Origin of the sequence: Pectobacterium artocarpous, from assembly GCF_046159765.1 — a bacterium.
Classification (GTDB): domain Bacteria; phylum Pseudomonadota; class Gammaproteobacteria; order Enterobacterales; family Enterobacteriaceae; genus Pectobacterium.
In genome coordinates, this window is record NZ_JBJXVK010000002.1 from 1 (window position 1) to 57,671 (window position 57,671).

Annotated in this window: 49 protein-coding genes and 1 pseudogene (1 of these 50 running past the window's edge); 36 read left to right on the forward strand and 14 right to left on the reverse strand. The window is 51.2% G+C overall.

The genetic code is table 11. The features are described from left to right. The first annotated feature begins 445 nt into the window (after nucleotides 1–445). The 7 genes and pseudogenes from ACKQAD_RS01090 (at nucleotide 446) to ACKQAD_RS01120 (ending at nucleotide 8,089) form a co-directional block, all read left to right on the forward strand. Complete coding sequence (locus ACKQAD_RS01090) at nucleotides 446–1,474, forward strand: amidohydrolase family protein (protein ID WP_409158447.1); 1,029 nt, start codon at nucleotides 446–448, stop codon at nucleotides 1,472–1,474. Between the two features lie 262 nt (nucleotides 1,475–1,736). Beyond that, nucleotides 1,737–3,128: an MFS transporter gene (locus ACKQAD_RS01095; RefSeq protein WP_409158448.1), complete on the forward strand. Its 1,392-nt coding sequence runs from the start codon at nucleotides 1,737–1,739 to the stop codon at nucleotides 3,126–3,128. A 224-nt stretch (nucleotides 3,129–3,352) separates the two neighbouring features. Continuing rightward, nucleotides 3,353–4,579: an MFS transporter gene (locus tag ACKQAD_RS01100; RefSeq protein WP_409158449.1), complete on the forward strand. Its 1,227-nt coding sequence runs from the start codon at nucleotides 3,353–3,355 to the stop codon at nucleotides 4,577–4,579. Nucleotides 4,580–4,695: 116 nt separating this feature from the next. Then, a pseudogene (locus tag ACKQAD_RS01105) lies at nucleotides 4,696–4,893 on the forward strand (transposase); the annotation flags it as partial. Between the two features lie 581 nt (nucleotides 4,894–5,474). Beyond that, nucleotides 5,475–6,494: an ABC transporter substrate-binding protein gene (locus tag ACKQAD_RS01110; protein WP_409158450.1), complete on the forward strand. Its 1,020-nt coding sequence runs from the start codon at nucleotides 5,475–5,477 to the stop codon at nucleotides 6,492–6,494. Nucleotides 6,495–6,509: 15 nt separating this feature from the next. Next, nucleotides 6,510–7,274, forward strand: coding sequence for an ABC transporter permease (locus ACKQAD_RS01115; protein WP_039361867.1), 765 nt, complete (start codon nucleotides 6,510–6,512; stop codon nucleotides 7,272–7,274). After that, the gene (locus ACKQAD_RS01120) at nucleotides 7,271–8,089 is read left to right on the forward strand and encodes an ABC transporter ATP-binding protein (protein WP_409158451.1); all 819 of its coding nucleotides are present in this window, start codon (nucleotides 7,271–7,273) and stop codon (nucleotides 8,087–8,089) included. The genes ACKQAD_RS01115 and ACKQAD_RS01120 overlap by 4 nt, the downstream gene beginning before the upstream one ends. A gap of 143 nt (nucleotides 8,090–8,232) precedes the next feature. Here the strand turns inward: ACKQAD_RS01120 and ACKQAD_RS01125 are convergent, their stop codons facing one another. Both ACKQAD_RS01125 and ACKQAD_RS01130 read right to left on the reverse strand, forming a co-directional pair. Further along, nucleotides 8,233–9,306, reverse strand: a complete 1,074-nt coding sequence (locus ACKQAD_RS01125) for an MFS transporter (RefSeq protein WP_409158452.1) — start codon at nucleotides 9,304–9,306, stop codon at nucleotides 8,233–8,235. A gap of 34 nt (nucleotides 9,307–9,340) precedes the next feature. Then, complete coding sequence (locus ACKQAD_RS01130) at nucleotides 9,341–10,225, reverse strand: LysR substrate-binding domain-containing protein (protein ID WP_409158453.1); 885 nt, start codon at nucleotides 10,223–10,225, stop codon at nucleotides 9,341–9,343. A gap of 252 nt (nucleotides 10,226–10,477) precedes the next feature. On the opposite strand from ACKQAD_RS01130, the gene ACKQAD_RS01135 reads away from it, so the two are divergent. The 7 genes from ACKQAD_RS01135 to ahpF all read left to right on the forward strand — a co-directional run bounded on the left by ACKQAD_RS01135 (nucleotide 10,478) and on the right by ahpF (nucleotide 19,872). Continuing rightward, on the forward strand, nucleotides 10,478–11,095 hold the full coding sequence (locus ACKQAD_RS01135; protein ID WP_409158454.1) for a LysE family translocator: 618 nt from the start codon (nucleotides 10,478–10,480) through the stop codon (nucleotides 11,093–11,095). A 139-nt stretch (nucleotides 11,096–11,234) separates the two neighbouring features. After that, nucleotides 11,235–12,308: an NAD(P)-dependent alcohol dehydrogenase gene (locus ACKQAD_RS01140; protein WP_409158455.1), complete on the forward strand. Its 1,074-nt coding sequence runs from the start codon at nucleotides 11,235–11,237 to the stop codon at nucleotides 12,306–12,308. A 206-nt stretch (nucleotides 12,309–12,514) separates the two neighbouring features. Further along, on the forward strand, nucleotides 12,515–13,057 hold the full coding sequence (locus ACKQAD_RS01145) for a LemA family protein (protein WP_409158456.1): 543 nt from the start codon (nucleotides 12,515–12,517) through the stop codon (nucleotides 13,055–13,057). A gap of 4 nt (nucleotides 13,058–13,061) precedes the next feature. Next, nucleotides 13,062–15,119 carry a DUF2207 domain-containing protein gene (locus ACKQAD_RS01150; RefSeq protein ID WP_409158457.1) on the forward strand — a complete coding sequence of 686 codons (2,058 nt, stop codon included), beginning with the start codon at nucleotides 13,062–13,064 and terminating at the stop codon, nucleotides 15,117–15,119. Between the two features lie 65 nt (nucleotides 15,120–15,184). Further along, the gene (locus ACKQAD_RS01155) at nucleotides 15,185–16,891 is read left to right on the forward strand and encodes a DUF6138 family protein (protein ID WP_409158458.1); all 1,707 of its coding nucleotides are present in this window, start codon (nucleotides 15,185–15,187) and stop codon (nucleotides 16,889–16,891) included. 710 nt (nucleotides 16,892–17,601) lie between these two features. Next, on the forward strand, nucleotides 17,602–18,165 hold the full coding sequence (ahpC, locus tag ACKQAD_RS01160) for an alkyl hydroperoxide reductase subunit C (RefSeq protein WP_271874824.1): 564 nt from the start codon (nucleotides 17,602–17,604) through the stop codon (nucleotides 18,163–18,165). Nucleotides 18,166–18,309: 144 nt separating this feature from the next. After that, complete coding sequence (ahpF, locus tag ACKQAD_RS01165) at nucleotides 18,310–19,872, forward strand: alkyl hydroperoxide reductase subunit F (protein WP_409158459.1); 1,563 nt, start codon at nucleotides 18,310–18,312, stop codon at nucleotides 19,870–19,872. 548 nt (nucleotides 19,873–20,420) lie between these two features. On the opposite strand, the gene queG is transcribed toward ahpF, so the two are convergent. Continuing rightward, complete coding sequence (gene queG, locus ACKQAD_RS01170) at nucleotides 20,421–21,560, reverse strand: tRNA epoxyqueuosine(34) reductase QueG (protein WP_409158460.1); 1,140 nt, start codon at nucleotides 21,558–21,560, stop codon at nucleotides 20,421–20,423. Nucleotides 21,561–21,708: 148 nt separating this feature from the next. Between queG and nnr the strand changes: the two genes are divergently transcribed. The 11 genes from nnr to ACKQAD_RS01225 all read left to right on the forward strand — a co-directional run bounded on the left by nnr (nucleotide 21,709) and on the right by ACKQAD_RS01225 (nucleotide 34,317). Then, nucleotides 21,709–23,226, forward strand: coding sequence for a bifunctional ADP-dependent NAD(P)H-hydrate dehydratase/NAD(P)H-hydrate epimerase (nnr, locus tag ACKQAD_RS01175; protein WP_409158461.1), 1,518 nt, complete (start codon nucleotides 21,709–21,711; stop codon nucleotides 23,224–23,226). A 48-nt stretch (nucleotides 23,227–23,274) separates the two neighbouring features. Next, the gene (gene tsaE / locus ACKQAD_RS01180; protein WP_409158462.1) at nucleotides 23,275–23,757 is read left to right on the forward strand and encodes a tRNA (adenosine(37)-N6)-threonylcarbamoyltransferase complex ATPase subunit type 1 TsaE; all 483 of its coding nucleotides are present in this window, start codon (nucleotides 23,275–23,277) and stop codon (nucleotides 23,755–23,757) included. Continuing rightward, on the forward strand, nucleotides 23,754–25,442 hold the full coding sequence (gene amiB, locus ACKQAD_RS01185) for an N-acetylmuramoyl-L-alanine amidase AmiB (RefSeq protein ID WP_409158463.1): 1,689 nt from the start codon (nucleotides 23,754–23,756) through the stop codon (nucleotides 25,440–25,442). The genes tsaE and amiB overlap by 4 nt, the downstream gene beginning before the upstream one ends. A 51-nt stretch (nucleotides 25,443–25,493) precedes the next feature. Beyond that, a complete protein-coding gene (gene mutL / locus ACKQAD_RS01190; RefSeq protein ID WP_409158464.1) occupies nucleotides 25,494–27,503 on the forward strand; it encodes a DNA mismatch repair endonuclease MutL in 2,010 nt (669 codons plus the stop codon). After that, a complete protein-coding gene (gene miaA / locus ACKQAD_RS01195; RefSeq protein ID WP_409158465.1) occupies nucleotides 27,496–28,437 on the forward strand; it encodes a tRNA (adenosine(37)-N6)-dimethylallyltransferase MiaA in 942 nt (313 codons plus the stop codon). The genes mutL and miaA overlap by 8 nt, the downstream gene beginning before the upstream one ends. A gap of 128 nt (nucleotides 28,438–28,565) precedes the next feature. Beyond that, the gene (gene hfq / locus ACKQAD_RS01200) at nucleotides 28,566–28,865 is read left to right on the forward strand and encodes an RNA chaperone Hfq (protein WP_409158466.1); all 300 of its coding nucleotides are present in this window, start codon (nucleotides 28,566–28,568) and stop codon (nucleotides 28,863–28,865) included. A 94-nt stretch (nucleotides 28,866–28,959) separates the two neighbouring features. Beyond that, nucleotides 28,960–30,240 (forward strand): ribosome rescue GTPase HflX, encoded by a 1,281-nt coding sequence (gene hflX, locus ACKQAD_RS01205; protein WP_409158467.1) that lies wholly within the window; start codon nucleotides 28,960–28,962, stop codon nucleotides 30,238–30,240. A gap of 96 nt (nucleotides 30,241–30,336) precedes the next feature. Then, nucleotides 30,337–31,599 carry an FtsH protease activity modulator HflK gene (gene hflK, locus ACKQAD_RS01210; protein ID WP_225085871.1) on the forward strand — a complete coding sequence of 421 codons (1,263 nt, stop codon included), beginning with the start codon at nucleotides 30,337–30,339 and terminating at the stop codon, nucleotides 31,597–31,599. A 3-nt stretch (nucleotides 31,600–31,602) separates the two neighbouring features. After that, on the forward strand, nucleotides 31,603–32,595 hold the full coding sequence (gene hflC / locus ACKQAD_RS01215) for a protease modulator HflC (RefSeq protein WP_409158468.1): 993 nt from the start codon (nucleotides 31,603–31,605) through the stop codon (nucleotides 32,593–32,595). A gap of 123 nt (nucleotides 32,596–32,718) precedes the next feature. Beyond that, entirely contained in the window at nucleotides 32,719–32,919 is a 201-nt protein-coding gene (locus tag ACKQAD_RS01220; protein ID WP_180778747.1) for a DUF2065 domain-containing protein, read from the forward strand. 99 nt (nucleotides 32,920–33,018) lie between these two features. Further along, on the forward strand, nucleotides 33,019–34,317 hold the full coding sequence (locus tag ACKQAD_RS01225; RefSeq protein ID WP_409158469.1) for an adenylosuccinate synthase: 1,299 nt from the start codon (nucleotides 33,019–33,021) through the stop codon (nucleotides 34,315–34,317). A 108-nt stretch (nucleotides 34,318–34,425) separates the two neighbouring features. Here the strand turns inward: ACKQAD_RS01225 and mpl are convergent, their stop codons facing one another. Then, nucleotides 34,426–35,811, reverse strand: a complete 1,386-nt coding sequence (gene mpl / locus ACKQAD_RS01230) for a UDP-N-acetylmuramate:L-alanyl-gamma-D-glutamyl-meso-diaminopimelate ligase (protein ID WP_409158470.1) — start codon at nucleotides 35,809–35,811, stop codon at nucleotides 34,426–34,428. Between the two features lie 169 nt (nucleotides 35,812–35,980). Between mpl and fbp the strand changes: the two genes are divergently transcribed. Continuing rightward, nucleotides 35,981–36,985 (forward strand): class 1 fructose-bisphosphatase, encoded by a 1,005-nt coding sequence (gene fbp, locus ACKQAD_RS01235; RefSeq protein WP_225085867.1) that lies wholly within the window; start codon nucleotides 35,981–35,983, stop codon nucleotides 36,983–36,985. Nucleotides 36,986–37,163: 178 nt separating this feature from the next. Here fbp and ruvX read toward each other — a convergent pair whose 3' ends face one another. The 7 genes from ruvX to metK all read right to left on the reverse strand — a co-directional run bounded on the left by ruvX (nucleotide 37,164) and on the right by metK (nucleotide 42,634). After that, complete coding sequence (gene ruvX / locus ACKQAD_RS01240) at nucleotides 37,164–37,583, reverse strand: Holliday junction resolvase RuvX (protein WP_409158471.1); 420 nt, start codon at nucleotides 37,581–37,583, stop codon at nucleotides 37,164–37,166. Continuing rightward, entirely contained in the window at nucleotides 37,583–38,146 is a 564-nt protein-coding gene (locus ACKQAD_RS01245; protein WP_409158472.1) for a YqgE/AlgH family protein, read from the reverse strand. Before ACKQAD_RS01245 ends, ruvX begins: the two co-directional genes overlap by 1 nt. A gap of 83 nt (nucleotides 38,147–38,229) precedes the next feature. Further along, nucleotides 38,230–39,189 (reverse strand): glutathione synthase, encoded by a 960-nt coding sequence (gene gshB / locus ACKQAD_RS01250; RefSeq protein ID WP_409158473.1) that lies wholly within the window; start codon nucleotides 39,187–39,189, stop codon nucleotides 38,230–38,232. Nucleotides 39,190–39,200: 11 nt separating this feature from the next. Next, nucleotides 39,201–39,935, reverse strand: a complete 735-nt coding sequence (rsmE, locus tag ACKQAD_RS01255) for a 16S rRNA (uracil(1498)-N(3))-methyltransferase (RefSeq protein ID WP_409158474.1) — start codon at nucleotides 39,933–39,935, stop codon at nucleotides 39,201–39,203. 116 nt (nucleotides 39,936–40,051) lie between these two features. Next, complete coding sequence (endA, locus tag ACKQAD_RS01260) at nucleotides 40,052–40,750, reverse strand: deoxyribonuclease I (RefSeq protein WP_409158475.1); 699 nt, start codon at nucleotides 40,748–40,750, stop codon at nucleotides 40,052–40,054. A 96-nt stretch (nucleotides 40,751–40,846) separates the two neighbouring features. Further along, complete coding sequence (locus tag ACKQAD_RS01265; protein WP_409158476.1) at nucleotides 40,847–41,359, reverse strand: SprT family zinc-dependent metalloprotease; 513 nt, start codon at nucleotides 41,357–41,359, stop codon at nucleotides 40,847–40,849. Between the two features lie 123 nt (nucleotides 41,360–41,482). Continuing rightward, nucleotides 41,483–42,634, reverse strand: coding sequence for a methionine adenosyltransferase (gene metK, locus ACKQAD_RS01270; protein ID WP_409158477.1), 1,152 nt, complete (start codon nucleotides 42,632–42,634; stop codon nucleotides 41,483–41,485). A gap of 560 nt (nucleotides 42,635–43,194) precedes the next feature. Between metK and ACKQAD_RS01275 the strand changes: the two genes are divergently transcribed. Further along, complete coding sequence (locus tag ACKQAD_RS01275; protein ID WP_409158478.1) at nucleotides 43,195–43,353, forward strand: hypothetical protein; 159 nt, start codon at nucleotides 43,195–43,197, stop codon at nucleotides 43,351–43,353. Next, nucleotides 43,346–45,328 (forward strand): biosynthetic arginine decarboxylase, encoded by a 1,983-nt coding sequence (gene speA, locus ACKQAD_RS01280; protein ID WP_409158479.1) that lies wholly within the window; start codon nucleotides 43,346–43,348, stop codon nucleotides 45,326–45,328. Before ACKQAD_RS01275 ends, speA begins: the two co-directional genes overlap by 8 nt. A gap of 57 nt (nucleotides 45,329–45,385) precedes the next feature. Here the strand turns inward: speA and ACKQAD_RS01285 are convergent, their stop codons facing one another. Beyond that, nucleotides 45,386–45,931, reverse strand: coding sequence for a helix-turn-helix transcriptional regulator (locus ACKQAD_RS01285; protein ID WP_409158614.1), 546 nt, complete (start codon nucleotides 45,929–45,931; stop codon nucleotides 45,386–45,388). A gap of 669 nt (nucleotides 45,932–46,600) precedes the next feature. Continuing rightward, a complete protein-coding gene (gene loiP, locus ACKQAD_RS01290) occupies nucleotides 46,601–47,353 on the reverse strand; it encodes a metalloprotease LoiP (RefSeq protein WP_409158480.1) in 753 nt (250 codons plus the stop codon). A gap of 408 nt (nucleotides 47,354–47,761) precedes the next feature. Here loiP and tkt point away from each other — a divergent pair, with 408 nt between their 5' ends. The 7 genes from tkt to ACKQAD_RS01325 all read left to right on the forward strand — a co-directional run bounded on the left by tkt (nucleotide 47,762) and on the right by ACKQAD_RS01325 (nucleotide 56,283). Beyond that, a complete protein-coding gene (gene tkt, locus ACKQAD_RS01295; protein WP_409158481.1) occupies nucleotides 47,762–49,756 on the forward strand; it encodes a transketolase in 1,995 nt (664 codons plus the stop codon). A gap of 312 nt (nucleotides 49,757–50,068) precedes the next feature. Then, nucleotides 50,069–51,085 carry an erythrose-4-phosphate dehydrogenase gene (gene epd / locus ACKQAD_RS01300; protein ID WP_409158482.1) on the forward strand — a complete coding sequence of 339 codons (1,017 nt, stop codon included), beginning with the start codon at nucleotides 50,069–50,071 and terminating at the stop codon, nucleotides 51,083–51,085. A 72-nt stretch (nucleotides 51,086–51,157) separates the two neighbouring features. After that, a complete protein-coding gene (pgk, locus tag ACKQAD_RS01305) occupies nucleotides 51,158–52,321 on the forward strand; it encodes a phosphoglycerate kinase (protein ID WP_409158483.1) in 1,164 nt (387 codons plus the stop codon). Between the two features lie 137 nt (nucleotides 52,322–52,458). Next, nucleotides 52,459–53,535, forward strand: a complete 1,077-nt coding sequence (fbaA, locus tag ACKQAD_RS01310) for a class II fructose-bisphosphate aldolase (protein WP_015841829.1) — start codon at nucleotides 52,459–52,461, stop codon at nucleotides 53,533–53,535. Between the two features lie 124 nt (nucleotides 53,536–53,659). Next, entirely contained in the window at nucleotides 53,660–54,520 is an 861-nt protein-coding gene (mscS, locus tag ACKQAD_RS01315; RefSeq protein WP_409158484.1) for a small-conductance mechanosensitive channel MscS, read from the forward strand. Nucleotides 54,521–54,724: 204 nt separating this feature from the next. Next, nucleotides 54,725–55,339, forward strand: a complete 615-nt coding sequence (argO, locus tag ACKQAD_RS01320; protein ID WP_409158485.1) for an arginine exporter ArgO — start codon at nucleotides 54,725–54,727, stop codon at nucleotides 55,337–55,339. 218 nt (nucleotides 55,340–55,557) lie between these two features. Then, entirely contained in the window at nucleotides 55,558–56,283 is a 726-nt protein-coding gene (locus ACKQAD_RS01325; RefSeq protein WP_409158615.1) for an oxidative stress defense protein, read from the forward strand. A gap of 86 nt (nucleotides 56,284–56,369) precedes the next feature. Here the strand turns inward: ACKQAD_RS01325 and ACKQAD_RS01330 are convergent, their stop codons facing one another. Beyond that, nucleotides 56,370–57,263 (reverse strand): LysR family transcriptional regulator ArgP, encoded by an 894-nt coding sequence (locus tag ACKQAD_RS01330; protein ID WP_409158486.1) that lies wholly within the window; start codon nucleotides 57,261–57,263, stop codon nucleotides 56,370–56,372. 239 nt (nucleotides 57,264–57,502) lie between these two features. On the opposite strand from ACKQAD_RS01330, the gene rpiA reads away from it, so the two are divergent. After that, nucleotides 57,503–57,671 carry the 5' portion of a ribose-5-phosphate isomerase RpiA gene (rpiA, locus tag ACKQAD_RS01335; protein WP_409158487.1) on the forward strand. 491 nt of this gene lie beyond the right edge of the window, so the window shows 169 of its 660 coding nt (coding positions 1–169); the start codon lies at nucleotides 57,503–57,505; the stop codon falls past the right edge of the window.

The window sequence follows — 57,671 nt, forward strand, 5'->3', positions numbered from 1 at the left end:
GCAACAACTCGTTGCAAGGATGTTTACCCCAAACCTGATTTATTCAACAAAGCCGAAGACAAGATAGAGCACCGTCGAACTACAATCACAATTCCTGCAAAGAAAGGGTAATTTTTTGCAAAAATGCAGGCTACTGCTCAAAAAAATAATACATGTATATGTGTTTTTTGATTTTTAGTTATTGATTTAATTTTTTTTTATTTTTTTTAACATGAAAGTGATGTGAAATGATATAGATAATTATTATTTCAAATATCTAGTTGGTTGTGTGAATTTGATCATAGTTATCCTATGCGCATCTCACTAGAATGATTTTATTAACTATCTGGTTGAATGTGGGATTCCTAATTAAACGTTTATAAAAGGTTAAGCCAATTACGTGTGTTGACAGTTTGGTTGACATACAAAGTCAGAATAATTTTTTCAATAAACTTAAAGGCATAACATGATGCAGAACTTAATTAAAGATGGAGACAGATTAGATTTAAAGAGAGCGATGACCGACGGTCCCTGGAAGATCGCTTTCGAAGAGCATTTTATTACCCCTAGTTTTGATTCATTGCCTTCGGGTATGTCAGCACAGAGTGTGCCTAAGGTACATAAACAGCTGCTGGAAGTTGATGAGCGGCGAATCCAACTGATGGATCAGGCTGGAATAGCCTATGCCATTTTGTCGCTTAACTCACCTGGAATGCAGGGGGAATTAGCTCCAGATGTCAGCATTGACAAATCACAACGCGTTAATGATGAACTTAAGTCGATTGTTGAGCGATTTCCAAATCGTTTGGGGGGATTTGCTGCATTACCTACTCAGGATGCAGAGGCATCGGCAGCCGAACTAGAACGATGTGTGAAAAGTCTGGGTTTTCATGGCGCGCTCATTAATAGTTTTGCTAATGCAGGTCCGGAGAAAGCCATCTATCTTGATGATCCTCGCTATGACGCATTGTGGGAAAAGGCTCAAGCGCTCGGTGTTCCTATCTATCTGCACCCACGCAATCCTCTGCAGAGTCAGCAAATGATGTTTGAAGGTCATCCAGAGATGCTTGCCGCGACATGGGCATTTCTGGTTGAGTGTTCAACGCACGCCTTACGTATGATTACAAGCGGCGTTTTTGATCGTTTTCCTGGCCTCACGGTTTGTTTGGGGCATCTGGGCGAGGCTCTTCCAGCGACGCAATGGCGTATTAGTAAAACCTATTCGCAAAAAGTACCAAACAGTAAACTGGAAAAAACAATTTATGGTTATCTGAAATCTAACTTTGTTTTTACGACGTCTGGCTTTTTCGACACCAAAGCGATGATGAATGTAGCAGATATTGTTGGTGTGGATCGTGTTTGTTTTTCTTCCGACCATCCCTGGATGCAAATGACAGATGGTGGAGAGTGGTTTGATAATGCAGCTATTTCTGATGCTGAAAAATGGCAGATTGGACGAACTAATGCCATAAAGTTATTTAATCTGAGAGAATAACTTTTTAGCATTCTATTTAATTTCATTATCTTTATATGTATTGGTTATCATAAATCATCAAGAGGGGTTTATGATGTTGATATATGCTGAATTTAGTAAATGTCAGATCATGGTTTGTACAATAACATTTACATAATATAACTCATCATAAATAGACGCAGATGAATATAACAGAGTTAAGAGCTTTAACCTCTTAGCCCTGTCGTCGTTGTTCGTTGTAGTGCGTATGTACCTAAGATGAAAACAATATCAGGGTATAACTATGTCAACTCAAGCAATCGATTCAGTTGTGACCACTGGCGGAGCGTCAAAATCTGCAGAATTGGTGGCGCGCCTTGAACGCCTGCCGATTACACGACGGCTAATGGCAATTCGCGTCATTGTCGGACTTTCAACTTTCTTTGATGCCTATACCATTATAGCTATTGCATTTGCATTACCCCAGCTTACTCAGGAGTGGAATCTAAGTTCTGCTTTTGTGGGGATGATTATTGCCGCCAGTTATATTGGTCAACTATGTGGTGCGGTTTTCTTTAGTTCTCTGGCGGAGAAAATAGGACGCATCAGTGTCCTGAGGATAACGATCATTCTTTTTGTACTGATGGATGCAGCCTGTTTATTCGCCTGGAGTGGACTGTCATTATTAATTATCCGTTTCTTCCAGGGAATTGGCATCGGTGCAGAAGTACCGATTGCCAGTGCTTATATTAATGAATTTGTCGGTGCGAAAAAACGCGGAAGATTCTTCTTACTCTATGAAGTCGTTTTCCCTATAGGTATGATGTTTGCAGGTCTGATTGGATATTTTCTTGTGCCAATTTATGGTTGGAAAATCATGTTCCTCATTGGCCTAATTCCTTCTGCACTAGCCATGCCATTACGGTGGTTGATGCCGGAATCGCCGCGCTGGTTGGCTTCGAAAGGTCGGACTAAGGAAGCAGAAAAAGTCGTTGCCATACTTGAAGGGGAAGCCACTCGCCGTGGACTGGAATTGCCTGAGCCGGTTATTAAACCGCAGATCAAGCAACCTACCGCCACTAAAGGTGTAAAAGAGCTTTTTACGGGGATGTACAAAAAACGGACTTTCACTCTATGGGCGATGTGGCTGTCGGTGTATACCGTCAATAATGGTATGATTACCTGGTTTCCGACGTTGTACAAAACCTATTTTAAACTTCCGCTGGAAACCAGCCTGGCATATGGATGGATTACATCATCGTGCGGCGTTGTAGCCTCAATCATATGCGCATTGTTGATTGATCGGATTGGTCGTAAACGCTGGTACACTTGGGCATTCTTGCTGGCTATCCTACCCTTGATTACACTATCTGTTCTAGGTGCCGATGCCGCAGTTCAGGTACTTGTTTTCGGTAGCGTAACCTATGCAATGTTGCAAACGGTCGCTTTCTCTCTCTATCTATATTCAGCGGAATTGTATCCTACACGTCTTCGTGCCATGGGGATCGGTTTTTCCAGTGCGTGGCTCCGGGCAGGATCATCCATTGGCCCAATCCTGGTCGGTCTTATCGTAGCAGATTTCGGTATACGTTATGTATTTACCGTATTCGCAATTATTGCGTTGATTGGAGGGCTGGTCACATGGCTATTTGCTATTGAGACAAAAGGTAAATCTTTGGAGGAGTTGTCACCGTAGTTAAATATCATAACCACTTCAGGCTGAGAAAATTATCTATAGCCTGAAGTGAATAGTAAATTATCTAATAACCTTAATAATATAAATTATCAGCAATATTTATTTTATTGACTGATATTACTGTTGTTGATGAGCTATGGTTTATTTTTTTATGTGCTAATGACCTGGATTAATATAGGTTAATATAATTCCATTATGTATCCGGATGTTATTTGGAGTATTAAATGAATACAGATACAAAGAAAATGGTTCTTGTGTCAGTTCTTTGCGGGTTAGGCTACATGATGTATTCAGTTGACCGTATGACTGTCTCATCAGCAATAGGATTAATTGCCCATGAATTTAACCTTGATAAAGGTCAGTCTGGCATATTGATGAGTTCGTTCTTCTATGGGTTTATCGGTTTCTTATTCATTTCAGGTATTATAGCGGATAAATTAAGCGGAAAACCCATTCTTATCACTGGTCTGATAATGTTTTCTGGCGCAACAATATTAACTGGCGTTGCTGGTGGACTTACATCACTCATTTTTTATCGAGTGATAACTGGTATTGGTGAAGGTTTATTTTGGCCAGCAGCGTCGTTAGAGGTTGCCAATGTAACCAATGAGCGTCAGCGTACTACGATAATGTCTCTCTATTGGATGGGATATCCGATAGGTGGTTTTTTGGGAACGTGGCTTGGTGCTGTTTTAGGTCCAGTTTATGGATGGCGGGTTGTGTTTTATGTTGCTGGTGCGCTAGGTATTTTTATTGCTTTATTATATGCGCTATTAGTTAGATCTGATACTAAGCAAAAACAAACACCTAAAACTGAAAGAAATATAACAAAAACACCGATACCGTTAGCATCGCTGTTTGGAAACGTTTCGGTTATGTTGATGGCATTCTATTACTTCATGTTGCTTAGTGGCTGGTGGATCGTGCTACTTTGGGCACCTACATTCCTGATGAATGCAAAGCAACTGCCGATTAGCACTGCCGGTACTATCGCGAGCCTGTTAGGGCTTACTGGGGCATTGGGTGGATTTTTGTTAGGGCGCTATTGTGATAATGGCGACTTTTCCCGTAAACGTGCTGTGCTGTTAGGTATTACATTGCTTAGCGGTGGCCTGATGGCGTCAATGGTGCTACATCTGCCGGTATTTGTGGTGGTTGTACTTGTTTTATTGCTTGGCTTGCTTGGTTATCCCGTTACGCCACTTGTCATTTCTTTCACCGCCGAGCTTGTACCTATACAACTTCGAGGTGCAGCGATAGGTTTCGTGATGAATATCGGTATGATCGCAGGTGGAATCTCTCCCGTACTAGCGGGGTACTTTGCAGATCGGTATGATCTGTCCATAGTCTGGTTTACCGCCGCCTGTGTAATGGTTGCCAGCAGTATTTTAATCTTAGGATTAAAAAAATATGATATGTCACCATTAACGTCATCCGGCTTTGTTGAATAAATCGGACTTTTGCTGAGTTGGAGGATCAGATCACGCATTATCCTGACAAAACGGGCAGTGCCGTGGCTAAATAGAAGTTCTACCTCACCCACTGGTGTACCTATAACAAGGTTTTTATCAACCGAGGCTCCGTCACTTTTTGGCTGAACGACGAGGCTATTCAGGCATGGTATGAGTCAGCAACGCCTTCATCACGGGGACGATCTCTGCGTTATTCCGAGCTTGCCATCACTACTGTGCTGATGATTAAACGTGTTTTCCGTCTGACCCTGCGGGCGGCTCAGGGATTTATTGATTCCATTTTTGCTCTTATGGGGCCCGCTGACTGACGCTGGTGTAATCTGGGCAGCGCAGCGGCACATCCATCAGGTGGAAAACCGTATTGATGGAGCGCATGGTTGAGACTATACCATGCCGAATCAACGACAATCACTACGGTTAATTCGCGGTCGGCTGTCGTCACACTTCTCTACTAATCAGCGCGCTTATCAACATTGCTCACTGAGCTTTGGCAACATGCTCATCCTCAGTCGTCGATGGCCCAAATAGAGGGGCGATAAAGATTCAGGATAATGCAGAGAAAAACGCAGCAATCAATGGTTTTTATGATGTCACATTTGTCAGCCTCAGCAAGAAGGCGATGCACTGGCGGCAGAGTCATTCTGCATCACTCGTAATGCATTTTTGTAACGTTTTGCCTTGTTTTGGTGCGTTAACGCCACCGGAACCCCTGTGTTTACTGCATTTTCACCGTATTGGAAATCATGGCACGGCCTGTGCTTAGTCTTATATACCATCTTGTGTACAAGATGGGTGACTCAGGCAATTGACCTGATCGGTTTTTTCAGGCTGGGGTTAATCGGCTGTTGTTAGCTCACCGTTGAAGGGGGAACACATGAAAAATAACAATGACAATATCGATCGTAAACGCAGGCAGTTAATGAAGTGGTCAGCAATTAGCGCAGGTGCGCTGACGTTAAGTAGCCTGCTGCCGGGCACGGTTTTCGCTGCCGAAGGAGAAGAAATACGTATCGGCTACTGGCCCATTGTGGGTGGTCTGCCTTTATACGTGGGCGTTGAGCGGGGCTTTTTCAAAGAGGCAGGGCTGAATGTGCGAGCAGTGAAATTCGCCAGCCCGCAACAGATTGTCGAGGGGATGATCACGGGACGCATACACGGATGTGCGAACGGTACGGCCACTGGCGCATTAGGATTAGGCGCGATTACCTCACCCGGCCTGTTCAAGATCATTTGTTCAAACCCGTCGAATCATCAGATGGTATTGGATGAATTTCTGGTGCCGTTAAACAGCGACGTAAAAAGTATCGCGGAGCTGAAAGGGAAACGTATCGCCTGTGGGCCGGGTATTCAGAATGTGGTGATGACCAAAATCATTCTGGAAAAAAACGGCTTTACGGCGGATGAACTGCGCGTGACCGAATTGCCGGTTGGGCAGCATGCCGCAGCGCTGGCCGCCGGCCAGATTGACGGCGTTTATACGCTGGAACCGACGGGGACGGTAGGCCGATTGAAAGGGCTGTCGCGCACGCTGGAAACTGGGGTGATCTCACGCTATGTGCTCGGTAACCCCGATGCGCCGTGGTTTGGCGGTGCGGCGGCACTAAATAGCGGTTTTATCGAAAGCCGAGCGGCGGACGCAAAACGCTTTACGCAAGCCTATGCCAAATCGGTGCAGTTTATTCAGCAGAACCCAGAAGCGGCTCGTGAACATATCACCGGATACACCAGTATTGAAGCCGAGCTGAGTAAAGAGGTGCCGTTGCCGGGGTTTGTCATGTATGACGATCTAAAAGGCGACAATCTGGCGTGGTTCCAGACGTTTTACGATGTGTTCACGGAAAGAAAAATCTTCCGGCAGCCGGTGGATGTTAGCAGCCTGATTTATCAGCCTTAAGAGAGGATCTTTATTATGCGTCAGCACTGGACGTCTAAATTATTGCCCGCTGTCGGCCCGATTCTGTTGTTTCTCTTTTGGCAGTTGGCGGTCAGCGCAAAATGGCTGAACCCTATTTTATTGCCATCGCCAGTCGATACGTTGAGCTATATGTTCCAGTCCTTCGCGGATGCCAGCATGCGTACGGATATTGGTGCGACGTTATACCGTACGCTCGCTGCATTTGGCTTTGCTGCACTGATTGGCGTGCCGCTCGGCGTGATTTTGGGCAGTAATGAAAAGATTTACCGCAGCCTGGAGTTTCTGATCGACTTCTTCCGCTCTACGCCATCGTCAGCGCTGATCCCATTATTTTTGCTGATTTTCGGCATCACCGACGCGAATAAAATCGCTATTTCGGCGTTTGCGGCCGTGCTGGTGATTCTGTTCAACAGCGCCTATGGCGTGATGAATGCCAAGAAAACCCGTCTGATGGCGGCACAGGTCATGGGGATCTCCCGCTGGCATATTTTTAAAGACATTATGCTGCTGGAAAGTCTGGCACAAACCTTTGTCGGCCTGCGCACGGGGGTGTCGATGGCGTTGGTGATCGTGATCGTCGCGGAGATGTTTATTGGCTCGGAAACAGGGCTGGGGCACCGCATCATCGATGCGCAGCAGGTGTTCAACATTCGGGATATGTACGCCTCTATTCTGATTACGGGCGCACTGGGATATCTGCTTAACGTCCTGTTTCTGGTCGTAGAAAAACGAATTGTTCACTGGAGTGGCAAAGCATGATGACACAGAGCATAGCGCAAGTGGCAAAATCGGAGACGGCGCTGCCGCCTTATCCGGCACCGAACACCCACGTCACCATTCGCGGGTTAAACAAGTCGTTTGCGGGTCAGCCGCTGTATACCGATCTGAATCTGGATTTGCCGCGTGGCAAGATTGTGTCGATTTTCGGGCCGAACGGCTGTGGTAAATCGACGCTGATGAACATGATTGCCGGGCTGATTCCCGTCGATAGCGGCGATATCCTGTTTGATGGCAAGACGCTGGCGGAAACCCGAATTGGCTATGTCTTTCAAAACTATCGTGATGCGCTTTTTCCCTGGATGAGTGCCTGGAAGAATATTGCCTATCCGCTGGTGCGCAGCGGGATGAGCAAACATGACGTTCAGGCGCGGATGGATGAACTGATCGCGATGTTTGATATTCGCTTCGATCTCCAGCGTTATCCGTATGAACTCTCCGGCGGACAGCAGCAGACGGTCTGTATCATGCGGGCGCTGGCGACGGGGCCGGAGGTGATGTTTCTGGATGAACCGTTCTCCGCGCTGGATTTTGAAATGACGCTGTTCATCCGCGACAAGCTGCAAGAGGTTCAACTGGCGACCGGCGTGACGATGGTCATCGTGTCACACGATTTAGAAGATGCGGTGTTTCTGGCGGACGAAATCTTGCTGCTGACGCGTCGGCCGACGACGGTGTCGGAGATTGTGCCGTTTGATTTAGCGCGTCCACGCGGTGCGGAGGCGATGAGCGATCCTGAGTTTATTCGCGTCAAGGCGCACACGCTGGAGGTGTTCAAACGCGAAATGGCGGCATAAGCCGCCCCTCTGCCGTATCCATTTCAGGCTCACCAGGCCGTCTCTGGCTTGGTGAGCCTAATGTTACATTCACTCTTCACCCAGCGAACGTGATACGCGTTCTTTTCTTAATACGCTCTGTATGCCGACAAACAGCACGCCGGTTAACAATAAGGTGACGATGAGACCGTCGTAACCGTAGAACGTAATGGCTGCACCAGAGAACAGCGGCCCCCGCTGATACTGCCCGCAGACCACACTAGTCTCAGAAGTGAATTCATCACAATTAGCCGCTGACCGGCAAATTTCTGACCCGCCCGAACCAGAGATAGCATGTAAAGCCCGCCAGCCGCTGCGCCCAGTACGATACAGACGGGAACCAGAAGTGCAGGGGAGAATGAGAAAGTGATCAATACCAGCATTACACAGAACAGGATGCCGCAGCTGATGTGGGTTTTTATGATGCCGCATTTGTCTGCCAGCCAGCCAATCGGCGTCTGAAAGACGGCATCGCCCAGAAAAATGAGTGTAACCAGTAATATCGCGGATTTTTCGTCTAAGCCTTGTTCCATGCCGTAAAGCGGAAAGAGCGCAAGTATGCTGGCATCGAAGAAGGAGAAGCAGAGCACGCCAGAGGCGATTGCCGGAAGAAAAGGGATAAGATCCCGATAAGACGTCGAGGACTGTTCATCCGCTCGAACCATACTGGCGAAGTTCCTCAGCATGAACGCACACGCGGCGGATAGGCCACAAATCAGCCACAGGGCATAGGTTTGAATATTCTCGCCAGCGGCAATCAGCAGCGGCCCTATCAACTGACATCCGGTGAAAACGGAAGCATACAGCCCTGTCAGCGTCGCTTTGTGTTTGTCTGAAGCCCGGCTGGTAACCCAGGTTTCTCCCAGTACCACCAAAACCCCCGACGCCAGCCCGGTTAACAGGCGGGGTAAAATGAGCGAGACAGGGTGTGACAGCAGGAATGAGGCAACAGTTGAGGCCGCCAGAATAATCAGGCTGCCGGATAACAGATAGCTAGCGTGCAGGTGGCGGCTGAGCCACGGCGTAACGAAAGAGGATAGCATCATCCCCGCCGCCGGAAGAGCCGCCAGAATACCGAGCGTCGCCGTGCTGTGCCCGTGCTCTGCCAGCTTCAGGCTGATCAGCGGCAGTGTGTACCCTGTCACCAATCCCACGAGTGAGGCGGCGATAATCATGTTCAGTGGTGAAGTTGGATTCACGGGAATGTGCTGTCATTGCACTTCTAGTGCGGGTTTAACAAGCATTCTCGACCCCGGAAAGGCCGGTAGACACTTCCTGCATTAGCCAGGTATGAAATCGTACATACTTTTCATTTTGCTCAAAGGGGATGGGCGATAACAGATAATAAGCCGATCCATCCCGCGCAAATCCATACGGTGCATGCAGTTGCTCGTTCGCAATCTCGTCCTGCACCATCAGGAAAGAGGCCATTGCTATGCCTAATCCCGAGACGGCAGCCTGAATACACAGATAAAAGTGTTCATAGTCCGCCTTGGTGCTGCCTTTGAGTGACACATGCGTCTGCCGTTGCCAGGTTGCCCACGCTTTCGGTCGCGTTCCGGTATAGAGCAAACGCATTCCCTCCAAACTGTTTTTGCGCTCGGTTTTGTCACGGCTGACCGGCCCCATCCATTCGTCACACACCTTTACCGCATGCGTTTGCGGCTCCCAGTGAAAATCATCACGCCGCAGTGCGAGATCAACGCCGCTACGCACAAAATCAATCGGCCCGCCCGCAGCCACCAGATGAAGTTTGATATCGGGATGCGCCTGATTAAACGCCGGCAGCCGTGGAATCAGCCATTTCATGGCAATCGTAGGCTCACATGACAGCGTCAGCACGTCATCCTGTGCACTTTGCTGTAGGCGATAAACCGCGCCTTCAAGCTGTTCAAAAACGGACTGCGTGACCGTATGCAAAGAACGTCCTGCTGCGTTTAAAAAGATCGCGCGGTTGCGTCGTTCAAATAATTCAACCCCCAGCGCCTCTTCCAGCAATCTGATCTGCCTGCTGACGGCACCATGCGTGACATGCAGGGACTCGGCGGCTTTAACAAAGCTACCGGTTTGTGCGGCCGCTTCAAAGAAGCGAAAAGAAGCTAACGAAGGAATTTTCATATACACGATGAAATTTGACAGATTTATACCAAGATAAATCGCTTTTTTGCCCCATGCAAACGCTGAATAATCAAACTGCCCTCAGACGATAAGAGGCGTAATAGATTAAATAGTGAGGAGTTGCCGTGGGGTTGGCATCGTTGATAGCCGTATTACGTCAGTCGCCTTTTTATTCCTCCTTTCGCCAGTTTGTCACCTATCTGTGCAAAATCATCGTGAAAAAAGATGGCTTGCCGAACAAGGAAAACGTTAATGAATGAGTTAATTGCCGTCGCGACGATCACCATTTTGGCGGTGATCAGTCCGGGGCCTGATTTTGCTATGGTGACCCGCAATAGTTATGCCTTTGGTTCGCGCGCGGGTTTACTCAGCGCGTTTGGCATTGCCTGCGGCGTCCAGATCCATGTGATGTATACCGTTTTTGGCATCGCGGTATTGATTGTTAACTCCCCGATGCTATTTATGGCGATGAAGATTCTGGGGGCGTCATACCTGATTTATCTGGGGTACAAGTCGTTAACCAATAAGACAAAAATAACATTGGGAGAGGCATCAGGCCATGCGCCGTCATCGCTTGCCGCGTTTCGCATGGGCTTTCTCACCAATGCGCTTAACCCAAAAACCATGCTGTTTGTCGTCGCTACCTATACTCAGGTCGTGCAGCCCGGTAGCCCAATGAGCCATAATTTTGGTTATGGGTTATTCATGTCGGTGGCGCACTGGGTCTGGTTCAGCCTTGTTGCGCTGTTTTTTGCGGCACCGGCCATGCGTCGCCGACTGATCGATCGCCAACATTTGGTCGACAAAGGTATCGGTGTTGCCTTGATTGCATTAGGCGCTTCACTGGCGTTGACCAAGATTGCCTTCTGATGAGGTAGGATTCATCGGATCGGGCAAGAAAACCATCGGAATGCTATACCTGTCTGCTGAGGGATTTAGGAAAATAGTCGATTTCTTAACATGATCGATTCTCAACATAATCGGTTTCTCAACAGAAAAGGAAATAGCCATGCTTGTACATGCGTATGGGGCCCATGCGGGCGATAAACCTCTTGAACCGTTGCAGATCGTCCGTCGTGCGCCGGGAGCCCACGATGTCCAGATTGAGATTGCGTACTGTGGTATCTGCCACTCTGACCTGCATCAGGTGCGTGCTGAGTGGGCAGGAACACAGTTTCCCTGCGTGCCCGGCCATGAAATCGTCGGGCGGGTGTCTGCGGTAGGGGCACATGTCTCCGCCTTTAAGGCGGGCGATCTGGTCGGTATCGGCTGCATCGTGGACAGTTGTCGACACTGTGAAGAGTGCGATGACGGCTTAGAAAACTACTGTGATGGGATGGTCGGCACATATAACGGCCCGACGGCGGATGAGCCCGGCTGGACGCTCGGCGGTTACTCTCAACAGATTGTTGTGCATGAACGCTATGTGCTGCGTGTACGTCATTCCGAAGCGGAACTGGCTGCGGTCGCGCCGCTGCTGTGCGCGGGGATTACCACCTATTCACCGCTGCGCCACTGGAATGCCGGGCCGGGTAAGAAGGTCGGCGTTGTGGGTATCGGCGGGCTTGGCCACATGGGGATCAAACTGGCGCATGCCATGGGTGCCTATGTTGTGGCGTTCACCACGTCTGAATCCAAGCGTGAAGATGCCAAGGCGCTGGGGGCAAACGACGTCGTCGTTTCTCGTAACGCTGAGGAAATGGCGGCGCACGCGGGCAGCTTCGATTTAATCCTGAATACTGTGGCGGCACCGCACGATCTGGATGCGTTTCTGGTGCTGCTGAAGCGCGATGGTGCACTCACGCTGGTCGGTGCGCCTGCGTCACCGCACCCGTCTCCCAATGTGTTTAACCTGATCATGAAACGCCGAACGGTGGCCGGATCGATGATTGGTGGCATTCCTGAAACGCAGGAAATGCTGGATTTCTGTGCCGAGCACGGCATTGTTTCCGATATTGAGCTTATCCGCGCCGACGAAATCAATGAGGCCTACGAGCGGATGCTCAAAGGTGATGTGAAATACCGCTTCGTCATTGATAACGCCACGCTGAACGCCCGATTGGCCTGTATCCCACAGCACTGACTTCCTCCTTGTACTGTGGGACTGCCAGAGACTGATTTATCACACCTTTTCTGCATTATGAGAAAACCAGGATCGTGAGAAAAACTAAACTGCTGTAATTTCCTGTCACCAAAGATGCCGGGATGCGTTACTATTCGTCGGTACTCTTCATTGTTACCCCAACGCGTTGATTTTCCTTCTCTATCACAGCGAAAAGACAGTTTAAAATGGAAATTTATCTTGGTTTAGCTCTGGTTGGTCTGGTGGTGTTCTGGGCGATTTTTACCTACAACCGGTTGATATCTCTGCGACGTTTTAAAGATGAAGCCTGGAGCGGCATTGCGGTGCAACTGAAACGCCGTCACGATCTGGCCCCCAATCTTCTGACGTTGGTCAAGCGCTACGCGCAGCACGAAAAAGATCTGCTGGAAGCCATTTCCCGTCAGCGAACCAGTCAGACCGGCAGCAGGCGTCAAATTGCTCAAAATGAACGGGAATACTCAGGGACGCTGGGGCGATTTTTTGCGCTGGCGGAAGCCTACCCTGACCTGAAGGCCAATCAAAACTTCCTCGCCTTACAGCAATCGCTCTCTGAAATTGAGGAGCAACTTCAAATGTCGCGCCGTTATTTCAATGCCACGGTGCGGGATATGAATATTCAGGTGGAATCCTTCCCCAGTCTGTTAATCGCCAACCTGTTCCAGTTTAAAACTGAGACGTTCTTTGAACTGGAGAATCCCGCAGAGGGTGACGTTCCACGGATGGAGTAACGTGATGGCAAAGTGGTGGGATGCGCTGTGCCGTTGCAGTTGGCTGGTTTTACTCGTGTGGAGTGCTCTGGCTCAGGCAAACGCGATGGATCATTCGTTTATCCCTGGGGTTAGCGTTGTGCCGGGAACGACGGCTTATCATCAGGTGGCGGACGAACGCATTTTGCTGTTTGATTCGCAGGCTCGCTTCCAGACGGATGGCACCATGCTGGTGGATGAGGCTATTCAGGTTCAGTCGACCGGCGAGCAGATCAAACGAGGCATTTTCCGCTCGCTCCCGCTGGTCTGGCATCGGCAGGATGGCAGTACGTTTCGGCTGACTTACCAGATTACACAGGTGCTGCGAGATGGCGAACCGGAGAGCTACAGCATCGATCAAACGGGCGAACAGATTAAGGTACTGATTGGCCGCGCCGATCGCCAACTGCCACCCGGAGTCTATCGCTACCGTATTCAATATCAGGTGAGTAACCATTTCAGCCGCTTTCCCGACTGGGATGAGTTGTATTGGAACGTCACCGGTAACGGTTGGAGTTATCCCATCAATCAGGTGCGTTTCCGTCTGCACTTGCCGGATCACGCGGCGTTTCTCTCTGCCAGCGGTAAAGACTCCCGCTTGAAATCGATTGACGTCTATACCGGTCCAGTGGGCAGGAAGGGTGATAACGCCCGTATTCTGGCGGATGGTAGTATCGAGACGCTCGCGCCGCTGCATCCGGGGGAAGGTGTTACGGTCGCCTACACGTGGCCGCGGAGTATTTTGGCTTCCGCTCCCGCACCGCAGGAAGATTCGCTGTTGGGGCATTGGCTTTCACCCACGCTGAAAAGTGGAATACTGTGGTTTCCCCCTTTCCTGATCGTGGCTTACTACCTGTTTTGGTGGAGTAAACATATCACTCCCCTTGGCTTAACTAAACCTGCGGTCATGCCGTTGTATAACGTTCCCAATGGCATTTCTCCCGGCTATGTACGTTACCTCTGCCAACGAACCTACGATAACGTGGCTTTCTCCAGCGATGTATTGGATCTGGTTGCTAAGCGTGCGGTTGCGCTGACAAAAGTCATCCATAAGCCGAGAAAAAGCCGAAGCGGCATGACGCCCCAACGAGAGGAACAGTGGCTCACTCGCTTACCTGACGGCGCGTCTCAGAAGCTGGCGCCTGAAGATAGAGCACTTCTCAGCACCTTGTTTTCCGGCAAGACGAAGAAACTGGATATTACGGAAACCAGCATGCGTTCTGCGCCATTGCAAAAGGCGCGTAAGGCGCAAGAGGCGCATTATGAAAAAATGCATCCGATGCTGTTTTTATCGATTGCAGGTGCGGTGAGAGTGGGTCTCGCGCTAAGCCTGTTGGTTCCGGTGCTGTACGGCTTTCTCTTCAATCTCTGGACGGCGATCAGTACGGTTATTGGTCTGCCTTTCCTGCTGTTCAGTACGACGCTGTGTCTGCAATTACTGAAATACGTACGCTATTCCGCGCAGCTAAAGAATAGTGAGAAAAGTAAAGTCTCGCTTTTTCTGGTGGTGGCCGGGTTTCTCTTTACGCTGCCGTTTGGTCTCGGGCTCTTTCGCTTACTGACGTCATCTCAACTGCCAGATGACTATCAGGGCGCCTTATTGGTCAGCCTGTTACTGTGTCTGGTGTTTTTCTGCATCGTACCGCGTCACACCCAAAAGGGGCTGGATGGTTTGGCTGTCGCCAAAGGGATGACCCTGTATCTTCGCACCGCAGAAGAACGCCGTTATGAAACGTTGTACCCGCCTGATGAACGCGTGACCCACTTTGAACGCATGCTGCCTTATGCGCTGGCATTGGGCGTGGGGGAAACTTGGGCGAATACGTTTGCTCAGTATCTGAAGCATCACCAAATGGTCTCTGACGTGTTTTCCAGCACGCAGTGGGATGGTCTGTCCCAGTTCAACAAAGCGTGTAGTTCTTCATCGATGACCGTGTCGGGCACTCGTTCGGGTCGGGGAGGCGGCAGTTCCATCGGTTCGGGTTCTTCCGGCGGAGGGTCATCGGGAGGCGGATCCGGCGGTGGTGGCGGAGGCGGTTGGTAAACATCATCAATACCGCGCTTTGGGGCAACATTTCATCTGCGATAAATAATAAGGAAAAAAGAAAAATGACGGACAGGCATTCAAACGAAACCGGGGTATCACCACAACACGCTCTCTTTATGCGGGATAAATCGCTTACGGTAATCGACGAGTGGTTTGACACGCTGGAGAAAAGAATCGATGCCAATGACGTCATTGCGCGAACCACGTTGCAAATGGGTATCCATAACAATGTGATGCTGGATTATACGCCGAGCCGCACGCAAATATCCCCAGAGTCAAAATGTGATGCCGACGGGCTGTATCCCGGTAATCGCAAAGGTGAGTTGAGCGTTGTGCAAATACAGGAAGAGGTGATTCCAGCGCTGACTCAGGCGATCGCTCTTTGGGTGGAGAAACTGGCGGATACTGCGCTGATTGACTATCGGTTCCGTTTTCGAGCCATGTTCCCGGCAACCGAAGGCCGCTTACTGGTTACGCTGTTCACGTTCACTAATGAAGTGAAAAAACAGCGGTTACTCTCGTCCATTCACGCCTATACCGATCGGCACCTTGCGCATGGCAATGTGCCGACGGAGTCGCTGCAAACGTTCTTTCTGGCTCGTCACCTGCTTGATGTACAGCTTTTTCCTTCGCAGGATATTCACTGGATCATGACGCAGTTTGAATACATTCAGCAGCGAAACGCTGGGCAGGCAGAATTATCAGAGCATCGGCGCACGATTATCGTCGCATTAAAAAGGTGGGTAGAGCAGCAATTTCTGTTGCGGTATTGCGATAAGTCCCAGCCTAAACAGTCCTTTCAACCGACAATCTATACTCTTAAACCCGGAATCAGTTTGGATTGGCAGGATTCACAAACGTTTCACCCCATAGAACTTGTGCTCTATGCGGCAATCATGATTTTGCGCTATGAACCTTCTTATAGTAAGCCGCAGGCTCTGGAATATCTGGATATCGCGAAGCAGTTGGGCTATCCGCGTGCGGTAAGCATGATGGAAGAGGGAAGCGGCACGTTTGAGCACGCGCTGATTAACCTGAAGAATGAAGGGGTTGAATGCGTGGCGAATGATGTGTTTGCGACCATCACCGTTCGTATTCGCAAGGAAAGCGTCGAAGCGTATGCGCTGGCGCTGGGCTTCATTACGCGCTTACTGACGCTCGGCTTCCCAAAGAGCTACAAGATCGTCCTGAAATCGTCGGTGCGGCAGTACCTTCCTATTAAAGGGTTAGCAAAATCGGATACCCATCGTTTTTTTGCTAACGCGTTACAGTATGCATCGAATTATCCGCTTCTTGAGGATTATGCGCGTGCAGCGATTGAGCAATTTGAATGGTACGCCGATTCAGAAGGCGAAAAATGCTGTATGCCGGGAAGCTATGCGGTATTTGGTTTGGGTCTGACCGAGGCGGGGTATTTCCCACTCGTAAAAGCGTATATGGAAAGCGTGGATGATGAGCATCAATCGGTACAGGATGCCTTCATTCGGGCGTTTTTCGATAAGCATGGTGTGACAAGGCAAAACGTGGCCGTACTGGTTGCCTGCCTGAGTCATGCGACAGAAGGACTAAAACTGAATATAGTGCCTGCGCTAGAGGATGATGCGCTGTTCGAGCAACTGGTTGAAGAAGTGCGGGGGCGGGAGCCTGCCGTGATCGAACAAATTTTGTATCACATCTGGGGCAACACCAAAAAGATCGCGGCACTGGTGAAAAAATCGGAGGCGAAGCGCGGCGCATTGTTAACGTCGCTCATTCAGGCTTCGGCCTAATCTTAAATGTAATAACGACGGGTGCGCCCGCAGGGCTTCATCCCGTAAGGAACATGTTTATGACCGCTATTCTGCTGTTGGACTGGCGTGCCGATAACATCGGCTACGAGGGGAACTGATCTGTTTACAGGGTATTTCACACACCTACAGTACCGGTGTTTCCTCTCAATCGGTGCTGCACAATATTTCACTGTCTATTCTCGCCAGACACTGCTCGATCGGCTACAGGGACGCGATGCAAAAGTCCTTTCTGTCCAGGTCAAATGGTTTGGCCTGTTGGAAGACGGTGTTGAAAGCCTGCTACAGGGCGGTAATCTGGGTAACCAATGCTGGGAGGTCACTTGTCTGCTTTTTGCTATTGATTTGCAGGCAATGGTCATAACGAAGTGCTCGTTTTTCCTCGAGTAGGATGGGGTATCGGTGCGAAGATCCTTGTGCGTAATCGTACAGGATAATGGCGGCCTGTGGGCAGACTGTTTGGCTCAATGGGGGACGGAAAAGCTGATTGCTCTGATTAAAGAAAGCAACATTGAGGTTATTACGCCACGCATTCAAGATGCTCAGAATTGGTGGCAAAGACATGCAGATTGATCCCCTTGAGGTTGAATCAAGTTAGGTATTGCTTATTGATTCGATAAAGACAACAGATTGGTGATAATGATCACATTTCTGTACTTTAGCTACATACGAAAACACATGAGGATAAAGTGATGTCAGTAATCAATACCCAAGTTAAACCGTTCAAAAACATGGCTTTCAAAGACGGTCAATTCATCGAAGTGACTGAGAAGAATATCGAAGGAAAATGGAGCGTATTCTTCTTCTATCCGGCTGACTTTACGTTTGTTTGCCCGACCGAACTGGGTGATGTCGCTGACTATTACGACGAATTCCAACAGCGTGGCGTGGAAATCTACTCTGTTTCTACCGACACCCACTTTACGCACAAAGCGTGGCATAGCAGCTCTGAAACGATTGGCAAAATCAAATACACCATGATCGGTGACCCAACGGGCCAACTGACGCGCAACTTTGAAAACATGCGTGAAGCCGAAGGTCTGGCTGACCGTGGTACGTTCATCGTTGACCCACAGGGCACCATCCAGGCAGTAGAAATCACGGCCGAAGGTATTGGCCGCGATGCTTCTGATCTGCTGCGTAAAGTGAAAGCAGCTCAGTACGTGGCTTCTCACCCTGGCGAAGTGTGCCCGGCCAAATGGAAAGAAGGCGAAGCTACGCTAGCACCGTCTCTGGATCTGGTTGGTAAAATCTAAGCTAACACCTCGGAAAACATAGCTATAGAAAACATGGTTGCTTTTGTCGGGTGCGTTGCACCCGATTTTTCTGGCCCGGTTTTTTGGGGCCAGCACCCTCTACGACTTTGTCTTTGTACCCACTTGCCTAATTAAGGACGACCGATGCTCGACAATACGATGAAAGTCCAGTTGAAAGCCTATCTGGAAAAATTAACCAAACCTGTTGAGTTGATAGCGACTCTGGATGACTCCGCTAAATCTGCTGAAGTCAGAACCTTGCTGACAGAAATCGCTGAGCTGTCCGAGCGGGTAAGTTTCGTTGAAAAGAATGATCTGGCAGTACGTAAGCCTTCATTCCTGATTACCAACCCAGGTTCCCAAAGCGGCCCGCGTTTTGCCGGTGCGCCAATGGGACATGAATTTACCTCCCTGATTCTGGCGTTATTGCAAGTGGGCGGTCATCCGTCGAAAGAAGCGAAAGAATTACTCGATCAAATCCGTCATCTTGACGGTACGTTCCACTTTGAAACCTATTATTCGCTGTCCTGCCACAACTGTCCGGACGTGGTGCAGGCACTGAATTTAATGGCAGTGTTGAACCCAAATATCACCCATACCGCGATTGACGGCGGTGTGTTTCAGGATGAGATCCAAAGCCGTAATGTGATGGGCGTTCCTACCGTTTTCCTGAACGGTGAACATTTCAGTCAAGGGCGGACGAGCCTGGCTGAGATTGTGACTAAAATTGATACTGGCGCGGGGGCTAAACAGGTTGAGAAACTGAACCAACGCGACGTTTATGATGTATTAATCATCGGTAGCGGCCCGGCAGGGGCAGCGGCGGCGGTCTATTCGGCGCGTAAAGGCATCCGTACCGGATTGGTCGGCGAACGTTTTGGTGGCCAGGTACTGGATACTGTCGATATCGAAAACTACATTTCCGTTCCGAAAACGGAAGGTGCCAAATTGGCGACTGCACTGAAAAGCCATGTTGATGACTATGGTGTTGATGTGATCGACGCGCAGAGCGCAGAAGCTTTAATTCCCGGCGGCGAACCGAGTAAACCGCATCAGGTGATTACGGTATCCGGTGCGACGCTGAAAGCGCGTAGCGTGATCATTGCGACCGGTGCGCGCTGGAGAAATATGAATGTGCCTGGCGAAGATCAGTACCGTACGCGTGGCGTAACGTACTGTCCGCACTGTGATGGTCCGCTGTTTAAAGGCAAGCACGTCGCGGTGATCGGCGGCGGGAACTCCGGTGTGGAGGCCGCTATCGATCTGGCTGGCGTGGTGAAACATGTCACGCTGCTTGAGTTTGCACCCGAACTGAAAGCGGATTCTGTATTACAAGACAAAGTGCGTAGCCTGCCGAACGTTGACATCATTCTGAATGCGCAAACCACAGAAGTGAAAGGCGATGGACAGAAGGTGACGGGGCTAAGCTACAAAGATCGTCTTACCGATACGGTGTATGATTTAGCGCTGGAAGGGATCTTCGTGCAGATTGGCCTGCTGCCTAACACCCACTGGCTGGAAGGTACGGTAGCCAGAAACCGCATCGGTGAAATTGAGATCGATGCCAAGTGCGAAACCAGTGTGAAAGGCGTCTTTGCGGCTGGTGACTGTACGACAGTGCCTTACAAACAGATCATCATTGCGACGGGTGAAGGTGCCAAAGCATCCTTGAGTGCCTTTGACTACCTGATCAGAACCCGCGCATAACATCGGATCGCGGGAAAGGGAGGAGGGCACCTTAGCCGCTGTCCCGTTTTTCTGAAGACGATCTTAACGTACCGCGCGGCGGTGCCTCATAAAAGGGCATCGCCGCGCTTTTTGTTTTTGATCGTAAAATTTTCCTTTTGATCATAAAACGCCCCCTTCGATCGTAAAAATTAGATCTCAGCCCTTGCCAAGGGACAATAAGAAATTCATAATGCTGGCCGCTCTGTGCTGTTGAACGTTTTTGTTGTCTACACAGCATCGTATTTCGAGCGTTAGCGTTACTTCAATCCATATCGTTTTTTATCAGTTAATACAAAAAATCATATTCTTCTTAACAGACTTATCCACAGGCTGTGTGTTGATTATTTATTAATCACGCCATGCTGTTGATAAAATGCTGTAGAGTATCTTATTGATATTTATCCATAAATATTACTTATAAAAACGTTATAACGATCGCTTGTACTTTTTGTGACAGTTGATTGGCAACGGTTTTTTTTATTTATTCACAGCGCGTGCGACAAATTGATGACAACGGTTTGAACGACTCACGCATCGCGCGGTAATCCTTTCTCTACTGCACGAATAAGTCGTTTTTTCTGTGTTGACTGGACGTCAATTTCCAGTGACGCTCGGCGTTCCAACTGCTGACGAATCGCCCAGTGGATATGTTCATCCAACAGCTCGCTTTCACCCAAACGGGTTTGCAGGGCCAGCACAACACTATCCTGATAGGGAGCATTCCCTAGTGCGACGGCAATATTGCGTAGCCAGCGGAGATGGCCGATGCGCCGGATTGGCGATCCTTCCGTAATCCGAAGAAATTTCTCTTCATTCCAGCCGAATAGCGCCAGCAGTTCCGGCGTATGCAGCGCGGCACGCGGGCTGAAATCCGCCTCGTCGGTGAGCTGTGAAAACCGATTCCATGGGCAAATCAGCTGGCAGTCATCGCAGCCATAGATGCGATTGCCCATTAGCGGGCGGAATTCTTCAGGAATTGGACCTTCCAATTCGATGGTCAGATAGGAAATACAGCGGCGGGCATCGACGGTATAAGGAGCGACAATCGCGCCTGTTGGGCAGGTGGTCATGCAGGCGACACATCGGCCGCACTGTTCTTCCTGTGGCCGATCGACGGGCAGCGGTAAATCGATCAGCAGTTCACCGAGAAAAAACCAGGAACCCGCCTCTCTGTTGAGAATTAGTGAGTGTTTACCAACCCAGCCAAGTCCAGCTTTCGCGGCCAAAGGACGTTCCATAATGGGTGCGGAATCGACAAACGGGCGAAAATTCAGTTCACCACAGTATTCCTGAATCTGGTCGCCGAGTTTTTTCAGCCGTTGGCGTAACAACTTGTGGTAATCGCGACCAAGCGCATAGCGGCTAACATAGCCGAGCTGCGGGTTCTTTAAGGTGCTGGCGAACGCAGCTTTGGCGGGAAGATAATTCATACGTACGCTGATGACGCGAAGTGTACCGGGCAACAGCTCATGAGGACGTGCCCGCAGCATGCCGTGGCGCGCCATCCAGTCCATTTCTCCGTGGTATTGTTTATCCAGCCACGCCTGAAGCCGAGGCTCTTCTGTGGACAAATCGGTGTCGCAGATGCCGACCTGCTGGAATCCCAATGCCTGTCCCCATTGTTTGATGTGTTGCGCTAATTCGTTGAGATTGTAGGGGTATGACATGATGGACCACAGAAATAAACAAGACGTGGTGATGTTATCATATCCTGGCTGTGTAGCCGATGCTCGCTGAGAAGAGGGGGGGAATGCTGGCGTTGGTTTAGGTTGCTTGCTAATTTTAAGTCATTGTAATGAAAACCAAGAGCAAATGATGACGGGTCACATTCGGAAGCGAGAGGATGCGTTACCTGATGCGGTGTTTTACGCCGAATGGGTACGCCGTGAAGAAGTCAGAGCGGCTCACGAATCAGGGCTTTCACTGTGGACGCTCATGCAGCGCGCGGGAGAAGCCGCATTTCAGGTTGCTCGCTACTGCTATCCCTCGACCCGCCGCTGGCGGGTTCTTGCTGGGCATGGTAATAACGGCGGTGATGGGTATGTGGTCGCCAGTTTGGCGCTGGCGGCCGGCATCGACGTGGATGTTATTGCCTGTGCCAGCGATAAGCCGTTGCCTGATGATGCTCGCCTTGCGCGCCAGCGCTGGCTGGAGCAGGGCGGTCGTGTTCAGGACGTGAAGGCACAGGATGCTGATACGTCGTGGCCGCAAGGGATCGATCTTATCGTTGATGGTCTGCTCGGCACTGGGCTTTCCGCCGCACCGCGCACACCTTATGCGGTGTTAATGACGCAGGCGAATGCCTATCCTGCCCCCATCGTTTCACTGGATATTCCCTCTGGCTTACATGCTGAAACCGGCGCCTGTGCTGGCGTCGCGATCTGTGCGGCGCAGACAGTGACATTTATTGCGCTGAAACCGGGGTTACTGACGGGCCGTGCGCGTGAGCAGGTTGGGAAATTACATTATCACTCGCTAGGCTTACAGACGTGGCTAGACGACCAAACTGCGCCGATACGGCGGTTGACCGCAGCGCAGCTTGCCGGATGGCTGTCTCCTCGAACGGCCGGACAACATAAAGGCGATAACGGTAGACTGCTGGTGGTGGGCGGCAACGTCGGCTTGGGTGGCGCGGTATTGATGGCTGCTGATGCGGCGTTACACAGCGGTGCAGGTTTGGTGCGAGTACTTACTCACAAACAGTATCAATCGGCGTTTCTGACGGCCCGACCTGAGTTGATGGTACTGGAACTGACGACTGATACGCTGCGGCAGGGACTGGAATGGGCGGATGTCATCGTGATTGGGCCCGGTTTAGGGCAGGATGAATGGGCTAAAAAGGCACTGCGTCTGGCAGAATATTGTAACAAACCCATGTTATGGGATGCGGATGCGCTTAACCTACTGGCAATCAATCCGCATAAGCGGCAGAATCGCGTGCTGACACCTCATCCCGGTGAGGCTGCACGTTTATTGAATTGCCGTGTATCGGATATTGAAAGTGATCGCATACTTGCAGCGACAAAGTTGGCAAAACGCTATGGTGGCGTTGTCGTGTTAAAAGGCGCGGGAACGGTCATCGCCAGCGAGCGAGACGAGGTTGCCATTGCTGATGTGGGCAACCCCGGCATGGCGACAGGTGGCATGGGTGATGTGCTGTCAGGTATTGTCGGCGGTTTGCTGGCACAAAAGCTCACGCTGTATGATGCTGCCTGTGCGGGGTGTGTCGTACACGGTGCGGCGGCTGATTGGTTGGCGGCGCGACGGGGTACTCGCGGTATGTTGGCAACCGATTTACTGCCTGTGCTATTCCGGTATGTGAATCCGAACTGATGTTTTTAGAGCCGATGTTTTTAGGACTTATGTTTTTAGAACAATATAATGAAAAAAATAGTCTTACTTCTGCCGGATGAGGCAGCAACCATCTCTTTAGGCTCGGCGCTGGCGAAAGCTTGCGACGGTGCGTGTGTTATTCACCTTTATGGCGATCTCGGCGCAGGGAAAACGACGTTTAGTCGCGGCTTCCTACAGGCACGCGGTCATCAGGGCAATGTCAAAAGTCCCACTTATACACTGGTCGAGCCTTATGCGTTATCGCCGCTGGCTGTCTACCACTTTGATCTTTATCGGCTGGCTGACCCGGAAGAGTTGGAATTCATGGGGATCCGCGATTATTTGACGCAGGATGCCATTTGTCTGATTGAATGGCCGCAGCAAGGGGTGGGTGTGCTGCCCGATGCCGATATCGAACTGCATTTGCGTTATCAGGATCAGGGCCGACAGGCTGAATTGTCTGCTGTCTCTGCAACGGGAGACGCGATGTTACAACGTTTTTCTCTCCAGCCAGGAACAACAGAATCATGATGAGTTGTATGGTTAAGCTGTTCATCGGCGTGTGGCTGTTGCTGGCGGGCTCGGCGTGGGCCGCTAGTCTGTCGGACATTAAGGTGGACAATGCCTCAGCCCAGGCCACGGTGCGCCTGAGCTTTAGCGGTCAGCCTATTTATGCTTTTTTCCCGCTCAGTAACCCCGCCAGAGTGGTGATTGATATTCGTCAGACTGGCGTCATTCAGGGATTACCGCTGGATTTCAGCGGACAAAATCTGATTAAGCGTGTGCGTACCAGCAATGCGCAAGATGCACAAAGCCTGCGTTTGGTCTTGGATTTGACTCAGGCGGCTAAAACGCGGGCGGTGACGCAAAAAGAAGGAGCGGGTTACGCTGTTGTCTTTACCATTACCGGTGATAAAGCGAAAACGGTGCCAGCCTCAGTGCCTCCGGCTTCACGGCAGCAAAAAAATAGTGCGCCAGTAGAACCGGCCAAAAATCCGTTTACCAATAAGCCTACTGTCGTCGTCAATAGCAGTTCGTCATCTACCCGCGTGCCAGCCCGGCAGGGGAATGAACGTGTTGTTGTGGCGATTGATGCCGGTCACGGCGGGCAGGATCCTGGGGCGATTGGCCCTAACGGGCTGCGGGAGAAAAACGTTACCATTTCGATCGCCCGTAAGCTACAAGCCTTACTGAATAGCGATCCGGCTTTTAAAGGTGTGCTGACGCGCGACGGTGATTACTTTATCTCCGTCATGGGACGTTCGGACGTGGCGCGCAAGCAGGGCGCGAACCTGTTAGTGTCGATTCACGCGGATGCTGCGCCAAACCGCAATGCGAAAGGGGCGTCTGTTTGGGTGCTGTCCAACCGCCGTGCGAACAGCGAAATGGCAAACTGGCTGGAACAGCATGAGAAACAGTCTGAACTGTTGGGCGGTGCAGGCGATCTGCTGGCGAACAGCAGCGCGGATCCTTACCTCAGTCAGGCGGTGCTGGATCTGCAATTTGGTCACTCCCAGCGCGTCGGGTATGATGTGGCAACGAAGGTGCTGCGTGAACTCCAGCGCGTTGGAGGGTTGCATAAACGACGCCCTGAGCACGCCAGTCTAGGCGTGTTGCGCTCGCCGGACATCCCTTCTTTACTGGTGGAAACTGGGTTTATCAGTAATGTTGCAGAAGAACGTCTGCTGGGTAGTAACGACTATCAGGAAAAACTCGCCAAGGCGATTTATCAGGGGCTGAGGGGGTACTTCCAAACGCACCCGATGCAATCTGTTCCCAAAAACGCTCTCCCAAAGCAGGAAACCCGCCCACTACAGTCGTCGGCAAGTGATACATCAACCTTGAGCGGTAACGTAACCGCCGCCAAAGCGAGAGCGGGCAGCAAGCGTCATACCGTTGCTCGTGGTGAAACCCTGTCTTCCATTGCGCGGCGTTATGGCGTCAGCCTCACGGCCATGCGCGATGTGAATAAGCTGAACAAGGACATCGTCTGGGTTGGGCAGCGCCTGAATATTCCGGCTACAGGAGCGGAACAGACGGCATCAACGCCAGCACCCAAAAAGGCAGCGCCGGTAAAGCATAAGGTCGTAAAGGGTGATAGCCTGAGTGCGATTGCTGCCCGTTACGGTGTCAGCATGAAGGATATCCAACAGGCGAATAATATGCGCTCCGGCACGGTACAACTGGGGCAAACGCTGATTATTCCGTCTGCCTGAGACTTCATGCTGACGATGTCGATAGATTGAGGTTATTAAGAGGGATGTGCCATGCCGATTCAGGTGTTGCCACCGCAGTTGGCTAATCAGATCGCAGCTGGAGAAGTGGTTGAGCGTCCGGCTTCGGTCGTGAAGGAACTGGTGGAAAACAGTCTGGATGCAGGGGCGACTCGGATTGATATCGACATCGAGCGTGGTGGTGCGAAGTTGATCCGAATTCGTGACAACGGCTCGGGGATTGGAAAGGATGAATTAACGCTGGCACTGGCGCGCCATGCGACCAGCAAAATTGCGACGCTCGACGATCTGGAAGCGATCGTCAGCATGGGATTTCGCGGTGAAGCGCTGGCGAGTATCAGTTCTGTCTCCCGTTTAACCTTGACTTCACGCACGGCCGAACAATCCGAAGCCTGGCAGGCCTACGCCGAAGGGCGTGATATGGCGGTGACGGTCAAGCCTGCCGCCCATCCTGTCGGCACCACGCTGGAAGTGCTTGATCTGTTTTATAACACGCCCGCCCGCCGTAAATTTATGCGCACCGAAAAAACCGAATTCACCCATATTGATGAGGTGGTACGCCGCATTGCGCTGGCGCGTTTCGATATCGCCATTACGCTGCATCATAACGGTAAGCTGATGCGACAGTACCGTGCGGCACCGGATAAAAGTCAGTATGAGCGCCGATTGGGTAGCATTTGCGGTGCGACATTCTTACAGCATGCGCTCGCGGTGTCATGGCAACACGGCGATCTTACTATTCATGGCTGGGTTGCCGATCCGGTTGGTGCCAAGCAACTGCCAGACTTGCAATATTGCTATGTGAACCAGCGCATGATGCGCGACCGGTTGATCAATCATGCTATCCGGCAGGCTTATCAGGATCAGCTTAGTGACGATCAGCAGCCTGCTTATGTCCTGTATCTGGAGATCGACCCGCATCAGGTTGATGTCAACGTTCATCCCGCCAAACATGAGGTTCGGTTCCATCAGGCGCGGCTGGTACATGACTTTATCTATCAGGCGGTGATGTCCGTTCTGCAACAGGCCTCCGCGCCGGGGCTTGGTATGACGGAGCCGGAGACTGGGAAAACGGTGCAATGGCAGCAGGAAAATCGTCCCGCCGCCGGCGAAAACCACTTTGCTCAGCCGTTGCGTACCGATAACACGCCATCGTATGGCGGGAAAACGCCGCGGGCGGGTCATTCCGGTCACGCGCGGGAATCCGTTTATTCCGGCTATCAGCCAGAGAATCCGTACCAGAAAAAGCAGGGTGAGCTGTATAAGACGCTGTTGCAGCCGGCGAATAACGCGACCAGTGCACCACCACCGTCTGGCGAACGTGTTGCTGTCGCGCCTAACCCCGTTACGTCGCCAGATGCGGGAGTGTTGTCTACGGCATTACCCGTTTTCCCTCCAAATCGAACTGCGCCGGACACGATAGCCAGCAACAATAAGTCACGTGCGCCAGTTGAGTCGCCGCTGGAAAGCCAGTCGAACGGTTTCGGGCGAGTACTGACGGTTTATCCGCCGTGCTACGCGCTGTTGGAGTACCATAAAGGTCTGGCGATGCTGTCGCTTTCCGTTGCTGAGCGCTATCTGAAAGCGGTGCAGTTGACGCCGTCGGAAGAGGGGCTGCGGGCGCAGCCGTTACTGATTCCGCAGCGCCTGACGCTAAGTAAATCTGAGCTGAGCGTGTTGTCTGCGCACCACGCTTTGCTGGCGCGTTTTGGTATTGATGTACTCGTTGAGTCACAGCGTGCGACGTTGCGGGCCGTACCTTTACCATTGCGCCAACAAAATTTACAAAACTTGATCTCCGAACTGATAGGCTATCTGGCCGACTATCAGACGGTTGAGACACAGCAGGTGGAACCTGGCGCATTGGCATCGTGGATGGCAATGCGATTGCAGAGTGAACAGGAAAGCTGGAGCCATTCTCAGGCCATACAATTACTGGCGGATGTCGAGCGGCTTTGTCCGCAACTGGCGAAAGCGCCGCCGTCTGAACTTTTATATATGATGGACATCCATGATGCCATCAAGGCTTTGAAGCATGAGTGATGTAGAAAACGCGTCGTTGCCGCCCGCCATTTTTATCATGGGGCCGACGGCGTCAGGAAAAACCGCATTGGCAATGGCGTTACGAGAATATTTGCCCGTAGAGTTGATTAGCGTCGATTCTGCCCTCATCTACAAAGGCATGGATATCGGGACAGCGAAACCGAGTGCGGAAGAACTGGCACAGGTACCGCATCGGTTAGTCGACATTCTCGATCCGGTAGAATCCTATTCTGCGGCCGATTTTCGCCGCGATGCGCTACGTGAGATGGCAGACATTACGGCCGCTGGGCGTATTCCCTGCTTGGTGGGCGGGACGATGCTGTATTTCAAGGCGCTGCTGGAGGGGCTTTCTCCTCTGCCGTCAGCCGATGCTGCCGTGCGCCAACGCATTGAAGAGCAGGCAAAAGAAATCGGCTGGGAAGCGATGCATCGCCAGCTCAGTGAGATCGATCCGGTAGCAGCAATTCGGATTCATCCAAATGATCCGCAGAGACTCTCGCGAGCACTGGAAGTTTTTTTCGTTTCAGGTAACACTTTAACTGAACTGACAAAAACGTCTGGCGACGCGCTGCCCTATCAGGTTCATCAGTTTGCTATCGCCCCGGTGACGCGTGAATTGTTGCATCAGCGAATTGAACAGCGTTTTCACCAGATGTTGGCGGCGGGGTTTGAGACAGAAGTCCGGACATTGTTTGCCCGGCACGACCTTAATCCGGAGATGCCCTCTATTCGTTGCGTGGGTTATCGCCAGATGTGGTCATATTTATCCGGTGAAATTGGTTACGATGAAATGGTTTATCGGGGCATTTGTGCAACGCGTCAGCTAGCGAAGCGGCAAATGACCTGGCTACGCAGTTGGGATGATGTCTGCTGGCTGGATAGCGAAAAACCGACCGAAGCACTGGACAAGGCTATACAGGTTATTAATGCATAGGTTTGTTAGTGCATAGGTTGAGTGATTGTGTACAATCGGTGAGTCTCAGCGTGCAAGTTTTTTACACCGTTATTTTAGAACCATAGGGTTCTTTGTTACAAACAACATACAAATAAGGAAAATATAGAATGGCTAAGGGGCAATCTTTGCAAGATCCGTTCTTGAACGCTTTGCGTCGTGAACGTGTTCCGGTTTCGATTTATTTGGTGAACGGTATTAAGCTGCAAGGTCAGATCGAATCTTTCGATCAGTTCGTGATTTTGTTGAAAAACACGGTAAGTCAGATGGTTTATAAGCACGCCATCTCTACAGTTGTTCCTTCTCGCCCAGTGTCTCACCATAGCAACAATCCAGGCGGCAGCAACAACTATCACGGTAATAACACGACTGTTCAGCAGCAGTCGACGGACGCTGATGACGCCGAATAAGGCGTATTGTCAATTCACCACGGCGCGGGAGAGCTGGAGGCATCGCTCGGCTCCTTCGCTGTGGTGTTTTTTGCTCGTTTGAGAGGTTACTCGCTTGTTTGACCGTTATGAATCAGGTGAACGGGCCATATTAGTTCATATTTACTTCTCGCAAGATAAAGATACGGAAGATCTGCTGGAGTTCGAATCTCTGGTTTCTTCTGCCGGTATTGAGTCCTTGCAGGTGGTTACTGGTAGCCGTAAGGCACCTCACCCCAAGTATTTTGTCGGGGAAGGCAAAGCAGAAGAAATTGCTCAGGCAGTAAAAGAAACTGGCGCCTTTGTCGTGCTGTTTGATCATGCGCTGACGCCTGCTCAGGAACGTAATCTGGAGCGTTTGTGCGAGTGCCGGGTGATCGATCGTACCGGACTGATTTTAGATATTTTTGCCCAGCGTGCACGTACTCACGAAGGGAAATTACAGGTAGAACTGGCACAGCTACGCCACCTTGCGACCCGATTGGTTCGCGGCTGGACGCACCTTGAACGCCAGAAAGGCGGTATCGGTTTGCGTGGTCCGGGTGAAACTCAGCTTGAAACCGACCGTCGCTTATTGCGTAACCGTATCACTCAGATATTGTCACGTCTTGAACGGGTAGAAAAACAGCGTGAACAGGGGCGGAGGTCGCGGGTTCGCGCCGATGTTCCCACTGTGTCGCTGGTGGGCTATACCAACGCGGGTAAATCCACGCTGTTTAACAAAATTACATCGGCGGACGTCTATGCCGCCGATCAGTTATTTGCCACACTGGATCCCACATTGCGCCGCATTGAAGTGGATGATGTCGGTGATACAGTGCTGGCGGATACCGTAGGTTTTATCCGGCAGTTGCCCCACGATTTGGTGGCTGCGTTTAAGGCTACGTTACAGGAAACACGTCAGGCCTCGCTGCTGTTGCACGTTGTTGATGCTGTCGATCCTCGTCTTGACGAGAACATTGAGGCGGTTAATGACGTACTGACGGAAATTGAGGCAGATGAAATACCTGCGCTGTTAGTAATGAACAAGATTGATATGCTGGATGATTTCGTTCCGCGTATCGATCGCAACGAAGAGAATCTACCGGTACGGGTCTGGCTTTCTGCACAGACCGGTGAGGGTATTCCGTTGCTATTTCAGGCATTGACTGAGCGGCTTTCCGGGGAAATCGCACAATATACTTTGCATCTTCCCCCGCAGGCAGGACGTTTGCGTAGTCGTTTTTACCAGCTTCAGGCAATAGAAAAAGAATGGATTGAAGAGGATGGGCAAATTGGTTTGGTTATTCGTATGCCGATTGCTGACTGGCGCCGCCTCTGCAAAAAAGAGCAGGAAATGATGGACTATATTGTCTGATTTGACTGGCAGAAACAGTCTGAACGGTGAAATAGTCTGACGGACTCTGGGATATTGAACCTGAAGAACACCTATCATAAAGAATGGAGCTAAAACATGGCGTGGAATCAGCCCGGTAATAACGGACAAGACCGCGACCCGTGGGGGAGCAGCAGCAATAATGGCGGCAACTCTGGCGGAAATAATAATAAAGGTGGCCGAGATCAGGGGCCGCCGGATCTGGACGACATCTTCCGTAAGCTGAGCAAAAAACTCAGCGATCTGGGTGGCGGAAAAGGTTCAGGCTCAAGCAACAGCGGAAATTCTGGCGGCCCAGCACTGGGTGGCCGGATCGTCGGTATCGCTGCCGTCGCTGCGGTTGTCATCTGGGCTGCTACGGGTTTCTATACCATTAAAGAAGCGGAACGCGGTGTCGTTACGCGCTTTGGTAAATTCAGCCATTTGGTGGGGCCAGGTCTTAACTGGAAACCGACCTTCATTGACTCTGTTCGCGCCGTGAACGTCGAGTCAGTGCGTGAACTGGCGACGTCGGGCGTGATGTTGACGTCAGACGAGAATGTCGTGCGCGTTGAAATGAACGTGCAGTATCGTGTCACGCAGCCAGAACAATATCTGTTCAGTGTAACCAATGCGGATGACAGCCTGCGTCAGGCAACTGACAGCGCGCTGCGCGGCGTTATTGGTAAGTACACAATGGACAAAATTTTGACGGAAGGCCGTACCATTGTGCGTACGGATACCCAGCGCGTACTGGAAGAAACTGTTCGTCCGTACAACATGGGGATTACGCTGCTGGACGTCAACTTCCAGACCGCGCGCCCGCCGGAAGAAGTCAAGGCTGCGTTTGATGATGCGATTGCCGCACGTGAAAACGAACAGCAATATATTCGTGAAGCGGAAGCATACGCGAACGAAGTCCAGCCACGTGCCAACGGTCAGGCGCAGCGTATTCTCGAAGAGTCTCGCGCTTATAAAACGCGTACCGTTCTGGAAGCTCAGGGTGAAGTCGCTCGCTTTGCTCGCGTCTTACCGGAATATAAAGCCGCACCGGAAATTACCCGCGAGCGTCTGTATATCGAAACGATGGAACGCGTGCTGAGCCATACCCGTAAAGTGCTGGTCAATGACAAGGGCGGCAACCTGATGGTTCTGCCGCTGGATCAGATGTTGCGCGGACAAAGCGCTGACAATACGCAAAGCAACAGCAGTAATACCAGCGCTAGCCCACTGCGTCTGCCCACTGGCAACAGCGGGGCAGCGAATAGCAACCAGACGCGTAGCAGCAACAATGGAAATATCATGGATCAGCGCAGAGCAAATGCGCAGCGTGATGACTTCACTCGAGTAGGGAGAGAATAATCGATGCGTAAGCCCTTACTATTTATCCTGATCCTGGTACTGATGGTGGTCTATGCGTCACTGTTTGTGGTGCAGGAAGGCCAACGCGGCATTGTGATGCGTTTTGGCAAAGTATTGCGTGATGACGAGAACAAGCCGCTGATTTATGCACCGGGATTGCAGTTCAAGATTCCGTTTATCGACTCAGTAAAAATGCTGGACGCACGTATCCAGACGATGGAAAACCAGGCTGACCGCTTTATCACTAAAGAGCAGAAAGACCTGATTGTCGATTCCTACCTGAAATGGCGCATCAGCGATTTTAGCCGTTACTATCTGGCAACGGGCGGTGGCGACATCTCTCAGGCTGAAGTTCTGTTGAAACGTAAATTCAGTGACCGTCTGCGTTCTGAGATTGGTCGTCTGGATGTGAAAGGCATTGTGACCGACTCGCGTGGTCAACTGATGTCTGACGTGCGTGAAGCGCTGAATACCGGTACGGGGGAAACCACCGAAGCCGATAATGCGATTGCTTCTGCTGCTGCGCGCGTTGAGAAAGAAACGACGGGCAACGAGCCTCATATCAACCCTAACAGTATGGCTGCACTGGGGATTGAGGTTATCGATGTGCGAATTAAGCAAATCAACCTGCCAACTGAAGTCTCTGACGCCATTTACCAACGTATGCGTGCAGAGCGTGAAGCGGTCGCGCGTCGCCACCGTTCACAGGGTCAGGAAGAGGCTGAAAAGCTGAAAGCGGCGGCAGACTATGAAGTCACCCGTACGCTGGCTGAAGCTGAGCGTCAGGGGCGTATCACCCGTGGTGAGGGGGATGCAGAAGCCGCGAAACTATTTGCTAACGCATTCAGTGAAGATCCTGACTTCTATGCTTTCGTTCGTAGCCTGCGCGCGTATGAAAGCAGCTTCAGTAATAATCAGGACGTGATGGTTCTCAGCCCGGATAGCGACTTCTTCCGTTACATGAAGTCACCGGACAGCGTGGTACCACGCCGCTGATCGTCATTCACTGACGTCTTTCATCAAGCCCGGGTTCTTTCTCGGGCTTTTTTTTGCCATTTTCTGGCAGAGATATTCAAGGGTTTGCTCCTGCACGAATCGGATGTGGGGAAAGAGGTTGTTATGAATTCAACGATTTGGCTGGCGCTTGGGCTGGTTTTGGTGCTTGAAGGGCTTGGACCGCTGCTGTTTCCCCGTCTCTGGCGGCGTATGATTTTGGGTATCGCGCAGTTGCCAGATAATGTTTTGCGCCGTTTTGGCGGTGGAATAGTTGTTGCTGGGTGCGTGATCTACTACATGTTGCGTAGCCGCATGGGTAGCTAAAATTAAGCGGAAAAATGTGCGCAATCGTGTGCTAAAAGTACTGAAAGCATCCAAATGAGATGTTAGAATCCTTTTTTAAGCAACCTGGTGATTCTTGAAATGGGTAAGAACGTCGTCGTACTGGGCACCCAATGGGGTGACGAAGGTAAAGGCAAGGTCGTTGACCTGCTGACTGAACGGGCTAAATATGTTGTGCGCTATCAGGGTGGACACAATGCTGGCCACACACTGGTTATCAACGGTGAAAAAACCGTCCTTCATTTAATTCCTTCTGGCATTCTGCGTGAAAATGTTGTCAGCATCATTGGTAACGGTGTTGTGCTGGCACCTGACGCATTGATGAAAGAAATGACGGAGCTTGAAGCGCGTGGCGTCCCGGTACGCGAACGTCTGCTGCTTTCTGAAGCTTGTCCGTTAATCCTGCCTTATCACGTCGCGCTGGATAACGCGCGTGAGAAAGCGCGTGGTACGAAAGCAATTGGTACGACTGGCCGCGGTATCGGCCCGGCGTATGAAGATAAAGTTGCTCGCCGTGGCCTGCGCGTTGGCGATCTGTTTGATAAAGAAACCTTTGCCGTCAAACTGAAAGAGATCGTCGAATACCATAACTTCCAGTTGGTTAACTACTACAAAGCCGATGCGGTCGACTACCAGAAAGTGCTGGACGATGTGCTGGCGATTGCTGACATCCTGACTGCGATGGTAGTTGATGTTTCCGATCTGCTGTATAAAGCGCACCTGCGTGGCGATTTCGTTATGTTTGAAGGCGCGCAGGGTACGCTGCTGGATATCGACCACGGTACTTATCCGTATGTGACCTCCTCAAATACCACTGCGGGTGGCGTTGCTACCGGTTCTGGTCTGGGGCCACGTTATGTAGACTACGTGCTGGGTATCGTTAAAGCTTATTCTACCCGTGTGGGTGCCGGTCCATTCCCGACTGAGCTGTTTGAAGAAGTCGGTGAGCACCTGTCTCAGAAAGGTAACGAGTTTGGCGCGACAACAGGTCGCCGTCGTCGTACCGGCTGGCTGGATGCGGTTGCCGTGCGTCGTGCAGTACAGATCAACTCGCTGTCTGGCTTCTGCCTGACCAAGCTGGATGTTCTGGACGGTCTGAAAGAGATTAAAATCTGCGTAGGCTATCGTTTGCCGAATGGCACCGAAGTGGATACCACTCCGCTGGCTGCTGAAGGCTGGGAAGGCCTTGAACCGATTTACGAAACGATGCCAGGCTGGTCTGAAAGCACGTTTGGCGTGAAAGATCACAGTAAGCTGCCGCAGGCTGCTCTGGACTACATCAAACGTATCGAAGAAGTCACCGGTGTGCCGATTGATATTATTTCTACCGGTCCAGATCGTAGCGAAACGATGGTGTTGCGCGATCCGTTCGACGCTTGATTTCGTTCCCTTAACGGGTGATGCGAAGATGAAAAAGGACGGGATTCCCGTCCTTTTTGCTATCTGTAAGCTAGTCGCCGTCGTGTGAATAACGACAGTTTCTACCTGTTATTCCTGAGCGTCTTCCACTTTCTGCGCTTTCTTCTTCAGCCCATCTAATAGCTTATTGTGGATGTTGCTGAATCCGCCGTTGCTCATCACCAGAATGTGATCGCCAGGCTGTGCGGTCTTAACGATGTTGTCTACCAACGTGTCAATATCCGCGCTCCAGTGAGCAGGCTGTACACAGGCTTCCGCGACTTCTACGACCTGCCACGGAATATGTGCTGGCTGGAATAGGAAAACTTCATCTGCGCGGCCTAATGACGGTGCCAGCTCGTTTTTACACATTCCCAATTTCATGGTGTTGGAACGGGGTTCAAGCACGGCTAGAATACGTGCTGTGCCGCCAACCTTGCTGCGTAGCGCCGACAGCGTCGCCAGAATTGCGGTAGGGTGGTGTGCAAAGTCGTCATAAACCGCGATGCCGTGCTCCGTACCGCGTAATTCCAGACGGCGACGCGCGTTGATAAATCCGCCCAGTGCACGGCAGGCATCTGCGGGTAGCACGCCGACGTGGTGTGCTGCCGCAATGGCCATCAGCCCGTTGTGCATGTTGTGTTCACCCACCAGCTTCCAGTGGACTTCACCGACCAGTTCATTGTTCAGGTAAACCTGATATTGGCTGGCATCGATCGATACTTTCTGTGCCCGCCACGTGCCTTCTTCGCCAACCAGTTCCTGCTCGCTCCAGCATCCCATTCCCATTACCTGTTTGAGGTTAAGGTCATTGGTTGGCAGGATGATCTTCCCGCTGCCCGGCACCAGCCGTACAAGGTGGTGGAACTGTTTCTGAATGGCTTTCAGATCGTCAAAGATATCGGCGTGATCGAACTCCAGATTGTTGAGCACCAGCGTTCTGGGGCAGTAATGTACGAATTTGGAACGTTTGTCGAAGAACGCACAGTCATATTCATCGGCTTCGAGCACCATGAACGGGCTGTCGCCCAAGCGTGCGGAAATAGTGAAGTTGCCGGGAACGCCACCGATTACAAAGCCGGGCTGATAGCCGCAATCTTCCAGAATCCAGGTGACCATCCCCGCCGTGGTGGTTTTGCCATGTGTACCCGCAACGGCAATTACCCAGCGGTCGCGTAGTACATGATCGTGCAGCCACTGTGGACCGGAAACATAAGGCAATCCCTGTTCCAGTACGGCTTCGACGCATGGATTTCCACGCGTCATTGCATTGCCGATGATGACCAAATCAGGGGTAGGGGTAAGCTGTGCCGGATCGTAGCCCTGAATCAGCGTGATTCCCTGTTCTTCAAGTAAGGTACTCATAGGGGGATAAACATTTGCATCTGAGCCCGTGACATCATGCCCCAGCGAACGAGCAAGTAGGGCAAGGCCGCCCATAAAGGTGCCGCAGATACCTAAAATATGAATACGCATACATTTTCCATCTTCACAGTGAGTCTGCGTCACATTCTAACGCTATGAATCCACCATAAGAAATGGATTTGACTAGGTACTCACTTTCTCTTTGGGCTACACTGCATGCGCAAACGTTGGCGGTGTAGAACTGAAACCGCTTTTCATCCGTAGATTCTGGAATAGTGTTATGAAAACGTTAGGCGAATTTATCGTCGAAAAACAGCACGATTTCTCTCACGCCACAGGTGAGCTTACCGCGCTGCTGTCTGCTATTAAACTGGGTGCCAAGATTATTCACCGTGATATCAATAAAGCGGGTTTGGTTGATATTCTGGGTGCCAGCGGTATTTCTAATGTTCAGGGCGAAGTGCAGATGAAGCTCGATCTGTATGCCAATGAAAAACTGAAAGCGGCATTAAAAGCGCGTGGTGAAGTGGCAGGTATCGCCTCTGAAGAAGAAGACGAAATTGTTATCTTTGAAGGTGATAAGGCGGAAAATGCCAAGTATGTGGTTCTGATGGACCCGCTGGACGGCTCGTCGAATATTGATGTGAACGTCTCTGTCGGTACGATTTTCTCTATTTATCGCCGTATCACGCCGCTGGGCACCTCAGTCACGGAAGCTGACTTCTTACAGCCGGGTAGCCAGCAGGTTGCGGCGGGCTACATTGTTTATGGTTCTTCAACCATGCTGGTATATACCACGGGTCACGGCGTGCACGCCTTTACCTACGATCCGTCGCTCGGTGTATTCTGTCTCTCGCATGAAAAAGTTTGCTTCCCGGAAAAAGGGAATATGTATTCCATCAACGAAGGAAACTACATCAAGTTTCCTGTCGGCGTGAAGAAATACATCAAGTACTGTCAGGAGCAGGATGAAGAGACGCAGCGTCCTTACACGTCGCGTTATATTGGCTCACTGGTGGCAGATTTCCACCGTAATCTGCTGAAAGGCGGAATCTACCTATACCCAAGCACGGCGAGCTATCCGAAAGGCAAACTGCGTTTGCTGTACGAATGCAACCCGATGGCGTTTCTGGCGGAGCAGGCGGGCGGTAAGGCCAGCGACGGTAAAAACCGTATTCTGGATATCACGCCGGAGAAATTGCATCAGCGCTCACCGTTCTTCGTCGGGACGGAATCGATGGTGAATGACGTTGAGCGTTTCATCCGCGAATTCCCCGATGCCTAATTAACATCTATATACCCTAAATAATTCAAATTTCAGGCAGGCGGCAAGGGAAGGAATCCCGATGAGCTTACATAGGTAAGTGATTCGGGTGATTGAGCGCAGCCAACGCACATGCAATTTGAAGTATGATGGGTATAGTCCCGTGTGGTCGGATTCTCGGCTAACACGGGGTTGTCTTTTAAAGCTGCGCCTCGAACCAGCTTTCCAGAATAATCACCGCAGAGGCCGCGTCTACGCTACCTTTATCCAGCGCTCTAAAGCCGCCGCGCTCGAAGAGATCCGCACGCGCTTCTACGGTACTCAAGCGTTCATCGTGTAACTCAATAGCGACGCCAAAACGGCCATGCAGTCGGTTAGCGAATTTTCGCGCCCGTGCAGTCAGCGGCTGCTCAGTACCATCCATGTTGAGCGGCAGGCCGACGACGACCAGATCGGGCTGCCATTCGGACAACAGCTTCTCCACTTTTTGCCAGTCTGGGATCCCTTCCTGCGCTTTGAATGATGTTAGCGGTCGTGCCGTACCGGTAATCTCCTGACCGATGGCGACACCGATGCTTTTTGTCCCAAAATCAAAGGCAAGAATGGTTCTGCTGTTCATCAGGCATGTCCCGTTTCGGTGGAGATATTGTGAATATCGATGCCCAGTTTTCTGGCCGCCGCCCGCCAACGTTCCGCAATCGGCGTGTAGAACAGAATGTCTTTATCGGCCGGCGTGGTCAGCCAGGCATTTTCCAGCAGCTCTTCTTCCAACTGACCGTTCTCCCAGGCGGAATAGCCTAAGGCGACCAACGTATTTTTCGGTTGGTTAGGTGTCCCTAACGTTTCCAGCACGTCTTTTGATGTAGTGATCATGGTGTCTTCAGAAATACTGATGCTGGAACCAAAGCCGGGGCAGGGTGTATGTAGGATAAAACCCCGATCGTCCGCCAGTGGGCCGCCCATGAAGACGGGTTTATCCAGTCGAATAGCGGGATCGCGCGGTGTCGGATCTATTTTTAGCTTTTTTAGCACATTTTCCACGGAAAACTGATCCATCGGTTTATTGATGATCAGCCCCATGGCTCCGTCTTCATTATGTTCGCAGATATAGACCACCGAACGTTTAAATACAGAGTCCTGTAGTGCTGGCATAGCAATGAGGAAGTGATGCTGTAAATTCATTGTGTATTTTTATCGATATCCGTCAGCGTTGGAGAAGCGGCCCGCATTGCGCGGGCCGAGTGGTGTATCAGGTGTCTCTGGTATTAGCGGGTACGTGCAGCCAGACGCTTTTCAATGGCGTCCATCAGCATGCCGGTGATAGAGATATCTGGGTAGGCCGCTTCGATTTCACGCACGCAGGTTGGGCTGGTGACGTTAATTTCTGTCAGGCGGTCGCCGATGATGTCCAGACCGACGAAAATCAGGCCTTTGGCTTTTAATGTCGGCGCGACGTCACGGGCGATTTTCCAGTCGCTTTCGCTCAGCGGGCGTGCTTCGCCGCGGCCACCGGCGGCCAGATTACCCCGTGTCTCACCGCTTTTTGGGATACGCGCTAGACAGTAGGGAACAGGCTCGCCATCGACCACCAGCACGCGTTTATCGCCGTCTTTAATCGCAGGCAGGTAATTTTGCGCCATGCAGTAACGGGTGGCGTGTTCGGTCAGCGTTTCGATAATCACCGAAACGTTGGCGTCGTCCTGCTTTAGGCGAAAAATAGACGCGCCGCCCATGCCGTCCAGCGGCTTGAGAATAACGTCACCGTGTTTTTCATGGAACTGACGCAGCTTATCGGCACGACGTGTGACGAGCGTATCGGGTGTCAGGTGAGGGAACCAAGCGGTGAATAGCTTCTCATTGCAATCGCGCAGGCTTTGCGGCTTATTGACGATCAGTGTGCCTTTCTCTTCCGCGCGTTCCAGAATATAGGTCGCGTAGATGAACTCCGTATCGAACGGCGGATCTTTACGCATCAGCACCACATCCAACTCTTCCAGTGCAATGTCCTGCTCACCGGAAAAATCGTACCAGCCGTCGTAATCGTACTGGACGCTCAGGCGACGCGTTGTTGCACGGGCAATGCCCGCCTGCATATAAAGATCGTTCATCTCCATATAATGCAGTTCCCAACCACGGCGCTGTGCTTCCAGCAGCATAGCAAAGCTGGTGTCCTTCTTGATATTGATGGTGTCAATCGGGTCCATCACGATACCGAGTTTGATCATTCTTTTCTCCTTTACCCCAAATCGCCGAAACGTACCTGTAAGGCGGTAATGGCGGTGAGTGCAGTGGTTTCTGTGCGTAAGACGCGTGGCCCCAACAGGATATCAGTGAATCCGTGTTCTGAGGTCATGGTAATTTCATCGGCGGTGAGCCCGCCTTCTGGCCCTATCAGCAATCTAACCCGTTCTACGGGCAGCGGCAGTGTATTGATGCTTTGTGTGGCGCGCGGGTGCAGATTTAATTTCAACGCGTTGTCTTGTTCCGCACACCAGGCTTCCAGCGTCATCGCTGGCCGCACCAGTGGCACACAGTTGCGGCCAGACTGTTCACAGGCGGCAATCGCAATTTTCTGCCATTGGCTAATCTTTTTCTCCAGACGCTCGGCATCCAGTTTTACGCCACAGCGTTCGGAAAGCAGCGGGGTAATCACATTGACGCCCAACTCGATAGATTTCTGGATAGTAAACTCCATCTTTTCGCCGCGTGACATCACCTGTCCCAGATGTAAATGTAGGGGCGATTCTTTATTTTCCAACTTACCTGCTGTGAAGTGAACGCGCACACTCTTTTTGCCAGCTGCGATAATTTCCGCATCAAAGACATGATTGCTGCCATCAAACAACTGCAATGCCTGTCCCGTATTCATGCGTAACACGCGACCAACGTGATTGGCGGCATCGTCGCTCAGTTCGGCTTCACCGCCGTGTAGGGGGAGCGTCTCGGGATGAAAAATGCGTGGTACTCGCATGCGGATTCAGACCTTTGAATAAAAGAGAGAGGCGCAGGAACGCCAGAAACTGGCAACACCACCGTCATCTGACGGCGGTGTTGCTGGAAACCGATTTGCTATAGTAGGTAGACGAACTAGCGCTGGCAAGCTTGTTGAACGTAGGGATTTGGGTTTCCCTGTTTTGCGGCGATGCGCTGATTGCGGGTACATTCCCACTGGGTGACTGGGTATTGCTTATCCCAGGCTTCGAACAGCTGGGTTTGCTGACTGGACAAGCGCAACTGATAGCGGTCACGCATATAGAAATAGGTACGGGCGATCTGGCCACGGGCGCGAGCCGGGGGGGTTGCCAGATTGTTTTTGAAGTCAACTTTCATCTCGCATTGACCATATTGGGATTTGCCACCGTTCCACTGACCATACATGGCATTACCGCGATCGCCGTTGACCTCGCCAACCGCAGGTTGCAGGTTATGTAAATCGGTTTCCATCTTGCGGTAGATGGGGTCGCTGCTACAGTTCTTTCTGCCACCATCCTGCCAGCATTGGCGCTGATGGCCGAATTGCCAGGCGGGCACAACGTGTTCCCACTCGATACGGCTGGCACGCTGTTCATTTTTTCTGACCTGGTAGCCGCAGGATTCAAGGTCGGGGGTGCCTTTCTTGCCCTGCCACGTAATTTTGCAGCCGCAGTAAAACGAACCTGGTGCATCCCTGTTGATGTCGACCGCGGCGGCTTTTGCCTGCGAAAAATTATTGATGTTTTGACCTAACGCGGCAGCCGAAAACAGCGTCGCGCCAATGGCGGAGATAGCGAGAATTTTGCGTAGCATATTCCAAATAATCCACAGGCTGTAAAGTTGGCAGACTACCGGATGTCTCGTCGGCAGGCAAATGCAAAAGCAGCTTTTAAAACTGGAAATTCCCTTTTAAATAGAACTTTTTACATCATGACGTAAGGTTTTCCCGCAGCGACGGCAGCGATATTCTATTTCGCCGCGCAGTACCCGATTGTGTCGGCGGATCGTCAGCTCATGCCGTTGGCAAGCGCACAGGTACGTGAAGGTTTTCCCCTGTACGGATTGCACCGCGAACCGATGGGTTCGTTTTGCTGGAACTCGCAGGACGCTTTCCATCATCCAGCGCCATTCTTTGCCATGAGGCGCTACACGACCAAAACGTGCGTAGACCAGCAGATGGGCCAGTTCATGGGGCACTACCTCATCGATAAAAGCCTGCTGATTTTCCTGCAACAAGACGGGATTGAGCCGAATTTCCCAGTGTTGCAGCCAGGCCGTTCCTGCAGTAGCGCCGCGCTGCTGGTAATTTACCGTCGGTTCGGTGTAGTCCGTTTGCAACGTGAGGTTGGCCAGTTGTAATTTATCACGCAGACAGCGCATCACTGCCTGATGGCTGGCAATGGGGATTCGGGGTGTGTTCATATTCTGTGAGGATAAAGTGAGTCGCAGGGAGACGCAATAGGTGAAGCAGAGGGAAAGTTGGGTAAAGCAGAATGAAAAGCGGCGAATTTTCATTCGCCGTTTGGTGTCTATTGCATTGCCGGATTACAGGCCCGCGGCTTCGCGCAGCTGTGCGACTTTGTCCGTTTTTTCCCAAGGGAAATGTTCGCGACCAAAGTGACCATAGGCTGCCGTTTCCTGATAAATCGGATGCAGCAGGTCCAGCATCTGGATTAAGCCATAAGGACGTAGATCGAAGAATTCGCGCACCAGCAGCGTCAGTTGCTCGGTAGACACTTTCTCTGTGCCGAAAGTTTCGATCATGATAGAGGTCGGTTCTGCTACGCCAATAGCGTAGGACACCTGAATTTCACAGCGATCGGCCAGGCCTGCGGCGACGATATTCTTGGCAACATAGCGCGCGGCATAGGCAGCAGAACGGTCTACTTTAGACGGATCCTTACCGGAGAACGCACCGCCACCGTGACGCGCCGCGCCGCCGTAGGTATCAACGATGATTTTACGGCCAGTCAGACCGCAGTCACCCATTGGGCCGCCGATAACAAAGCGTCCGGTTGGGTTGATGAAATATTTGGTACTGGCAGACAGCCACTCTGCAGGTAGAACCGGTTTAATGATCTCTTCCATCACGGCTTCGTGCAGGTCTTCCTGGCTGATCTCTTCTGAATGCTGGGTAGACAGTACCACGGCATCAATACCGACGATCTTGCCATCGTCATACAGGAATGTAACCTGGCTTTTCGCATCCGGGCGCAGCCACGGCAGTGAACCGTTTTTACGCACTTCTGACTGACGTTGTACCAGACGGTGTGCGTAAGTCACTGGCGCAGGCATCAACACGTCGGTTTCATTGGTCGCGTAGCCGAACATCAAGCCCTGATCGCCAGCGCCTTGTTCCAGCGGATCGGTGCGGTCAACCCCCTGATTGATGTCAGGAGACTGCTTACCAATCGCGCTCAGTACGGCGCAAGAGTTGGCATCAAAGCCCATTTCGGAATTGACATAACCGATATCACGCACGGTACGACGGGTAATTTCTTCAATATCGACCCAGGCGCTGGTGGTGATTTCGCCACCGACTAACACCATTCCGGTCTTTACATAAGTCTCACAAGCGACACGCGCTTTTGGATCTTGCTCCAGAATGGCGTCGAGAACCGCATCAGAGATCTGGTCAGCAATTTTATCGGGATGTCCTTCAGAGACTGACTCGGACGTAAAAAGGTGTTTAGCCATGAGTTTCTTTACCTTCAAATCAAAGCCGTTAAGTAGTGTATCAGTTAATCAGTATAGACGGATTAACATCTGGATGGCTATTCTAGGGCACCTTTTAGTCTCAGTGCCAGCAGTTTTTCGCATTAGCTTTCCATCGTCCTCTTATCATCGGCTGTTTTTTCTTTTACAAGAGATGACTGGCCGCAATTTTCATTTTGCTTTTCCAGTAGCATGTAGGTATAAACGGCGAGCGGTGATGTAATCCGCGACATCTTGAAATTTCTTATTGATAGCTGACCGCATAGCCTGCGGCGCACGTGGAGGTGGTAGGATTAATGATCCGTAGTTTACTGAGTATATTGCGTTCGCAATATGTCCCTTTTGACGCTACCGCGTCCGCGACTCAACCCTTCTTTTACGTTTCTCGACGTTGCCTGTCTTTAAATTCGACACAGGACTCCAGGGCTGGTTAACCTGCTTGTTATTCTTTCTGCCAGAAGCGTTTGAATGCCTTTCTGGTCACGTTCTCCTGGTGATTTTCATAACGAGTTTTATCGACCCGTAACACGGAGTCTGACAACATGTTTTACACTAATAAGAGTAATAAAGTGACGGCATACTTCATTACGCCGAATTTTTCACTGTCGACGCCGCATGTTGCAGGTATGCTCATGTGGGCGGTTTATTCAGGTACTGATGTGATCAGCAGTCCAGAAAAAGAAGAGGTTCGTTATGTCTGACGACATGATTCATCACGGCTCGTCAGCGACGGGTAAACATGAAAATTTGCGCTCAATGCAGGAGGTTGCCATGAATGACCGTAATGCCAGCGAAATGCTTCGTACCTACAATATTGCCTGGTGGGGCAATAATTACTATGACGTCAATGAGCTCGGCCACATTAGCGTGTGCCCGGATCCTGACGTACCAGAAGCTCGCGTCGATCTGGCCAACTTGGTCAAAGATATGCAGAAAGACCACCACCAGCGTCTTCCTGCGCTGTTCTGCTTTCCGCAAATCCTTCAGCATCGCCTGCGTTCTATTAATGCGGCGTTTAAACAGGCTCGTGAATCGTTTGGCTATGAAGGCGGCTATTTTCTGGTTTACCCCATCAAGGTTAACCAGCATCGTCGTGTCATTGAGTCACTGGCTAATTCTGGTGAACCGTTAGGTTTGGAGGCGGGCTCAAAAGCAGAACTGATGGCGGTACTGGGCCACGCCGGCATGACGCGCACGGTGATCGTGTGTAACGGATACAAGGACCGTGAATACATCCGTCTGGCGCTCATCGGTGAAAAACTGGGTCACAAAGTTTATCTGGTCATTGAAAAGATGTCCGAAATCAGGCTGGTTCTGGAAGAGGCTGAGCGTTTGAATGTGGTGCCGCGTCTTGGCGTCCGTGCGCGTCTGGCTTCTCAGGGCTCGGGCAAGTGGCAATCCAGCGGCGGCGAAAAATCCAAATTTGGTCTGGCGGCGATTCAGGTGCTGCAACTGGTTGAGATGCTGCGCGAAGCGGGGCGGTTGGATAGCCTGCAACTGTTGCATTTCCATCTGGGATCGCAACTGGCGAATATCCGTGATATCGCGACGGGCGTGCGTGAATCTGCGCGTTTCTATGTCGAGCTGCATAAGCTGGGCGTGAATATCCAGTGCTTTGATGTCGGTGGCGGTTTAGGCGTGGACTATGAAGGCACGCGCTCTCAGTCGGATTGTTCAGTGAACTATGGCCTGAATGAATACGCCAACAACGTGATTTGGGGCATCGGTGATGCCTGTAACGAACACGGATTGCCGCATCCGACGGTAATCACCGAATCCGGCCGTGCGGTAACCGCACACCATACCGTGTTGGTTTCCAATATTATCGGGGTTGAACGCAACGAGTTTAGTGAACCGACTGAGCCGGAAGAAGATGCGCCGCGCGCGCTGGAGAGCCTGTGGTCGACCTGGAAGGAAATCAAACAGCCCGGAAAACGCCGTTCGCTGCGTGAGTGGCTCCATGATAGCCAGATGGATTTGCATGATGTGCATACTCAGTACACGCACGGTATGTTGGATCTGACACAGCGTGCTAAAGCAGAACAGCTGTATTTGAGCATTTGTAAGATGATTCAGGAGCAGTTGGATCCGAGCAACCGTGCGCACCGGCCAGTGATTGATGAGTTACAGGAGCGGATGGCTGACAAGCTGTACGTCAACTTCTCGCTGTTCCAATCCATGCCGGACGCCTGGGGCATCGATCAGTTGTTCCCGGTAATGCCGCTGGAGGGGCTGGATAAGCCACCTGAGCGCCGCGCGGTGCTGCTGGACATCACCTGTGATTCCGACGGTACGATCGATCATTATGTTGATGGCGATGGCATAGCAACGACAATGCCAATGCCGCCTTACGATCCAGAAAACCCACCGTTACTGGGCTTCTTTATGGTCGGCGCCTATCAGGAAATCCTGGGGAACATGCATAACCTGTTCGGCGATACGTCGACTGTTGACGTGTTTGTCTTCCAGGACGGTACCGTAGAGATTGAAGAATCCGACGAAGGGAACACGGTTGCCGACATGCTGGAATATGTGCAACTTGACCCTGAAGTGCTGATGATCCGTTTCCGCGATCAGGTTAAAGAAACCGATCTGGATGCTGAACTTCAGACGCAGTTTATGGAAGAGTTTGAATCCGGGCTATACGGCTATACTTATTTGGAAGATGAAGAATAAGTGTGACTGACAAAGTAAAAAGGGATGCTCGCTCGCATCCCTTTTTTCGACTATCGATCAGATAATCGAATTACTTATATTGATATCGGTTGCTGGTTTGGGAAGGGAGGAAAATGCTTCAAGGACGCTGTCTTTGAAGATAATCTTAGCAATTAGCAGTAAAGAGTTTTTATCCTGAACGCCATATTTATTCAGTAATCGTGATTTGCTGTTCAGTACTGACTTCTTATTTAATCCGATGATATCGGCAATCGCTTCCGCCGTGTAGCCCGCGCACCAATGCTGGAATACGGCATATTCAGATTTTGACAACCTGACTGGACTGAATAAGCGGCGGTCGTGGAGGTGGACGAAATCGAGTAATTTATAAAAAGAATCAATGGCTGCTGACTTTGAAATAAGAATCGTTTTTTCGTCAATGCACACGGGAGGGTGATTGGGGGAATTATTGATGATAACGAACGACGACGCCATATTATAAAAGTGAGTTCTTATCGACTCATAGTATTCCTCAAAGCCCTCGCTGCTACCGTCAATGATGAAAATACATTTTTTCTTTCCCTGCAGCAGCGTAAACCTGTTGACGGGTTTTATTGAGAGCATAGGGATACCGGATAGGATTTCCCGTAATCCTACCGTAGTAAAATTGCATTTACTGAAAATTCTCACATCCATGATTTTTAACACATATGAGTTTGTTGTCTGAAAGTGGTCACAAACCAATAATCGTTGCTGATGTTATCCAGTTATTAATAAATCGCGATCCTGAAATGCCTTTAAATTGCAAAAAGGTGGCGTCTCTAGAGAAACCTGCGGAAGAGACAACAGGATTTATCATATATCTATATGATCAAACTGGAAAAATTTTTATTGGTTCAACATAGTATGCTTGATTTACTGGCTTATTTCTATCTTTAAATACAGGGGGTTACCCCAACATTCCTGCTGATTGAGACATAGGTATCCGCGCTAATCGTGGTTATCGGTTTGCCACCACATTCGTGGACGACGGCTTTCCAGCATCTGGAAATCCACTAGGTATCATTTTTTAAAAGAGAACAGAAAGTTAGTGAAATTGAAAATAGCTATCTATTTATTATCTATTAATTCTTAAATCCTATCATCATGACGATGACGGGATGTAAAGATGGCTGTTACACAAAGATTACAGCGGATATGACGGGGATGATAGTGGCCGGATGATTAGCGGGCAATTGAGATTTTTTCAATTGCCCGCAGTGTGCCTGCTTTGTGAGCCATCAGCGCGCGGGGTTACTTCTCGGCAGCAATGCGTTCACGAATGTGTTTGGCACGACCTTCAGATGAAGGGTGCGAATCAAACATGCTGCTCTCATGGCCCGCATCAAGTTTGGCGAGTTTCTCGAAGCTGGTTGCCAGACCTTCCCGATTGATGCCGCGTTTCTTCAGCAAATCGAAAGAGTAATCATCGGCCTGCGTTTCCTGAATTTGAGAGAACTGGGAATTCACCAGTTTTTCACCCAGATCGGCTAACTGAGACTGTGACAGGGAAGCTGCCACGCCACCCGAAGAAGCGATGGCAGTGCGGGCGGCCGTTGCCGTATAAGCGACCTGCATCGCTTTACGCGTGTGTCCCAGCGCAACGTGGCCCATTTCGTGGCCAAGAACGCCTTCCACTTCATTGTCGTTCATCATGTCCATCAGGCCGCTGTACACTCGGATGCAGCCGTTAGCCATTGCCCAAGCGTTAACGTCCTTCTCCAGATAGACCTTGTAGTTTGCTGGCGTACCGTTGATATCGTGGCCCAGTGCATCCGCAATTTTATTCAGGCGCTGCGTGTAGTTGCTGTCGGCAGGGGCAATTTTTGCCTCTTTATCCATTTTCTCACAGGACTGGTCGCTAAGCGCTTTAACCTGCGCATCGCTGAGCGTTACCGCTTGAAACGCCTGAGCGCCGGATTGCATTAAGGTATTGGTGTTTAAGTTCTGGCAGCCAGTCAGCAATGTTGCGACACACAGCGCCAGCACAGAAGATCGAATTGCCATAAAAATCATCTCCCTACGATTGTGCTTGTTTTTTAGTACGAAAAAATCGGCTATAAACTACCCGAAAACGACATTGAGAAATAGATCGGAAAATCTGATTTGTACTTTTTACGAGAGCATGTAGGTAATGCATTTTGTTTCTGATGCGTTCCCAAAAGGCACGCCAAATAAAGGTGAACCCACTAGAAAACATCGCGTATGGCCCGTAATCCACTGCACAATTGGCAAAAGAACCGCCATTGATTCGTCAGCCGAGGAATCCCTGTTTTTTGCTCACGGTTCCATGTGCATTCGCTACATTTTTCATGTACATTTGTAATCATATTTATTTTGTCACTCTTGATCAACTTATTGATTTTTATTTGTTTTTAAGGGGTGGCAGTCGTTTAATCCGATCTGGAGTCAAGCATGTCCTCTCGTAAAGAACTTGCCAATGCTATCCGCGCGCTGAGCATGGATGGGGTGCAGAAAGCCAAATCCGGTCACCCGGGCGCACCGATGGGCATGGCCGATATCGCCGAAGTCCTGTGGCGCGATTACCTCAACCATAATCCCGCCAACCCCAACTGGGCCAACCGCGACCGCTTCGTGCTGTCCAACGGCCACGCGTCCATGCTGATTTACAGCCTGCTGCATCTCTCCGGCTACGACCTGCCGATTGAAGAACTGAAAAACTTCCGTCAGTTGCATTCCAAAACTCCGGGTCACCCGGAATACGGCTACACCGCTGGCGTGGAAACCACCACCGGCCCGCTGGGTCAGGGGATTGCCAACGCGGTCGGTATGGCGATTGCCGAGCGCACGCTGGCGGCACAGTTCAACCGGCCGGGTCACGAGATTGTTGACCACCACACCTATGCCTTCCTGGGGGACGGCTGCATGATGGAAGGGATTTCCCACGAAGTCTGCTCGCTGGCGGGCACCATGAAGCTCGGTAAGCTGACCGCGTTTTATGATGACAACGGCATCTCCATCGACGGCCACGTTGAAGGCTGGTTTACCGATGATACTGCTGCCCGCTTTGAAGCCTACGGCTGGCACGTGGTGCGCGGCGTGGACGGCCACGATGCGGACGCCATCAAACGCGCCATTGGCGCAGCGCAGCTTGTCACTGACAAACCGTCGCTGCTGATGTGCAAAACCGTGATTGGCTTTGGTTCACCGAACAAGGCGGGTACGCACGACTCCCACGGCGCGCCGCTGGGTGAGGCAGAAGTGGCGGCCTCCCGCGAACAGTTGGGCTGGACGCACGCGCCGTTCGACATTCCGGCTGATATCTATGCCGCCTGGGATGCCAAACCGGCCGGTCAGCGCAAGGAAGCAGCCTGGAACGAAGCGTTTGCCGCCTACGCCAGCGCCTACCCGGAACTGGCTGCCGAGTTCAGACGCCGTACTGCCGGTGAGCTGCCTGCCAGCTGGCAGGCGGATGCACAGAAATTTATCGACGAGTTGCAGGCCAATCCGGCAAAAATCGCCAGCCGCAAAGCCTCACAGAACGCACTGGAAGCCTACGGCAAACTGCTGCCGGAATTCCTGGGCGGCTCTGCCGACCTAGCACCGAGCAACCTGACCATCTGGTCCGGCTCGGTCTCGCTGGATAAAGACCACGCAGGCAACTACATCCACTACGGCGTGCGCGAATTCGGCATGACAGCGATTGCCAACGGGATTGCGCTGCACGGTGGCTTTGTGCCGTACACCGCGACCTTCCTGATGTTTGTAGAATACGCGCGTAATGCGGTACGCATGGCCGCGCTGATGAAAATCCGCAGTATCTACGTCTACACCCACGACTCCATCGGTCTGGGTGAAGACGGCCCGACGCACCAGCCGGTTGAACAGCTGGCCAGCCTGCGCGTGACGCCGAACATGAGCAACTGGCGTCCGGCAGACCAGGTGGAAACGGCGGTGGCGTGGAAATACGCCATTGAGCGTCAGGACGGCCCGACGTCGTTAATCCTGTCCCGTCAGAATCTGGCGCAGCAGCCCCGCACGGCGGAGCAACTGGCAAACGTGGCGAAAGGCGGCTATGTGCTGAAAGACAGCGACGGCCAGCCTGAGCTTATCCTGATTGCCACCGGCTCTGAAGTCGAGCTGGCGGTTGGCGCGTATGACAAGCTGACTGCCGCAGGCCGCAAGGTGCGCGTGGTGTCAATGCCGTCTACGGATGCGTTCGACAAGCAGGATGCGGCCTACCGTGAAGCGGTGCTGCCGAAAGCTGTATCGGCACGCGTGGCGATTGAAGCGGGTATTGCAGACTACTGGTTCAAGTATGTCGGCCTGAACGGCGCGATTGTCGGCATGACGAGCTTCGGCGAATCCGCCCCGGCTGAGCAACTGTTTGAAACATTCGGCTTCACCGTGGACAACGTGGTAGAAAAAGCGCAGACGCTGCTGAAGTAATCTCGCTGCGTTAAGCCCTATATGAGAAGCCGTCAGCGAGAGCTAACGGCTTTTTTTCATCCTGATTTATCTCCCTCTCGATGTGTTTTGTCTGCTCTCCATACGCAGTTTTTTCATTTTTATGACGCAAGTCACTCTTATGGTGTGTGCCAGACGAGAATATTTCTTTTATGCGTTAATTCGTTTATGCTAGCTGAAGCGTTTCAGTTGTTGTGTAGAGGGCGTTTCGCCAGGGGTTCTCTGGTGTCTAAGAAGGGTATATCCTATGCGCTGGGTAACCCTGCGCTGACATAAGGAACCACAAGGAACGCCATGACGATCCGTATTGCGATAAACGGTTTTGGCCGCATAGGCCGCAGTGTTTTACGTGCGTTGTATGAATCGGGCCGCCGCGCTGAGATTGCTGTTGTGGCGATTAACGAGCTGGCGAGCGCGGAAGGCATGGCACATTTGCTCAAGTACGACTCCAGTCACGGCCGTTTTTCGTGGGATGTACGTCAGGAGTGCGACCAGCTTTATGTCGGTGATGATGGTATTCGTCTGTTGCATCAGGCAGAGATTCAGCAGTTGCCCTGGCGAGAACTCGGTGTAGATATCGTACTGGATTGCAGCGGTGTCTACGGTAGCCGAGAAGATGGGGAAGCCCATCTGGCGGCGGGCGCGAAGAAAGTGTTGTTTTCTCATCCGGGCACGGCAGATCTGGATGCGACGGTGGTGTTTGGCGTCAATCACCAGCAGTTGGAAAGCAAGCATCGTATTGTTTCCAATGCGTCCTGTACGACCAACTGCATTATTCCGGTGATCAAAGTGCTGGATGATGCCTTCGGTATCGAGAATGGCACGGTAACGACGATTCACTCATCAATGAACGATCAACCGGTGATCGATGCTTATCATCACGATCTGCGGCGTACACGAGCCGCCAGCCAGTCGATCATTCCGGTAGATACTAAATTGTCGGCGGGGATCACCCGTATTTTTCCGCAGTTTGTTGATCGTTTTGAGGCGATATCGGTGCGGGTGCCGACGATTAACGTCACGGCAATTGACCTGAGCGTTAGCGTCAGGAAAGCCGTAAACGTGAATGAAATTAATGCACTATTGCAAAAATCAGCGCACGAGTCGTTTCGTGGTATAGTTGATTATACTGAATTGCCATTGGTGTCAGCTGATTTTAACCACGATCCGCACAGTGCCATTGTTGACGGCACGCAGACACGGGTCAGTGGTCAGCATCTGATTAAAACATTGGTCTGGTGCGATAACGAATGGGGCTTTGCTAACCGGATGTTGGATACAACACGTGCGATGGCAGCCTGCGGTTTCTAGTACGATGGTGGCGATCAGGGGTCGCTATCTCGCTCAAGCAACTTTAAAAGAGAATCAACAAGAGGATTCACCATGTCTGTAATTAAGATGACCGATCTGGATCTGGCTGGTAAACGTGTTCTTATTCGTGCGGATCTGAACGTACCGGTAAAAGAAGGGAAAGTGACGTCTGATGCGCGCATCCGTGCCTCTCTGCCTACCATCGAGATTGCTCTGAAACAAGGCGCTCGCGTTATGGTCACCTCCCACCTAGGACGTCCGACCGAAGGCGAGTACAACGAAGAATTTTCTCTGCTGCCTGTTGTTAACTACCTGAAAGAAAAACTCTCTTCTCCTGTGCGTCTGGCGAAAGATTATCTGGATGGTGTTGATGTCGCCGAAGGCGAACTGGTTGTACTGGAAAACGTCCGCTTTAACAAAGGCGAGAAGAAAGACGACGAAGTCCTGTCCAAGAAATACGCGGCGCTGTGCGATGTGTTCGTAATGGACGCATTCGGTACTGCACACCGCGCGCAGGCTTCAACTCACGGCGTGGGTAAATTTGCGCCTATCGCTTGTGCAGGCCCGCTGTTGTCTGATGAGTTGGAAGCGCTGGGTAAAGCATTGAGCGAACCCGCACGTCCGATGGTTGCCATTGTGGGCGGTTCTAAAGTTTCCACCAAGCTGACCGTGCTGGATTCCTTGTCTAAAATTGCCGATCAACTGATCGTCGGTGGCGGTATCGCTAACACTTTCGTTGCCGCACAAGGCCACAACGTGGGTAAATCCCTGTACGAAGCTGACCTGATTCCTGAAGCGAAAAAGCTGCTGGAAACCTGTGATATTCCTGTACCGAGCGATGTGCGTGTTGCGTCAGAATTCTCTGAAACTGCAGCCGCAACGCTGAAGTCAGTGACAGCAATCAAAGACGAAGAGCAGATTCTGGATCTGGGTGATGTTTCCGCTGAGCGTCTGGCTGAAATTCTGAAGAATGCCAAGACCATCCTGTGGAATGGCCCGGTTGGCGTCTTCGAATTCCCGAACTTCCGTAAAGGAACCGAGACCATTGCTCGTGCGATCGCAGAGAGCGAAGCATTCTCTATCGCAGGCGGCGGCGATACGCTGGCTGCGATCGATCTGTTTGGTATTGCTGACAAAATCTCCTACATTTCTACCGGTGGTGGTGCATTCCTGGAGTTCGTTGAAGGGAAAAAACTGCCAGCAGTCGTTATGCTGGAAGAACGTGCCAAGCAATAATTTAAGGTAAGGGGCGTTTTGCCCCTTTCCTGTGGTTGTCTCGATATGTAATGTTCGCATTATCGTGTCGAGACAGCCTGTCGATTTAACATCGACTTCTCTAACCCCTCCACGGCCAACGAAACGGGACACGTAACATGTCTAAAATTTTTGATTTCGTAAAACCCGGTGTCATCACTGGTGATGACGTTCAGAAAGTTTTCGCAGTAGCAAAAGAAAACCAATTCGCTTTGCCAGCAGTGAACTGTGTCGGTACCGACTCAATCAATGCTGTGCTGGAAGCCGCAGCCAAAGTACGCGCGCCGGTCATCGTTCAGTTCTCTAACGGCGGTGCAGCATTCATCGCGGGTAAAGGCCTGAAAGCTGAAGGTCAGCAGGCGGCAATTTTGGGAGCGATTTCTGGCGCTCATCATGTGCATCAAATGGCTGAACACTATGGCGTGCCAGTGATTCTGCATACAGACCACTGCGCGAAGAAATTGCTGCCGTGGATCGATGGCCTGCTGGACGCGGGTGAAAAACACTTCGCGGCGACGGGCAAACCGCTGTTCTCTTCTCACATGATCGACCTGTCTGAAGAGTCTCTGGAAGAGAACATCGAGATCTGCTCTAAGTATCTGGCGCGTATGGCTAAAATCGACATGACCCTGGAAATCGAACTGGGTTGTACCGGTGGTGAAGAAGACGGTGTGGATAACAGCCACATGGACGCTTCTGCTCTGTACACCCAGCCAGAAGATGTTGACTACGCGTACACCAAACTGAACGCGATTAGCCCACGTTTCACCATCGCTGCTTCTTTCGGTAACGTACATGGCGTCTACAAGCCAGGTAACGTGAAACTGACCCCAACTATCCTGCGTGACTCTCAGGAATATGTATCCAAGAAACATAACCTGCCGCACAACAGCCTGGACTTCGTGTTCCACGGTGGCTCTGGTTCCAGCGCGCAGGAAATCAAAGATTCAGTCAGCTACGGCGTAGTGAAAATGAACATTGATACCGACACCCAGTGGGCAACGTGGGAAGGTATCCTGAAGTATTACAAAGATAACGAAGCCTATCTGCAAGGCCAATTGGGTAACCCGAAAGGCGAAGACCAACCAAACAAGAAATACTATGACCCGCGTGTGTGGCTGCGTTCCGCTCAGGCGAGCATGGTGACGCGTCTGGAACAGGCCTTCAAAGAGCTTAATGCTGTTGATGTGCTGTAAGTAAGGCGACGCAAACAGCGTTTTATGCTAAGGCTCCTACGGGAGCCTTAATTTTGGGTGATAATGTTGCGCTTTAAATGATGGACGTTATGCTTTCCCAGTGATTAAAAACAGGAGCTTTCAAATGGAAGAACTTAATACGAGTCTGGATCAGGCAGGGAACTGGTTGGTGACGCACCAGAATTTGTTTTTACAGTATGCCGTGAATATTGTCGCCGCATTAGTGATCCTCATCGTTGGTCTAGTGATCGCTCGGATTGTTTCCGGCACGATTAATAAACTGATGATCAGCCGCTCTATCGATTCAACCGTGGCAGATTTCCTCTCTGCACTGGTACGCTACGGGATTATCGCGTTCACGCTGATTGCGGTATTGAGCCGGGTTGGCGTTCAGACGGCATCGGTGATTGCCGTACTGGGTGCGGCGGGCTTGGCTGTCGGTCTGGCGTTGCAGGGGTCGTTAGCCAACTTTGCTGCGGGCGTCTTGTTGGTGATTTTCCGGCCTTTCCGTACCGGTGAATGGGTGGATTTAGGTGGCGTGTCTGGCTCGGTCACACAGGTACAGATCTTCTCGACGACGCTGCGTACCTCTGACGGCAAAATTATCGTGGTACCGAATGGGAAAATCATCGCTGGCAACATCATCAACAGTTCACGTGAACCGGATCGTCGTACCGAAATCATTGTCGGTGTAGCTTATGATGCCGATATCGATGTAGTGAAAAAGCTGTTAGGCGATATTGTTGCGGCGGATGAACGTATCCAGCACGACAAGGGCGTCACGATTCGCCTGAATGAAATGGCAGCGTCATCGCTGAATTTTGTGGTGTGGGTGTGGACAACCAACGGCAACGCGCAGGCGGTGTATTGGGATCTGCTGGAAAGCTTTAAACGCGTGCTGGATGAGCACCGTATCGGTATTCCTTACCCGCAGATGGACGTACATCTGCATAACGTACAATCCACAGCGAAACAGCCTGAGTAAACTCTGCTGGCCTAAGCAAACAAATAGGCACCATGCCCGATATTGGCATGGTGCATCATCAGAACTCCCTTCTCATTCCACTTCATTTTTAGCTGCTTTCAGTACATTAGCTTAGCTAATGTAGCGTTAGAATATTCAATTTCACTTATTTAATCGGCTTCCATAAACTCCCCGCGATAACAACAAATGGAGTGGGAGAGAAGTATGTGGGCAGTGTATTTACAAGGGGTTCTGTTGGGGGCTGCGATGATTTTGCCTCTGGGGCCACAGAATGCGTTTGTGATGAATCAGGGGATTCGCCGGCAGTATCACCTGATGGTGGCGATGTTGTGTACCTTGAGCGATATGGTACTGATTACCGCAGGAATTTTTGGCGGTAGCGCGTTGCTCAGTCAGTCTTCGCTGCTGCTGGGTGCGGTGACCTGGGGTGGGGTAGCGTTTCTGCTCTGGTTCGGCTGGGGGGCGATGAAAACGGCATTCAGCAAAAATATTGTATTCGCCAGCGCCGAGGTGATGAAAAAAAGTCGCTGGCGCATTATTGCTACCATGCTGGCCGTGACCTGGCTGAATCCGCATGTCTATCTGGACACCTTTGTGGTGCTAGGGAGTCTGGGGAGCCAGTTTGCGGACGATGCCCGACGTTGGTTTGCGCTGGGGACCATGACCGCGTCTTTCACCTGGTTCTTTGCGCTGGCGCTATTGGCCGCCTGGCTGGCACCGTGGCTGAATACGCCGCGGGTACAGCGGGTCATCAACTTTTGCGTCGGCGTAGTGATGTGGGGCATTGCCTTACAACTGGCGCGCCACGGCTGGCAATAATGGTTGGAAATAAATGACATCACCTTACGTTACGTTTAAGAAATTCACCTATATTGTGTGGAGTGAGTAATGCGTTATGTTAGTCGGTGAAGCAATCCGTCTTGTCTCTTTCATTTTGGAAGATTCCGTGTTGGTGCAGACAATCTATTGGCACAGACATTCTGCCAGCGGCATGCGTGACGAAACATAAGTAAGGAGAGAGTGTGAAGCGAGGTATGATGAAGCTAAATGTACTGGCGCTGGCCGCGGTAGTAGGATTGAGCGGTATGTCGATGGCTGCTCAGGCTGCGGAACTGCCGGATGGCCCGCATATTGTGACGTCAGGGACATCCAGCGTCGATGCGACGCCGGATATTGCACGTCTGGCGATTGAAGTCAGCGTGTCATCGAAGGATGCGGCGGAAGCGAAAAAGCAGGTCGATGCCCGTGTTGCACAATATTTTGATTTTCTGGGTAAAAACGGCATTGAGAAAAAAGATATTAGTGCCGCCAATCTACGCACGCAGCCAGAATATGACTATCTGAAAACGGGGGGCTCGGTGCTGAAAGGCTATCGTGCCGTGCGTCAGGTGGAAGTCACGCTGCGTCAGTTAGACAAGTTGAACGAACTGCTGGATGGGGCGCTGAAATCGGGGCTGAATGAGATTCGCACGGTAGAATTAGGCGTTGCTAATCCAGAAGCCTATCGTGATGAAGCGCGTAAGAAAGCGATTGAGCAGGCGACGAGTCAGGCTGCCGCACTGGCGCAGGGGTTCAACGCCAAGCTGGGGCCGATTTACAGTGTTCGCTACCACGTTGCCAACTATCAGCCGATGCCGATGGCGCGGATGTTTAAAACAGCAGACGCGGCGGTGCAGACCGAAGCATCACAAACCTATGAACAGCAAACCATTCACTTTGACGATCAGGTGGATGTCGTGTTTGAGCTACAGCGTACGCAGTAAGCGCCGTCCTCATTCGTTAATAATACCAACAGACCTGCTCAGGCAGGTCTGTTGCATTTTACTGAAGCTATAGCCATCTCAGTACGTTATGACTGCCGCAGAACCTGATGACCGTGCGAGAGCAGGGCATCCGTCACTTTCCTCATCATCCGGCTTTCCGGCGCGAAGCGATGCCAGTAGAGCATCCGACGCTGAAATAGCCCCGGCGTCAGGTCGACTAACTCGTTATTGCCCAGTTCTTTCTCTATTTGCAGATGCGGGATCATGCAGCAGGTCGTGCCTTGTCGTGCCAGTTGTACAAACGCTTCCGACGAATTCACGATGTGACAGGGAACGCTGCCCGGCGACAAATCAAAGTTTTGCTGTAAAAAAGCCTGATGCATGTCATCCAGATGGTCGAAGGCGACCGCGGGCGCGCGCAGCAGCGCCGAACGCGTTACGCCATTGGGAAAATAGCGGGCGGCAAAGGTAGGCGAGGCCACAAACAGATAATCCAGTGCGCCCAGTTTATCCACCAGACAGCTTGGCAGCGGCTGGGACTGAATACTCACCGCACCGACTACTTCACCTCGACGCAGCCTTTCCTGCGTGCGCGTTTCGTCTTCTACCTGCAAATTTAGACGAATCGGTGAATCGACCAGCACCGGCTGTAGTGCGGGCAGCAGCCAGGTTGCCAGACTATCGGCGTTCACCGCCAGCGACAACAGCAGCGGGATATCGCTGTCGGTTTCATTTCCTAACCACTCCTCTTCCAACAACTCAACCTGATGAAGCAGCGCCAGCAGCTTCTGCCCTTGCTCCGTCGGGCGGGGAGGGATGGTTCTGACCAAGAGCGGCTGGCCGAACAGGTTTTCCAACTGTTTGATACGCTGCGAAACGGCCGATTGGGTGATACACAATTTTTGGGCGGCGCGCTCAAAACCACGCTCGCGGATGACGGCATCCAGAGCTTGAAGCGTTCGATAGTCCGGGCGTTTCATGAAAGTCAAAATCCTCTGAATGAGTCTGTTTTTTTCACTATGCCACATTTTGCTGATTTGCCATGCAGAAATCTTATTTTGGCTATTATGCGCAATCACGATTCAGCAGGGTAGGTGTGAAATGAGGCGCATGAAATAATGCATCGGTGGTGAAGTGAATTTACACGCTTTACCCAACGTGCATGTTCTATAATACGCACACGTTTTCGTATATCGATTCTACAGGCCAGAAGCAGATTATGACGCAAGATGAACTGAAAAAAGCAGTGGGATGGGCAGCGCTCGACTACGTTCGCCCAGACACCATCGTGGGAGTTGGGACCGGATCGACGGCAGCACACTTTATTGATGCGCTGGGTTCGATAAAACATCAAATCAAAGGCGCGGTTTCCAGCTCGGATGCCTCAA

Coding starts and splice junctions, on each gene's coding strand:
- hflC (WP_409158468.1), top strand. CDS start 31,603: ATGCGTAAGCCCTTACTATTTATCCTGATCCTGGTACTGATGGTGGTC.
- tkt (WP_409158481.1), top strand. CDS start 47,762: ATGTCCTCTCGTAAAGAACTTGCCAATGCTATCCGCGCGCTGAGCATG.
- gshB (WP_409158473.1), bottom strand. CDS start 39,189: ATGATCAAACTCGGTATCGTGATGGACCCGATTGACACCATCAATATC.
- ACKQAD_RS01275 (WP_409158478.1), top strand. CDS start 43,195: ATGTTTTACACTAATAAGAGTAATAAAGTGACGGCATACTTCATTACG.
- endA (WP_409158475.1), bottom strand. CDS start 40,750: ATGCTACGCAAAATTCTCGCTATCTCCGCCATTGGCGCGACGCTGTTT.
- nnr (WP_409158461.1), top strand. CDS start 21,709: ATGACGGGTCACATTCGGAAGCGAGAGGATGCGTTACCTGATGCGGTG.
- ACKQAD_RS01090 (WP_409158447.1), top strand. CDS start 446: ATGATGCAGAACTTAATTAAAGATGGAGACAGATTAGATTTAAAGAGA.
- ACKQAD_RS01330 (WP_409158486.1), bottom strand. CDS start 57,263: ATGAAACGCCCGGACTATCGAACGCTTCAAGCTCTGGATGCCGTCATC.
- ACKQAD_RS01265 (WP_409158476.1), bottom strand. CDS start 41,359: ATGAACACACCCCGAATCCCCATTGCCAGCCATCAGGCAGTGATGCGC.
- speA (WP_409158479.1), top strand. CDS start 43,346: ATGTCTGACGACATGATTCATCACGGCTCGTCAGCGACGGGTAAACAT.
- ACKQAD_RS01145 (WP_409158456.1), top strand. CDS start 12,515: ATGGAAATTTATCTTGGTTTAGCTCTGGTTGGTCTGGTGGTGTTCTGG.
- hflK (WP_225085871.1), top strand. CDS start 30,337: ATGGCGTGGAATCAGCCCGGTAATAACGGACAAGACCGCGACCCGTGG.
- mscS (WP_409158484.1), top strand. CDS start 53,660: ATGGAAGAACTTAATACGAGTCTGGATCAGGCAGGGAACTGGTTGGTG.
- hfq (WP_409158466.1), top strand. CDS start 28,566: ATGGCTAAGGGGCAATCTTTGCAAGATCCGTTCTTGAACGCTTTGCGT.
- loiP (WP_409158480.1), bottom strand. CDS start 47,353: ATGGCAATTCGATCTTCTGTGCTGGCGCTGTGTGTCGCAACATTGCTG.
- rsmE (WP_409158474.1), bottom strand. CDS start 39,935: ATGCGAGTACCACGCATTTTTCATCCCGAGACGCTCCCCCTACACGGC.
- ACKQAD_RS01245 (WP_409158472.1), bottom strand. CDS start 38,146: ATGAATTTACAGCATCACTTCCTCATTGCTATGCCAGCACTACAGGAC.
- ACKQAD_RS01110 (WP_409158450.1), top strand. CDS start 5,475: ATGAAAAATAACAATGACAATATCGATCGTAAACGCAGGCAGTTAATG.
- ACKQAD_RS01100 (WP_409158449.1), top strand. CDS start 3,353: ATGAATACAGATACAAAGAAAATGGTTCTTGTGTCAGTTCTTTGCGGG.
- ACKQAD_RS01135 (WP_409158454.1), top strand. CDS start 10,478: ATGAATGAGTTAATTGCCGTCGCGACGATCACCATTTTGGCGGTGATC.
- queG (WP_409158460.1), bottom strand. CDS start 21,560: ATGTCATACCCCTACAATCTCAACGAATTAGCGCAACACATCAAACAA.
- ahpC (WP_271874824.1), top strand. CDS start 17,602: ATGTCAGTAATCAATACCCAAGTTAAACCGTTCAAAAACATGGCTTTC.
- epd (WP_409158482.1), top strand. CDS start 50,069: ATGACGATCCGTATTGCGATAAACGGTTTTGGCCGCATAGGCCGCAGT.
- fbaA (WP_015841829.1), top strand. CDS start 52,459: ATGTCTAAAATTTTTGATTTCGTAAAACCCGGTGTCATCACTGGTGAT.
- ruvX (WP_409158471.1), bottom strand. CDS start 37,583: ATGAACAGCAGAACCATTCTTGCCTTTGATTTTGGGACAAAAAGCATC.
- ACKQAD_RS01115 (WP_039361867.1), top strand. CDS start 6,510: ATGCGTCAGCACTGGACGTCTAAATTATTGCCCGCTGTCGGCCCGATT.
- ACKQAD_RS01150 (WP_409158457.1), top strand. CDS start 13,062: ATGGCAAAGTGGTGGGATGCGCTGTGCCGTTGCAGTTGGCTGGTTTTA.
- mutL (WP_409158464.1), top strand. CDS start 25,494: ATGCCGATTCAGGTGTTGCCACCGCAGTTGGCTAATCAGATCGCAGCT.
- ACKQAD_RS01225 (WP_409158469.1), top strand. CDS start 33,019: ATGGGTAAGAACGTCGTCGTACTGGGCACCCAATGGGGTGACGAAGGT.
- ACKQAD_RS01095 (WP_409158448.1), top strand. CDS start 1,737: ATGTCAACTCAAGCAATCGATTCAGTTGTGACCACTGGCGGAGCGTCA.
- tsaE (WP_409158462.1), top strand. CDS start 23,275: ATGAAAAAAATAGTCTTACTTCTGCCGGATGAGGCAGCAACCATCTCT.
- pgk (WP_409158483.1), top strand. CDS start 51,158: ATGTCTGTAATTAAGATGACCGATCTGGATCTGGCTGGTAAACGTGTT.
- ahpF (WP_409158459.1), top strand. CDS start 18,310: ATGCTCGACAATACGATGAAAGTCCAGTTGAAAGCCTATCTGGAAAAA.
- ACKQAD_RS01220 (WP_180778747.1), top strand. CDS start 32,719: ATGAATTCAACGATTTGGCTGGCGCTTGGGCTGGTTTTGGTGCTTGAA.
- ACKQAD_RS01155 (WP_409158458.1), top strand. CDS start 15,185: ATGACGGACAGGCATTCAAACGAAACCGGGGTATCACCACAACACGCT.
- amiB (WP_409158463.1), top strand. CDS start 23,754: ATGATGAGTTGTATGGTTAAGCTGTTCATCGGCGTGTGGCTGTTGCTG.
- metK (WP_409158477.1), bottom strand. CDS start 42,634: ATGGCTAAACACCTTTTTACGTCCGAGTCAGTCTCTGAAGGACATCCC.
- ACKQAD_RS01325 (WP_409158615.1), top strand. CDS start 55,558: ATGAAGCTAAATGTACTGGCGCTGGCCGCGGTAGTAGGATTGAGCGGT.
- miaA (WP_409158465.1), top strand. CDS start 27,496: ATGAGTGATGTAGAAAACGCGTCGTTGCCGCCCGCCATTTTTATCATG.
- fbp (WP_225085867.1), top strand. CDS start 35,981: ATGAAAACGTTAGGCGAATTTATCGTCGAAAAACAGCACGATTTCTCT.
- argO (WP_409158485.1), top strand. CDS start 54,725: ATGTGGGCAGTGTATTTACAAGGGGTTCTGTTGGGGGCTGCGATGATT.
- ACKQAD_RS01140 (WP_409158455.1), top strand. CDS start 11,235: ATGCTTGTACATGCGTATGGGGCCCATGCGGGCGATAAACCTCTTGAA.
- ACKQAD_RS01120 (WP_409158451.1), top strand. CDS start 7,271: ATGATGACACAGAGCATAGCGCAAGTGGCAAAATCGGAGACGGCGCTG.
- mpl (WP_409158470.1), bottom strand. CDS start 35,811: ATGCGTATTCATATTTTAGGTATCTGCGGCACCTTTATGGGCGGCCTT.
- ACKQAD_RS01130 (WP_409158453.1), bottom strand. CDS start 10,225: ATGAAAATTCCTTCGTTAGCTTCTTTTCGCTTCTTTGAAGCGGCCGCA.
- ACKQAD_RS01285 (WP_409158614.1), bottom strand. CDS start 45,931: ATGCTCTCAATAAAACCCGTCAACAGGTTTACGCTGCTGCAGGGAAAG.